This window comes from Streptomyces lancefieldiae, assembly GCF_031845825.1.
Taxonomy (GTDB): Bacteria; Actinomycetota; Actinomycetes; order Streptomycetales; family Streptomycetaceae; genus Streptomyces; species Streptomyces lancefieldiae.
Map to the genome: position 1 here is coordinate 1 of NZ_JAVRFH010000054.1, position 49,016 is coordinate 49,016.

At 70.7% G+C, this 49,016-nt stretch carries 37 protein-coding genes and 2 tRNA genes; 27 read left to right on the forward strand and 12 right to left on the reverse strand.

From position 1 onward, the window contains the following. Positions 1–122: 122 nt before the first annotated feature. On the reverse strand, positions 123–2,702 hold the full coding sequence (pepN, locus tag RM812_RS33865) for an aminopeptidase N (protein ID WP_311581827.1): 2,580 nt from the start codon (positions 2,700–2,702) through the stop codon (positions 123–125). Between the two features lie 113 nt (positions 2,703–2,815). Between pepN (RM812_RS33865) and RM812_RS33870 the strand changes: the two genes are divergently transcribed. Further along, on the forward strand, positions 2,816–3,292 hold the full coding sequence (locus tag RM812_RS33870; protein ID WP_311581830.1) for a DUF1203 domain-containing protein: 477 nt from the start codon (positions 2,816–2,818) through the stop codon (positions 3,290–3,292). 13 nt (positions 3,293–3,305) lie between these two features. Here the strand turns inward: RM812_RS33870 and RM812_RS33875 are convergent, their stop codons facing one another. Then, positions 3,306–4,322 carry an aspartate-semialdehyde dehydrogenase gene (locus RM812_RS33875; protein ID WP_311581833.1) on the reverse strand — a complete coding sequence of 339 codons (1,017 nt, stop codon included), beginning with the start codon at positions 4,320–4,322 and terminating at the stop codon, positions 3,306–3,308. 350 nt (positions 4,323–4,672) lie between these two features. Between RM812_RS33875 and RM812_RS33880 the strand changes: the two genes are divergently transcribed. Both RM812_RS33880 and RM812_RS33885 read left to right on the forward strand, forming a co-directional pair. Continuing rightward, positions 4,673–5,209, forward strand: coding sequence for an RNA polymerase sigma factor (locus RM812_RS33880; protein WP_394816556.1), 537 nt, complete (start codon positions 4,673–4,675; stop codon positions 5,207–5,209). A 1-nt stretch (position 5,210) separates the two neighbouring features. Then, the gene (locus RM812_RS33885; protein ID WP_311581839.1) at positions 5,211–5,954 is read left to right on the forward strand and encodes a hypothetical protein; all 744 of its coding nucleotides are present in this window, start codon (positions 5,211–5,213) and stop codon (positions 5,952–5,954) included. Between the two features lie 86 nt (positions 5,955–6,040). On the opposite strand, the gene RM812_RS33890 is transcribed toward RM812_RS33885, so the two are convergent. Next, positions 6,041–9,334 carry a S8 family serine peptidase gene (locus tag RM812_RS33890; protein ID WP_311581842.1) on the reverse strand — a complete coding sequence of 1,098 codons (3,294 nt, stop codon included), beginning with the start codon at positions 9,332–9,334 and terminating at the stop codon, positions 6,041–6,043. Between the two features lie 250 nt (positions 9,335–9,584). Between RM812_RS33890 and RM812_RS33895 the strand changes: the two genes are divergently transcribed. Further along, on the forward strand, positions 9,585–10,103 hold the full coding sequence (locus RM812_RS33895; RefSeq protein WP_311581845.1) for an NUDIX hydrolase: 519 nt from the start codon (positions 9,585–9,587) through the stop codon (positions 10,101–10,103). Positions 10,104–10,172: 69 nt separating this feature from the next. Here the strand turns inward: RM812_RS33895 and RM812_RS33900 are convergent, their stop codons facing one another. Continuing rightward, complete coding sequence (locus RM812_RS33900) at positions 10,173–11,234, reverse strand: hypothetical protein (RefSeq protein ID WP_311581848.1); 1,062 nt, start codon at positions 11,232–11,234, stop codon at positions 10,173–10,175. Between the two features lie 206 nt (positions 11,235–11,440). Further along, entirely contained in the window at positions 11,441–14,020 is a 2,580-nt protein-coding gene (gene pepN, locus RM812_RS33905; protein ID WP_311581851.1) for an aminopeptidase N, read from the reverse strand. Positions 14,021–14,165: 145 nt separating this feature from the next. On the opposite strand from pepN (RM812_RS33905), the gene RM812_RS33910 reads away from it, so the two are divergent. Then, positions 14,166–14,804, forward strand: coding sequence for a mycothiol-dependent nitroreductase Rv2466c family protein (locus RM812_RS33910; protein ID WP_311581854.1), 639 nt, complete (start codon positions 14,166–14,168; stop codon positions 14,802–14,804). A gap of 173 nt (positions 14,805–14,977) precedes the next feature. On the opposite strand, the gene RM812_RS33915 is transcribed toward RM812_RS33910, so the two are convergent. Further along, on the reverse strand, positions 14,978–15,619 hold the full coding sequence (locus RM812_RS33915) for a superoxide dismutase (RefSeq protein ID WP_311581857.1): 642 nt from the start codon (positions 15,617–15,619) through the stop codon (positions 14,978–14,980). 140 nt (positions 15,620–15,759) lie between these two features. After that, positions 15,760–17,142: an amino acid permease gene (locus RM812_RS33920; RefSeq protein WP_311581861.1), complete on the reverse strand. Its 1,383-nt coding sequence runs from the start codon at positions 17,140–17,142 to the stop codon at positions 15,760–15,762. Positions 17,143–17,523: 381 nt separating this feature from the next. Between RM812_RS33920 and RM812_RS33925 the strand changes: the two genes are divergently transcribed. Then, complete coding sequence (locus RM812_RS33925) at positions 17,524–18,105, forward strand: biotin transporter BioY (protein WP_311581864.1); 582 nt, start codon at positions 17,524–17,526, stop codon at positions 18,103–18,105. 116 nt (positions 18,106–18,221) lie between these two features. Here RM812_RS33925 and RM812_RS33930 read toward each other — a convergent pair whose 3' ends face one another. Next, a complete protein-coding gene (locus tag RM812_RS33930; RefSeq protein WP_311581867.1) occupies positions 18,222–19,691 on the reverse strand; it encodes an amino acid permease in 1,470 nt (489 codons plus the stop codon). Positions 19,692–19,896: 205 nt separating this feature from the next. Here RM812_RS33930 and RM812_RS33935 point away from each other — a divergent pair, with 205 nt between their 5' ends. Beyond that, the gene (locus RM812_RS33935) at positions 19,897–20,382 is read left to right on the forward strand and encodes a ribose-5-phosphate isomerase (protein WP_311581870.1); all 486 of its coding nucleotides are present in this window, start codon (positions 19,897–19,899) and stop codon (positions 20,380–20,382) included. A gap of 264 nt (positions 20,383–20,646) precedes the next feature. After that, positions 20,647–21,462, forward strand: a complete 816-nt coding sequence (locus RM812_RS33940) for an Fpg/Nei family DNA glycosylase (RefSeq protein WP_311581873.1) — start codon at positions 20,647–20,649, stop codon at positions 21,460–21,462. 10 nt (positions 21,463–21,472) lie between these two features. Here the strand turns inward: RM812_RS33940 and RM812_RS33945 are convergent, their stop codons facing one another. Further along, positions 21,473–22,723 carry a GNAT family N-acetyltransferase gene (locus RM812_RS33945; RefSeq protein WP_311581875.1) on the reverse strand — a complete coding sequence of 417 codons (1,251 nt, stop codon included), beginning with the start codon at positions 22,721–22,723 and terminating at the stop codon, positions 21,473–21,475. A gap of 162 nt (positions 22,724–22,885) precedes the next feature. Between RM812_RS33945 and RM812_RS33950 the strand changes: the two genes are divergently transcribed. Then, complete coding sequence (locus tag RM812_RS33950; RefSeq protein ID WP_311581878.1) at positions 22,886–24,133, forward strand: PP2C family protein-serine/threonine phosphatase; 1,248 nt, start codon at positions 22,886–22,888, stop codon at positions 24,131–24,133. A gap of 13 nt (positions 24,134–24,146) precedes the next feature. Then, the gene (locus tag RM812_RS33955) at positions 24,147–24,665 is read left to right on the forward strand and encodes an HD domain-containing protein (protein ID WP_311581881.1); all 519 of its coding nucleotides are present in this window, start codon (positions 24,147–24,149) and stop codon (positions 24,663–24,665) included. On the opposite strand, the gene RM812_RS33960 is transcribed toward RM812_RS33955, so the two are convergent. Next, positions 24,662–25,840: an acyltransferase family protein gene (locus RM812_RS33960; protein WP_311581884.1), complete on the reverse strand. Its 1,179-nt coding sequence runs from the start codon at positions 25,838–25,840 to the stop codon at positions 24,662–24,664. The two genes, RM812_RS33955 and RM812_RS33960, sit on opposite strands and share 4 nt — an antisense overlap. Positions 25,841–26,555: 715 nt before the next feature. On the opposite strand from RM812_RS33960, the gene RM812_RS33965 reads away from it, so the two are divergent. Beyond that, positions 26,556–26,750, forward strand: coding sequence for a hypothetical protein (locus RM812_RS33965; protein WP_150949237.1), 195 nt, complete (start codon positions 26,556–26,558; stop codon positions 26,748–26,750). A 132-nt stretch (positions 26,751–26,882) separates the two neighbouring features. Here the strand turns inward: RM812_RS33965 and RM812_RS33970 are convergent. Next, positions 26,883–26,953 (reverse strand) — tRNA-Gly (locus RM812_RS33970). Between the two features lie 161 nt (positions 26,954–27,114). On the opposite strand from RM812_RS33970, the gene RM812_RS33975 reads away from it, so the two are divergent. From RM812_RS33975 to clpX, 5 genes are all read left to right on the forward strand, one after another. Continuing rightward, positions 27,115–27,191, forward strand: a tRNA-Pro gene (locus tag RM812_RS33975). 207 nt (positions 27,192–27,398) lie between these two features. Further along, on the forward strand, positions 27,399–28,793 hold the full coding sequence (gene tig, locus RM812_RS33980) for a trigger factor (protein WP_311581888.1): 1,395 nt from the start codon (positions 27,399–27,401) through the stop codon (positions 28,791–28,793). Positions 28,794–29,177: 384 nt separating this feature from the next. Further along, positions 29,178–29,783: an ATP-dependent Clp protease proteolytic subunit gene (locus tag RM812_RS33985; protein WP_311581934.1), complete on the forward strand. Its 606-nt coding sequence runs from the start codon at positions 29,178–29,180 to the stop codon at positions 29,781–29,783. An 86-nt stretch (positions 29,784–29,869) separates the two neighbouring features. Next, positions 29,870–30,571, forward strand: a complete 702-nt coding sequence (locus RM812_RS33990; RefSeq protein ID WP_311581890.1) for an ATP-dependent Clp protease proteolytic subunit — start codon at positions 29,870–29,872, stop codon at positions 30,569–30,571. Positions 30,572–30,761: 190 nt separating this feature from the next. Then, the gene (clpX, locus tag RM812_RS33995) at positions 30,762–32,048 is read left to right on the forward strand and encodes an ATP-dependent Clp protease ATP-binding subunit ClpX (protein WP_121710244.1); all 1,287 of its coding nucleotides are present in this window, start codon (positions 30,762–30,764) and stop codon (positions 32,046–32,048) included. A gap of 73 nt (positions 32,049–32,121) precedes the next feature. On the opposite strand, the gene RM812_RS34000 is transcribed toward clpX, so the two are convergent. Further along, positions 32,122–33,114 carry a hypothetical protein gene (locus RM812_RS34000; RefSeq protein WP_311581894.1) on the reverse strand — a complete coding sequence of 331 codons (993 nt, stop codon included), beginning with the start codon at positions 33,112–33,114 and terminating at the stop codon, positions 32,122–32,124. 138 nt (positions 33,115–33,252) lie between these two features. On the opposite strand from RM812_RS34000, the gene RM812_RS34005 reads away from it, so the two are divergent. From RM812_RS34005 to RM812_RS34055, 11 genes are all read left to right on the forward strand, one after another. Beyond that, positions 33,253–35,877 (forward strand): valine--tRNA ligase, encoded by a 2,625-nt coding sequence (locus RM812_RS34005; protein WP_311581897.1) that lies wholly within the window; start codon positions 33,253–33,255, stop codon positions 35,875–35,877. 176 nt (positions 35,878–36,053) lie between these two features. After that, positions 36,054–37,568 (forward strand): bifunctional tetrahydrofolate synthase/dihydrofolate synthase, encoded by a 1,515-nt coding sequence (folC, locus tag RM812_RS34010; RefSeq protein ID WP_311581900.1) that lies wholly within the window; start codon positions 36,054–36,056, stop codon positions 37,566–37,568. Between the two features lie 7 nt (positions 37,569–37,575). Then, positions 37,576–37,932, forward strand: a complete 357-nt coding sequence (locus RM812_RS34015; RefSeq protein ID WP_311581903.1) for a DUF4233 domain-containing protein — start codon at positions 37,576–37,578, stop codon at positions 37,930–37,932. 104 nt (positions 37,933–38,036) lie between these two features. Then, positions 38,037–38,450, forward strand: a complete 414-nt coding sequence (gene ndk, locus RM812_RS34020) for a nucleoside-diphosphate kinase (RefSeq protein ID WP_007449819.1) — start codon at positions 38,037–38,039, stop codon at positions 38,448–38,450. A 319-nt stretch (positions 38,451–38,769) separates the two neighbouring features. Further along, the gene (locus tag RM812_RS34025) at positions 38,770–39,789 is read left to right on the forward strand and encodes a rod shape-determining protein (RefSeq protein ID WP_019325389.1); all 1,020 of its coding nucleotides are present in this window, start codon (positions 38,770–38,772) and stop codon (positions 39,787–39,789) included. Between the two features lie 243 nt (positions 39,790–40,032). Then, positions 40,033–41,025 carry a rod shape-determining protein MreC gene (gene mreC / locus RM812_RS34030; RefSeq protein ID WP_311581915.1) on the forward strand — a complete coding sequence of 331 codons (993 nt, stop codon included), beginning with the start codon at positions 40,033–40,035 and terminating at the stop codon, positions 41,023–41,025. A gap of 13 nt (positions 41,026–41,038) precedes the next feature. Further along, entirely contained in the window at positions 41,039–41,710 is a 672-nt protein-coding gene (gene mreD, locus RM812_RS34035) for a rod shape-determining protein MreD (RefSeq protein WP_311581918.1), read from the forward strand. 129 nt (positions 41,711–41,839) lie between these two features. Next, entirely contained in the window at positions 41,840–44,191 is a 2,352-nt protein-coding gene (mrdA, locus tag RM812_RS34040; RefSeq protein WP_311581921.1) for a penicillin-binding protein 2, read from the forward strand. After that, the gene (gene rodA, locus RM812_RS34045) at positions 44,188–45,387 is read left to right on the forward strand and encodes a rod shape-determining protein RodA (RefSeq protein WP_311581924.1); all 1,200 of its coding nucleotides are present in this window, start codon (positions 44,188–44,190) and stop codon (positions 45,385–45,387) included. Before mrdA ends, rodA begins: the two co-directional genes overlap by 4 nt. 91 nt (positions 45,388–45,478) lie before the next feature. Then, on the forward strand, positions 45,479–47,410 hold the full coding sequence (locus RM812_RS34050; RefSeq protein ID WP_311581928.1) for a TIGR03960 family B12-binding radical SAM protein: 1,932 nt from the start codon (positions 45,479–45,481) through the stop codon (positions 47,408–47,410). A gap of 300 nt (positions 47,411–47,710) precedes the next feature. Further along, a partial coding sequence (locus tag RM812_RS34055) for a trypsin-like serine protease (RefSeq protein ID WP_311581931.1) occupies positions 47,711–49,016 on the forward strand: 1,306 nt, incomplete at its 3' end.

A 49,016-nucleotide genomic window follows, 5' to 3' on the forward strand; every position in this document is an offset into this window, starting at 1 on the left:
CCCCGCGCCCGCCCCCGCGCCCGCCCCGCGCCCCGCCTTCAACGCCTTCGTCGGCGCCCTCGAGGAACGCCAGGGGCGCCCGGCGTAACACCGGGCGCCCCTGGCGCGCTGACGCGTACCGCCTACTCGGCCGCAGCAGCCGCCGCGTCCGCCGCCTGCGCCCGCAGCGCGCGTTCGACGCCCGCGCGGGACTCCGAGACCAGGCGGCGCAGGGCCGCGTTCGGGTTGGCGGAGGCCAGCCAGGCGTCCGTGCGGTCCAGGGTGTCCTGGGAGACCTGCACCGCCGGGTACAGGCCGACCGCGATCTGCTGGGCCATCTCGTGCGAGCGGGACTCCCAGACACCCTTGAGCGCATCGAAGTACCGGTCCGTGTACGGCTCCAGCAGCTCGCGCTGGTCGGTCTGGACGAAGCCGGCGATGACGGCCTCCTGGACCGCGTTCGGCAGCTTGTCGGACTCCACGACCGACGCCCAGGCCTCGGCCTTGGCCTGCTCGGTCGGGCGGGCGGCACGCGCGGTGGCGGCGTGGCGCTCGCCGGCGGCGGTCTTGTCGCGCTCGTACTCGCCGGCGATCTCCGACCCGCCGAACCGGCCCACGGCCGCCAGCCGCTCCACGAACGCCCAGCGCAGCTCCGTGTCGACGGCCAGGCCCTCGATCGTCGTCGTGCCGTCCAGCAGCGCGTCCAGCAGGTCCAGCTGCTCCGGCGTCCTCGCCGTCGCCGCGAACGCCCGCGCCCACGCCAGCTGGTGGTCGCTGCCCGCCTCGGCGGCCCGCAGGTGGGCCAGCGTGGCCTCGGTCCAGCGGGTGAGCAGCGCCTCGCGGGCGGTGGGGGCGGCGTACTGGTCGATGGCCAGCTTCACCTGGCGGTGCAGCGACTGCACGACGCCGATGTCGGACTCCTTGCCGATGCCCGACAGGACGAGGGACAGGTAGTCGCGCGTGGCCAGCTCCGCGTCGCGGGTCATGTCCCAGGCCGACGCCCAGCACAGGGCGCGCGGCAGCGACTCGGTGAAGTCGCCGAGGTGCTCGGTGACCACCGCGAGGGACTGCTCGTCCAGGCGGACCTTGGCGTACGACAGGTCGTCGTCGTTCAGGAGCACCACCGCCGGGCGGGCCTTGCCGACCAGCTGCGGTACGGCCGTCAGCTCGCCGTCCACGTCCAGCTCGACGCGCTCGCCGCGCACCAGCTTGCCGTCGGCGTCGAGGTCGTAGGCGCCGATCGCGATGCGGTGCGGGCGGAGCGTCGGCTCGCCCTTCGCACCGGCCGGGAGCGCCGGGGCCTCCTGGCGGATCGCGAAGGACGTGATGACGCCCTCGGCGTCCGTCTCGATCTCCGGGCGCAGGACGTTGATGCCGGCCGTCTCCAGCCACGCCTTCGACCAGGTCTTCAGATCGCGGCCGGAGGTCTCCTCCAGCGCGCCCAGCAGGTCGGACAGGCGGGTGTTGCCGAACGCGTGCCGCTTGAAGTACGCCTGCACGCCCTTGAAGAACGCCTCCTCACCGACGTACGCGACGAGCTGCTTGAGCACGCTCGCGCCCTTGGCGTACGTGATGCCGTCGAAGTTGACGAGCACGTCGTCCAGGTCGCGGATGTCCGCCATGATCGGGTGCGTGGACGGCAGCTGGTCCTGCCGGTACGCCCAGGTCTTCATCTGGTTGGCGAACGTCGTCCACGAGTGCGGCCACTTCGAGCCGGGCGCGTCGGCCTGGCAGGCGGCCTCGGCGTAGGTGGCGAACGACTCGTTCAGCCACAGGTCGTTCCACCACTCCATGGTGACCAGGTCGCCGAACCACATGTGCGCCAGCTCGTGCAGGATCGTCGCCGCGCGCACCTCGTACGCGGCGTCCGTCACCTTGGAGCGGAACACGTACTGGTCGCGGATGGTCACCGCGCCCGCGTTCTCCATCGCCCCCGCGTTGAACTCGGGCACGAAGAGCTGGTCGTACTTCTTGAACGGGTACTGGTAGTCGAACTTCTCCTGGAACCACTCGAAGCCCTGCCGGGTGACCTCGAAGATGGCGTCCGCGTCGAGGTGCTCGGCGAGCGAGGGGCGGCAGTAGATGCCGAGCGGGACGGACTGGCCGTCCTTCTCGTACACGCTGTGCACCGAGTGGTACGGGCCGACGATCAGCGCCGTGATGTACGACGAGATGCGCGGGGTCGGCTCGAAGGACCAGACGTTGTCCTTCGGCTCGGGGGTGGGCGAGTTGGAGATGACCGTCCAGCCCTCGGGTGCCTTCACGGTGAACTGGAAGGTCGCCTTCAGGTCGGGCTGCTCGAAGCTCGCGAAGACCCGGCGCGCGTCCGGCACCTCGAACTGGGTGTACAGATAGGCCTGGTCGTCGACCGGGTCGACGAACCGGTGCAGGCCCTCACCGGTGTTGGTGTACGCGCAGTCGGCGACCACGCGGAGGATGTTGCGGCCCTCCAGCAGGCCCGGCAGGGCGATGCGGGAGTCCTGGAACACCTCGTCCGGGACGAGCGCGTCGCCGTTGAGGGTCACCTCGTGGACGGCCGGCGCGACCAGGTCGATGAAGGACTCGGCGCCGGTCTCCGCGACGTCGAAGCGCACCGTGGTCACGGACCGGTAGGTGCCGCCCTCCTGCGCGCCGGTGAGGTCGAGATCGATCTCGTACGAGTCAACGGTCAGCAGCTTCGCCCGCTGCTGCGCCTCTTCGCGAGTCAGGTTTGTGCCAGGCACGCGGTCATCTCCTCGTTATGTGTGGGTTGCGCCATCCTTCCACGTGATCCGCACGGAACGCGATGTCCGTTTCCCGCCGGTGGTCGTGCCGTGCGCGCGCGAGCCTGGGACCCATGAGCAGCCACACCGTACGGCCCATCCCCCCGGCCACCCTCGAGGAACTCCGTGCCGCCGACGACGCGGGCCGCGTCCCCACCCCCGTGACCGACGACGAGGGCGGCGCGCCCCTGCGCTGCTGCCTGCGCCACAGCCGCCCCGGCGAGCGGATCGCCCTGGTCTCCTACGCCCCGCTGCGCCGCTGGGCGGCCGCGACGGGCGCCGACCCGGGCCCGTACGACGAGCAGGGGCCGGTCTTCGTCCACGCGGAGCGGTGCGCGGGGCCGGACGGGGACGGCCTCCCCTTCACCAACTCGCACCGCACCCTGCGCCGCTACTCCGCCGACGGGCACATCCTGGGCGGACGGCTGGCCGAGGACCCCGGCGCCTTCGAACCCGGACTCAAGGAAGCGCTCGACGACCCGGCCGTGGCGTTCGTCCACGTCCGGGCCGTCGAGTACGGCTGCTTCCTCTACGAGGTCACCAGGGGTTAGCCGGGGCCGGGGCTCAGCCCTTCAGCTCCGCCGCCACCAGCTCCGCGATCTGCACCGCGTTCAGGGCCGCGCCCTTGCGCAGGTTGTCGTTGGAGACGAACAGGGCGAGGCCGTTGTCGACGGTCTCGTCCTGGCGGATGCGGCCGACGTACGACGGGTCCTGGCCGGCGGCCTGGAGCGGGGTCGGCACCTCGGTGAGCGCCACGCCGGGGGCGCCGGCCAGCAGCTCCTTGGCGCGCTCCACGCTGATGGGGCGGGCGAAGCGGGCGTTGATCTGGAGGGAGTGGCCGCTGAAGACGGGCACGCGCACGCAGGTGCCGGAGACCTTCAGCTCCGGGATCTCCAGGATCTTGCGGGACTCGTTGCGGAGCTTCTGCTCCTCGTCCGTCTCGTGCAGGCCGTCGTCGACGATGGAGCCGGCCAGCGGCAGCACGTTGTACGCGATCGGCGCCACGTACTTCTCCGGCTTCGGGAACTCGGCCGCCGAACCGTCGTGGGTGAGCTTCGGGGCGTCGTCGCCGACCTTCTTCACCTGCTCGAACAGCTCGTCCACACCGGCCAGGCCGGAACCGGACACCGCCTGGTAGGTGGCGACGACCAGGGCTTCGAGGCCCGCCTCCGCGTGCAGCGGACGCAGCACGGGCATCGCGGCCATCGTGGTGCAGTTCGGGTTGGCGATGATGCCCTTGGGGCGGTCGGTGATCGCGTGCGGGTTCACCTCGGAGACCACGAGGGGGACCTCGGGGTCGCGGCGCCAGGCGGAGGAGTTGTCGATCACGACCGGGCCCTGGGAGGCGACCTTTTCGGCCAGCGCCTTGGAGGTGGCACCGCCCGCGGAGAACAGGACGATGTCCAGGCCGGAGTAGTCGGCGGTGGCCGCGTCCTCCACCGTGACACCGTCCAGCTCCTTGCCGGCGCTGCGGGCCGAGGCGAACAGGCGCAGCTCGGTGACCGGGAAGTTCCGCTCCGTGAGGATCCTGCGCATGACCGTGCCGACCTGACCGGTGGCTCCGACGATTCCGACCCTCACGGTGACTCCTTCTCCGTTTGTGCGCGTGTCTTCACGCGCGCGTTGCTCGGCCGAGACTTTTCCATCATGGGGCTCAGCCCGGCCCACCTGTCCAATTCTTTGCGCGGGATGCCCGCACCCTGGGACGCGGCGGCTCGCCCGGCGGGCCCGGTCCTCCCGTCGTAACAGCGTCCGAGCTGCAGATATTCGCCTCGACCGGGCCCCGCGCCGCAAGCTGTGCTGTTCCGCCCCTGCCCATCCCGCCCCGGCCCACACGACGATGTGACGTACGCCTCTCGTCACGGCACGGGCGCCCGGGCGAACGTTTCGGGCCCCGTCGGCGTCATAGGGGAAACGCGGCGAGGGGAGGGGTGACCGTGCTGCGCGGAAGGGCCGGCCGCGGCCAGGGGGACGCCGTGCGCGACGACCCGCTGGACGCGGCCCAGGAACGCCGGGTGCGGGCGGTGCTGGCGCTCGGCGGGGTGCCGCAGGCGGACCTGCCGGACGGGGTGCAGCAGGTCCGACTGCGGCTGCTGGAGCGGACGGCGAGCGGGCGCGGGGCGCCGCGCGACGTGTCCGCGTGGGCGGCGGTCGTCGCCTCCCACCTGGCCATGGACTGGCACCGGGCCAGGCGCCGCCAGGACCGGCTCGGCGAGCGCCTGGCCGCCCTGCGCCAGTCCGAGCACCCCTCCGGCGAGGACACCAGCCTGCTCTCCCTCGCCGTCGCCCGGGGCCTGGACGAGCTGCCCGACGCCCAGCGCCAGGTCCTCGTCCTGCGCTTCTACGCCGACCTGCCGGTGCGCGGCATCGCCGAGGAGCTCGGCATCCCCGAGGGCACGGTCAAGAGCAGGCTGCACACGGCGGTGCGGGCGCTGCGGGCCCGCCTGCACGAGGACGAGGTGGTGTGAGATGGCCGCCGAACAGCATCCCGGCGGGTACGACGCGCTGATGGCCGCGATCACGGGCGAGCCGCTGCCGCCCGACGCCGGCGCGGACGCCGAGGCCGAGTACCGGTCGGCGGCGGCCGACGTGACGCTGCTGCGGGAGCAGCTGGACGTCCTCGGACGAGCCCTGGGCGAACCGCCCCCCGCCCCGGACGCCGGCGGGGCAGCGCGGCGCACGCCCGCGCACCGTCCCCGACGCCGTCCGCCGCGCCTCGCGCTGGGCGTCCTCGCGGCGGCGTGCGCGGGTGTCGTGGTCACGGGCCTCGGGTGGCTGGTGGTGCAGGGCGAGAGCGCGCGCGAGGACGCGGCGAGCGACAGTGCCGCGGCGGGCGGCAAGGGGGCGGACTCCGCCGAGTCCGGCGCCGTCGCCTTCGGCAGCCCCCGCTACCTCGCCTGCGCCCGTCTGGTGACCGAGGGCACCGTGACCGGCGCCGAACCGGTGCCGGGTGAGACCGGGCAGCACCGGATCACCCTCGACGTGACCCGTTCCTACAAGCCCGAGGAACGGCCGGCGAAGGGCGGCGAGCGGATCACGTTCGTCCTGGACGACGGCACCGCCCGGCTCGCCGAGGGCGACCACGCGCTGATCGGCGTCCCCCTGTACGGGGACACCCCGGACGCCGTGATCACCGGCGAGGAGGCCGTCGCCGCCGAACGCGCCCGGGTGACCGCCGCCCTGCCCGAGTCCCGCACCCTCACCTGCGACTGACCCGCCGGCGCACGGCAAGGGGCGGGCGCCCCGAAGAACGCCCGCCCCCCTGGTGCCGCACCGGACTACGGCACGACCGCACCGGACTACGGCACGACCTTCCCGATCCGCACGCTGCCGAGGCCGGCGACCGTGCCGTGGGCGTTGACCAGCTGGACCTGCCCGAAGAACTCACGGCCCTCCGGGGCGGCGGCCAGCGCCGTGACGCTGCCGGAGACCGTCGCCGAGGCCCCCGTGCCGAGCTTCACCGGCGGGGCGTCGTCCACGGTGACCGAGCCGAGGGAGGCGGCGAAGTACACGTCCCGGTAGTCGTACTCCGTGCTGCCCGACGGCACCGAGTAGCCCGCGACCTCGACGGTGTACGTACCGGCGGCCGGCTTCGGAAGGGAGACCGACTCCTCCGAGTCGCCGTCGGCGGACTGGCCGACGACGTTGCCGTCCTTGTCGTAGACCGTCAGGTCCAGGTCGGCGGCGGCGTCGGAGACGCCCCCGATGGCCACGTCCAGCGACGTGGCGCCCTCGGGCACCTCGACCGTGGACGTGGCCGTCCCACCCTGCTCGATCGTCGGGCGGGACGTCTCGGCCGAGCCGAGCGAGCCGCCGACCAGCCTGCCCTCGAGCGGGGCGTACCGGTTCGTCACCGTCCAGGAGGCGGACGCCGGGGTGCCGGCCTTGGCCTCGGGCACGGTCACGACCTCCGGGTCGAAGGCCGCGCCGAGGACGGTGACGTCCAGCTCGTACGGGTTGTCCAGCAGCGGCGAGGTGCGCCGTGCCTCGACCTCGATCTCCCAGACGCCCGGCTGCGGGTCGGCGTACGCGCGCACGTCGGGCCGGCAGCCGTTGCCGTCGAGGTAGTTGTTGTAGCAGTACGGAGTGGAGGTGTTGTCGACCGGGACGCCGTACGGGTGGATGGCGACGAACCGGGTCTGGCTCTCGCCCTTCAGGCCGCCGATCGCCACCTCCAGCGTCTTCGCGCCCTCGGGGACGGTCACGAAGTACGACCGGGTGCCGTTGCGCTGCACGGAGTCCTTCGCGGAGAAGCCGTACTTCAGCGGGGCGGAGGCCACGACCGTGGTCAGGACCTGCTTGTCGACGCCCTCGGTGCGCGGGTCGTCGACCTCGAGGATCGCGCTCTTGATGCCCGCGGAGCGCGGCTCGGCCTGCACCTGGACCGTCACCGGCTTGTTCAGCGGCAGCTCCACCTCGTCGGAGCCGACGATCCGGAAGGTGCGGCCGGCGTTGTTCTCGAGGTGCAGCTCGTGCCGGATCGCCCGGTCGGCGCCGGACGTACGCGTGATCGTGATCTCGTACGTCTTCTTCTGGCCGGTCTTCAGGCCGCCCTCGCGGTCGTAGAGGCCGGTGCCGCGGCCGGGGGTCGCGAGGAGCTCGTCGACCGCGGTGTCGACGGGTGCCGCGACCGTGTACTCGTGGGCCGTGGCGCCCTTGCGGATCACGCGCCAGGCGTCGGGGACGTTGATCAGGCCCGCGCCCTCCTCGTAGGCCTGCACACCCTCGATGTGGTCGGCGGTGGAGGTGAGCGCCGTGCGCAGCTTCGCCGGGGTGAGGTCGATGCGCGTCTGCTTCGCCGCCGACAGCAGCAGCGCCGAGGCGCCGGCGGCCTGCGGGGACGCCATCGAGGTGCCCTGGAGCATGCCGTAGCCGGCGGGGAGGTCGTAGCCCGCCTCGGGGACCGGGGCGCCGGGCATCCAGGTCTGGATGGTGTTGACCGCGGCGCCGGGCGCGGTCAGCGTCGGCGTGAAGCCGCCGTCCTCACGCGGTCCGCGCGAGGAGAACGGCATCATCGCGTACTTCGTCTTCACCGCGGAGCCGTAGTTGGCGGCCCAGGTCTCGCGGGAGATGGACGCGCCGACGGAGATCACCTTGTCGGCCAGCGACGGGTCGCCGATGGTGTTGGCGCCGGGGCCGGAGTTGCCGGCGGAGATCACCAGCTGGACGCCGTAGGTGTCGATGAGGCGCGTGTACAGCAGGGCGCGCGCGTTGTTGCCGTCGTTGAGCGCCGGGAGGCCGCCGATCGACATGTTGACGATGTCGACGCCGCGGTTGACGACGAGGTCGATCATGCCCTCGGTGAGCGCGACGTTGGTGCAGCCGCCGCTCCAGGTGCAGGCGCGGGAGGAGACGAGCTTGGCGCCCGGTGCCGCGCCGTTCATCCTGCCGCCGAACAGGCCGTTGGCGGCGGTGAGGCCCGCCACGTGCGTGCCGTGCTCGGACTCGATGACACCGATGTTGACGAAGTCGGCCTTGGTGCCGGCAGAGTCGACGACGACGTCCTTGCGGACCTCGACGACGAACGGCTGGCGCTCGGCCACGTCCGTCGCCGGGTCGTCGGTGCCGAAGTACCCGACCTGGAAGCCGTCCTTGTACGGCTTCATCGGGGTGTCGTCGGCGAAGTCGTGGTTGTTGTTCAGGTCGACGCGGACCGTGCCCGCCTTCGCGTCGTACAGGATGCCCCAGGAGTCGGTGGTGTCGCCGTCCCGGTTGGCGTCGCCCTTGGCGTCACCGCCGGTGGTGTACGACTCCAGGAACGTGCTGACCTGGTAGGAACCCGCGGGCGCCGTCCAGCTCCGCCCGCCGTAGGTGAAGGTCGGCCCGGAGACGGAGGTGACCATCGGGCGCCAGGTCCGGTCACCGTCGACGACCGGGTCGGTCGCGGTCACCCAGTCGACGATCTTGCGTTCGCCGGTGGTGGTCCGCTGCAGCGCCGGGTGTCCGAGGTCGACGCCCGAGTCGAGGATGCCGATGGTGACGCCGCGGCCGTCCGCCTTCGGGTTCTTCTCCACGAAGTCGACGGCGCCCGTCTCGAAGGACGGGTTGTACGGGTTCTCGGCGGGGGTCCGGCGGTCCGGCGCGGGGTGGGAACGGCCTTGCTGCGAGGCGCCCTTCGCGCTGTCCGCGCTTGGGGTCGGGTCGTCCAGCGGGATCTCGTCGCGCAGGTCGATGCCGTGCACGGAGGAGAGCTTCGCGGCGGCGGCGATGGCCGAGTCCGCCTTGGCGGTGGGGACGGTGGCGCGGACGTAGCCGAGCTCGTCGTAGGTCCGGCCGACGGTGCCGCCGCCGACCGCGTCGAGCTGCTCCGCCACCTGCTCGGTGCGGCCGGGCGCGGTGGCCACCATCATGGTGACGTTCTTCGCGCCGTCCGCCTTGGCCTCGGCGAGCAGGCCGGCGTCGTCGGAACCGAGCTTGTCGTGCGCGGACTTCACGGAGGTGTCGACGGGCGGAGCGGTTCCCGGGCCGTCGGCGGCGAAGGCCACGGGCAGGGGCCCGGCCGCGGCGAGCGCGGCGACGAGACCCGCGGCCACGGCGATGCGGGCCGCGCGTCTCGCGCCGGGTATCGGTTCGCGCTGGGGGGTGTGGGTCATCGGCATCCCTTGTAGGTGAGGGAACGTGCGTGCACGACCGGGGCCGATCGGTCCTGGCCGAGGCAGTCCGGAATCCGATCCCGGACGACCGCTCAGCTTTGCGCAAGGGCTCACTGTTTGGGGAGAGTTGTCCGGGACGGGATGAAGCCATGGCGTACTTCCGCCATACGCCATCGGGGACACAAGGGACGTGTCGCGACAATCCCGTGTGCCGCTCCGCGGCCCGCGTCCGGCGGGTTAACGTCCCCGAATGCGCCGAAAGCTGAGGGTGGCGGCCTACGCCATATGCGTCCGCGACGGACAGGTCCTGCTCGCCCGTTCACCGGGCCCCGGCGGCATCCCGGAGTGGGTGCTGCCCGGCGGCGGCATGGAACACGGCGAGGACCCCCACGACACCGTCGTCCGCGAGGTCGAGGAGGAGACCGGCTACCGGGTCGAGCCCACCGCCCTGCTCGGCGTCGACTCCCTCCGCCTGACCCGGCCCGGCCGCGGCGGCCCCGGAGGGCTCCTGCGGCGCACGGTGGACCACCACGGTGTACGGCTCGTCTACGAGGCCCGGGTCACCGGCGGCGAACTGCGGTTCGAGACCGGCGGTTCCACGGACCTGGCGGCCTGGCAGGACCTGACCGCCGTCCCGGGCCTGACCCGGGTGCCCCTGGTCGACATCGGGCTGCGGCTGTGGCGGGAACGGCCGGCGACGGGGCGGACCGCGCCGGGAGCGGAGTGGTCCGGCCCCGGTGACGGCCCGGAGAGCCGGGCGGACACGTGAGGAGGGACCGCCGGGCGGCTCACGCCCCGCGGTCCCTCCACTCCCCTCCTGGTGGTGCCCCGGCCCTCCCTACCGGGGCAGCACCACGACGTACGCGGCGGGTTCCCGGTCTCCGGCCGCCGTCAACGCCGTACGGACGACGGCCGCCTGGTGTTCCAGGGAGTCCCGCAGCTTGCGTGGTGTGACGTGCACGACCGTGATGCCCAGTCGCTCCAGATGCTCCCGTTTGCGGGCGTGTTCCGCCCACACCGCGTCGTCGTCGTGCCGGTGGCCGCGGGTGTCCAGCTCCAGTGCCACCGCCTGCTCGGGCCAGTAGGCGTCGAGGCCGCCGAGCTGCGGGCCGCCGGGCAGGCGCAGGTCGACGTTCCAGACCGGGTCCGGCAGGCCGTGCTCGCGCACCATCCGGTACAGCCGCTGCTCCGCGAGGGCCCGCCCCTCGGCGACCAGCGAGTCCACGGCGTCCACCACGTGCGGGCGGCTCAGCAGCCGGGCCCGGTTCAGCTCCCGTACCACCGCGGTCGGTTCGCAGTGACCGCCGCGCACCGCCTCCGTCAACAGCAGGCGGATGGCGCCCGCGTCCGTCAGTTCGGCCACCGCGTCGGCCAGCGCCCGCGCCACCGGTGCCACCGGAACCCCGGTGACCTGCTCGGCGGTGGGCAGCGCCGTCGTGCGCACGATCCGCGCGCAGCCCGTCGAACGCAGCCGGCGCAGCCGCGGGACCAGGACGTCGATGACGTCCAGCGACGGCAGCGGGGGAGCGGAGGGGAACCCGTGCAGCGTGAGCGCGGCCCGGCCCGTGATCATCGCCTCCGCGTAGGCGGGCGGCGCGGGCGTCTCCCCCGGGCCCGGCTGGACCGGCACACCGGCGGTGACCCCGGTGCCCCCGGCGGTCCGTTCCCGCGCCGCGTACAGCAGCACCGCGTGCAGGCGCTCCTCGCTCGTCGGCGGGCCCGGGTGGAGCAGGACGACGTTCGGGAGGATCTGCTGCCAGGGGCCGCCGGGCCGGCACTGCTCGTTGGTCTCGGCGGCGGAGACACCGTGCCTGCGCAACTGCGCGGCCGTCATCAGACGGAGCCGGCCGTCGGCGAGGTGGTGGAGGGGGCGGGGGGAGAGCGGGGTGTTGTGCGTCATGACCGGCAATTTCCCGCGCCGTGTCCGCCCCGTAACCGCTGTTACACGCTCATCGCCAAACCGGGACAACCTCGGCCTAAAGGACGGGTGTTCGGATGCCGAAAACCCCTGGTCCGCCGAGGTGCGGGCCAGGGGTTACGGCTGCTATTGACTGAATTCCGTAACGATGACGGAACGCACAATCCTTGGCCAGAGATCGGGGTGCTTCAGCGGCCCGCCGCCGCGTCGCACGCCTGTCCGCGCAGCGCCCGCGCCAGGTCGTCCCGCGCCTCCAGCACCAGTCGGCGCAGCGCCGGCGCCGCGTCCTCGTGCGCGGACAGCCAGGCGTCCGTCGCGTCCAGCGTGTCCTGGGAGTCCCGCAGCGCAGGGAACAGGCCCCGGACCACGTCCATCCCGATCTGGATGGACCGCTCGGCCCACACCCGCTCGATCGCCGCGAAGTACTTCTCGGCGTACGGCGCGAGCAGCTCCCGCTGCGAGGCCTGCGCGAAGCCCGCGATGGTCGCCTCCACCAGGGCGTTGGACAGCGCGTCCGACTCCACGACCTGCGCCCAGGCCTGTGCCTTCACCGCCGCCGACGGGCGGGCGGCCAGGCAGCGCACCTGGTGGCGCTTGCCGGAGGCCGTGTCGTCGCGGGCCAGTTCGGCGGCCAGCACGCCCTCGTCGGCCTCGCCGTGCGCCGCGAGCGGCTCCAGGAAGGTCCAGCGCAGCTCCTGGTCCACGTCCAGGCCGTCGATCTTCTCCGTGCCCTCCAGCAGCCCGCGCAGCAGCCGCAGTTCGGCCTCGTCCGAGGCCACCGAGGCGAAGAACCGCGCCCAGGCGAGCTGCTGCTCGCTGCCCGGCGCCGCGTCCCGCAGCTCCCGCAGCGCGCCCTCGCCGAGCAGCCGGCCGCAGGCCTGACGCCAGTCGGGCGTCGTGTAGTGCACCAGCGCGGAGTTCGCCCAGGCGTGCAGCATCTGGAGCACCCCGATGTCGGACTCGCGCCCCGCGAACCGCAGCACGAGGCCGACGAAGTCACGCGCGGGGAGCAGCGCGTCCCGCGTCATGTTCCACAGTGCCGACCAGCACAGGGCGCGGGCCAGCGGGTCGGTCAGCGAACCCAGGTGCTCGCGCAGCGTGGCCAGCGACGTCTCGTCGAAGCGGGTCTTGCAGTACGTCAGGTCGTCGTCGTTGACGAGGACCAGCTCGGGCGCGTCGGCGCCGGCCAGCTCCGCCACCACCGTGCGCGGACCGTCGACGTCCACCTCGGCGCGCGCGTACCGCTCCAGGGACCCCTCGCCGGTACGCCGGTACAGGCCCACCGCGACCCGGTGCGGACGCAGCTCGGGGTGCGACTCGGCGGCCTCCTGCACCACCGCCAGCTCGTCCACCCGGCCCTCGGCGCCGAGCAGCACCTGCGGGGTCAGCGAGTTGACGCCCGCCGTCTGCAGCCAGGAGCGCGACCAGGCCGCCATGTCCCGCCCGCTGGTCTCCTCCAGCACCGACAGCAGGTCACCGAGGCGCGTGTTGCCGTACGCGTGCCGCTTGAAGTAGCGCCGCGCGCCCTCCAGGAACGCGTCCTGCCCGACGTACGCCACCAGCTGCTTGAGCACGGAGGCGCCCTTGGCGTACGTGATGCCGTCGAAGTTGAGCTTGGCGTCCTGGAGGTCGCGGATGTCGGCGGTGATCGGGTGCGTGGAGGGGAGCTGGTCGGCGCGGTAGGCCCACGCCTTGCGGCGGTTGGCGAAGGTGATCCAGCCGTCGGTGAAGCGGGTCGCGCCGACCAGCGAGAAGGCGCCCATGAAGTCGGCGAACGACTCCTTGAGCCACAGGTCGTCCCACCACTCCATGGTGACCAGGTCGCCGAACCACATGTGCGCCATCTCGTGCAGGATCACGTTGGCGCGGCCCTCGTACGACGCCTGCGTCACCTTGCCCCGGAAGATGTACTCCTCCCGGAAGGTCACCATGCCCGGGTTCTCCATGGCGCCGAGGTTGTACTCCGGCACGAACGCCTGGTCGTACTTGCCGAAGGGGTACGGGTAGTCGAAGTGGTCGTGGAAGAAGTCCAGGCCCTGCTTGGTCACCAGGAAGACGTCGTCGGCGTCGAAGTGGGGCGCCAGACCCTTGCGGCACATCGCGCCGAGCGGGATCTCCAGCCGGGTACCGTCCGCGAACACGCGCTCGTAGGAGTCCGTCACGTAGTGGTACGGGCCCGCGACCACGCACGTGATGTACGTCGAGATGGGCTTGGTCTCCGCGAAGCGCCACACCCCGTCGGCGCGCTCACCCGCGCCGTTGCTCCACACCGTCCACTCCTCGGGCGCCCGCACCTCGAAGCGGAACGGCGCCTTCAGGTCGGGCTGCTCGAAGTTGGCGAAGACCCGGCGCGAGTCGGCCGGCTCGTACTGGGTGTACAGGTACACCTCGCCGTCCTCGGGGTCGACGAAGCGGTGCAGGCCCTCACCGGTGCGGGAGTAGGCGCACCGGGCGTCGACGACCAGCTCGTTGTCGGCGGCCAGGTCCTCCAGGGCGATCCGGGAGCCGTCGAAGACCTCGCTCGGGTCGAGGTCGCGGCCGTTGAGGGACACGGCGGTGACGCTCGGCGCGACCAGGTCGGCGAAGCTGCTCGCGCCGGGCTCGTTGCAGCGGAAGCGGATCGTGGTGACGGACCGGAAGGTGCGCGGACCGTCGCCCTCCGCCTCACCGATGGCCGAGCGCACGTCGAGGGACACCTCGTACCCGTCGACGGACAGCAGGGCGGCCCGCTCCCGGGCCTCGTCGCGGGACAGATTCTCACCGGGCACGGGCGGCACTCCCTCGGGTGGTGTTCAGTATGCGGACAGCACCGATCCTGCCATGCGCCCCTGACGGGCGGCAGCCGGGAATGGCCGGGACGGCCGGTGGGTTGCCAGGAGAAACGCTCGGTTGTGCCGCCTTCTGAGGAGAGACATGTCCGCCAAGACTCCCGTCGACTTCTGGTTCGACCCGCTGTGCCCCTGGGCCTGGATGACCTCCCGCTGGGTCCTGGAGGTGGAGAAGGTCCGGGACATCGAGGTCCGCTGGCACGTGATGAGCCTCGCCGTCCTCAACGAGGACCGGATCGACGAGCTGCCCGAGGAGTACCGGGAGCTGCTCCAGACCAAGGCCTGGGGACCGGTCCGCGTCGTCATCGCCGCCCAGGAGGAGCACGGCGCCGAAGTCCTCGGCGACCTCTACACCGCGCTCGGCACCCGCTTCCACAACCAGGGCGAGGGCCCGGAGAAGGAGACGGTTGCCGCCGCCCTGAAGGACGTCGGCCTGCCCGAGTCCCTCATGGACCACTGGGACGCCACCCCGTACGAGCCCCAGCTGCGCGCCTCCCACAAGGAGGGCATCGACAAGGTCGGCCAGGAGGTCGGCACCCCGGTCATCGCGGTTCCCGGCGCCGACGGTGAGCAGCTCGCCTTCTTCGGCCCGGTCGTCACCCCGGCCCCCAAGGGCGAGGAGGCCGCCAAGCTGTGGGACGGCACCCTCGCGGTCGCCTCCGTCCCCGGCTTCTACGAGATCAAGCGCACCCGGACCAAGGGCCCGGACTTCAGCAACCTCTGACGTGCTCACCCGGCTGAGACCGGGACAGGAAGCCCCCGCGAGTCACGTCCTCGCGGGGGCTTCCCCCATTCCGCCCGCCGCCGTGAAGGGTGAGAAGACGATCACGAGGGCGGGACGACCCGGGGAGTCGGGGAAAGTCAGGGAGAGACAGGGAGACAGGGCGGCTCAGGGCGTCACGGCGCCGGCAGCAGCGTGTTCGCACGGGACCTGGCGGCCTCGTAGCGCTTCGCCACGTCCTGCCAGTTGACGACGGCCCACATGGCGTCGATGAAGTCGACCTTCTGGTTCTTGTACTGGAGGTAGAAGGCGTGCTCCCAGGCGTCGAAGACCAGGATCGGGGTGGAGCCCTGGCCGACGTTGCCCTGGTGGTCGTAGACCTGCTCGACGATCAGCCGCCCGCTCAGCGGCTCGTACGCGAGGACGCCCCAGCCGGAGCCCTGCGTGGTCGCGGCGGCCTTGGTGAGCTGCGCCTTGAAGCCGGCGAAGGAGCCGAACGACTCGGCGATCGCGTCGGCCAGTTCGCCCACGCCGTCCTTCTCCAGCGGCTCGCCGCCGCCGTCGCCGGTCATGTTGTGCCAGTAGATCGAGTGCAGGATGTGCCCGGAGAGATGGAAGGCCAGGTTCTTCTCCAGGCCGTTGACCGCGCCCCACGTCTCCTTGTCCCGCGCCTCGGCGAGCTGCTCCAGCGTGTCGTTGGCGCCCTTCACGTAGGCCGCGTGGTGCTTGTCGTGGTGCAGCTCGATGATCTCGGGGCTGATCACCGGGGCCAGCGCGGCGTAGTCGTACGGCAGTTCAGGAAGTGTGTAGACGGGCATGGCGGATCCCCTCCGACCTCTTATTGCAAAAGGCTTGCAAGTGCACGCTAGCAGCAAGAGGAGGGGTGGCATGCCCGGCGCACGCGAAAGGGCCCCCGCACGGATCCGTCTCCGTGCGGGGGCCCTCGGGGGCGAACAGGTCAGCCGCGCGTCCGCCTGCGCTGCCAGGCGTAGCCGACGGCCGCCAGGACCAGGGTCATCCCACCCGTCGAGTACAGCTGCACCCGTGTGTCCGGCTCGCGGGCCATCAGCACGAACACCGCGGCCATGGCCGCCAGCGCCACCCACGTCAGCCACGGGAAGCCCCACATGCGCACGACCAGCTTCTCGGGCGCCTCCCGCTCCAGACGGCGGCGCAGCCGCAGCTGGGAGACCGCGATGAAGATCCAGACGACCAGGATGACCGCGCCGATCATGTTCAGCAGCCAGGAGAAGACGTCGTCCGGCCGCCAGTAGCTGAGCAGTACGCAGCCGAAGCCGAAGAGGGAGGAGACGAGCACCGCGACCCGCGGCACCCCGCCCGACACCCGGCCCAGCACCTTCGGGCCCTGGCCGCGCTCCACCAGCGAGTAGCCGATCCGTGAGGCGCCGTAGATGTTGGCGTTCATCGCGCTCAGCAGGGCGACCAGCACGACGACGTTCATGAGCTGACCGGCGCCCGGGATGCCGAGCTCGTCGAGGGCGGCGACGTACGGGCCGTTCTCGACGACCTCCGCCGAGTCCCAGGGCACCAGGGTGACGATGACCGCCATCGAGCCGATGTAGAACAGCGCGATCCGCCACATCGCCGTCCGCACGGCGCTCGCCACGCCCTTGACCGGGTTCTCCGACTCGGCCGCCGCGATGGTCACCGTCTCCAGGCCGCCGTAGGCGAACACCGAGGCGAGCAGGCCGATGATCAGACCGTTGCCGCCGTTCGGCAGGAAGTCGTCCAGGTGCGAGGTGCCGGGGGAGTCGGTGCCCGGCAGGACCCCGGCGATCGCCAGCACGCCCAGCACCAGGAACAGGGAGATCGCGCCGACCTTGAGGGCGGCGAACCAGAACTCGAACTCGCCGAAGTTCTTCACCGCGGCCAGGTTCGTCCCGCAGAACACCACCATGAACAGCGCCACCCACGCCCACTCGGGCGTGCCCGGCAGCCAGCCGTGGACGATCTGCGCGGCGCCGATGCCCTCCAGGCCGACGGCGGTGCACAGCAGCACCCAGAACGCCCAGCCCGCGGTGAAGCCGGCCCAGGGGCCGATCGCCCGCTCGGCGTGCGCGGAGAAGGAACCCGACGACGGATACGCGGCCGACATCTCGCCGAGCATCCGCATCACCAGCATCACGAGGAGACCGGAGAGGGTGTAGGCGACGACGATCGACGGTCCCGCGGCGGCGATGCCGGCCCCGGAACCGACGAACAGCCCGGCGCCGATCACGCCGCCGAGGGCGATCATCGACAGATGGCGCTGCTTGAGGCCGTGGGAGAGGGTGGCGTCGTCCGACTGCGGCGGCGCCTCGGTGGTGGGGCTGTTGGACATGGGGCGGCTCGTCCATCGCGTGGGGGGCAGGGCAAAAACGCCGACAGTCTCCGGGGTCGCACCCGTCGGCGACACCGGTTGCCCACGATGCGGACCGTCGCGATACGGAACGTGAGCATCCGATTGCGGCTCTCCATGGTAGCCGCGGGTCCGGACGGCCTGGGCGGAAACCCAACGGTCACCGCCCCCGGTCACGCGGGTGACCTGCGCCGCTTCGCCTCAGTGACGGGTGTCACCCGGAAACAGGTGTGGCCCGCGCCCTTTGTCGGGAGCCCACCAAGCCTCCGTTCCAGCCTTTGTCGAGCGCTACTGGTGATCGGCTCCGGCCCGCTGGGATAGCGTCGCGGTGTCCCGACATGTCCACACCACCGCGGAGTCCCCATGAGCACCGCTGCCGTCCCCGCCCGCACCGGGCAGGTCCTCGCCGACCTCATTCCCTCCTCCCGAGTCCGGGACGTCGCGCTGGTGGCCGGCGGTGCCGTGTTCACCGGCGTCGCGGCCCAGATCGCGGTACCCGTGCCGGGCTCCCCGGTGCCGGTGACCGGCCAGACCTTCGCGGCGCTGCTCGTCGGCACCGCCCTCGGCGCGCGTCGCGGCGTCCTCTCGCTCGCGCTGTACGCGCTGGTCGGCATGGCGGGCGTGCCGTGGTTCGCGGAGGGCGGCTCCGGCACCGGTGCCCCGTCCCTCGGCTACGTCTTCGGCATGCTGCTCGCCGCCGCCGCCGTGGGCGCCCTCGCGCGTCGCGGCGCCGACCGCTCGACGCTGCGCGTCGCCGGCACGATGCTGCTGGGCGAGGCGATCATCTACGCCGTCGGCGTGCCGTACCTGGCCCTGGCCGCCGACATGTCCCTCACCGCCGCGATCGCGGCCGGCCTCACCCCGTTCCTGATCGGCGACGCGCTGAAGGCCGCCCTGGCGATGGGCGTCCTGCCCACCGCCTGGAAGCTGGTCAACAAGCGGTAGGACCGTTCAGGTCCCCGCCGAAAGAGGCTTGCCGTGGTCCGGTCGTACTCCGACCGGACCACGGCAAGCCTCTTTCGCGTCTCAGCGTCTCAGCGTCTCCGGGCGAGGCACCGTTCCTACTGCGCCGCTCCCTTCCGCGCGAGGGCCTTGCGCGCGACGATCCTCTGCTTGGCGAAGGCGACGACGAGCACGAGCGCCGCGACGAGCAGCGACAGCAGCACGGTCGTGCGTCCGTCGTGCTCGGTGTCGGTCAGCATGTAGCCGAGCACGAAGACGATGACGGCCGCCGCCGCCCAGGTCAGATACGGGAACAGCCACATCCGTACCACCAGCTTCTCCGGTGCCTCGGCCTGGATGATCTTCCGCATCCGCAGCTGCGAGAAGCAGATCACCAGCCAGACGAAGAGGGCCACGGCGCCGGAGGAGTTGACGAGGAAGAGGAACACGGAGTCGGGGAACTCGTAGTTGAAGAAGACGGCGACGAAGCCGAACACCACGGACACGAGGATCGCCGTCCGCGGCACACCGTGCCGGGTGGTCCGGGCGAAGGCCTTCGGGGCGTCGCCGCGCTCACCGAGCGAGAAGGCCATGCGGGAGGCCGTGTAGAGCCCGGAGTTGAGACAGGACAGCACGGACGTCAGCACGATGAAGTTCATGATCTGACCGGCGTTCGCGATCCCGAGCGAGTCCAGGGCGGCCACGTAGGAGCCCTTGTCGATGATCGACTGCGAGTCCCACGGCAGCAGGGCGACCACGACGAAGATGGAGCCGAGGTAGAAGACGGCGATACGCCAGATGATGCTGTTGGTCGCCTTGGTGACGGCCCGCTGCGGGTCCTCGGACTCGCCGGCGGCCAGGGTGGGGATCTCGCTGCCCATGAAGGAGAAGACGACGAGCAGTACGCCGGTGAGGATGGCCCCGGCCCCGTTCGGCAGGAAACCGCCGTGCTCCGTCAGATTCCCCAGCCCCGCCTGCTCGCTGTCGACTCCCGGCAGCACTCCGAAGACGGCCAGCCCGCCGACGACGATGAACGCGGCGATCGCGACGACCTTGATCCCGGCGAACCAGAACTCGAACTCGCCGTAGGAGCCGACCGAGACGAGGTTGGTCGCGGTCAGCACCACCATCACGATCAGCGCCCAGCCCCACTGGGGCACGGTCGGCATCCACCCTTCGAGGATCTTGGCGCCGGCGGTCGCCTCCACCGCCAGCACGACGACCCAGAAGAACCAGTACAGCCAGCCGATGGAGAACCCGGCCCAGGGGCCGAGCGCCCGGTCGGCGTGCGCGGAGAAGGAGCCCGAGGTCGGGTTGGCGGCCGACATCTCACCCAGCATCCGCATCACCAGCACCACGAGCGTGCCGACGAGGGCGTACGACAGGAGGATGCCGGGTCCTGCGGTGGCGATACCGGAACTGGACCCCACGAACAGCCCGGCCCCGATCACGCCACCGATGGCGATCATCGACAGATGGCGGTTCTTGAGTCCGGCCTGGAGCCCGGACCCGGGTTCTCCGGGTCCTCCGGGTCCTCCGGGCCTTTCGGGGCCGTTTTCGGCCTGTGTCAGAGTCGGCTGCGAGGTCATGGGGGTTTTCCTTTGCGCCGGTCGAGCAGATTCCCGTACGAGCGGTGTACGAGCCGGACCAGTGAAACGGAGGTGAACGAATTCGGGAACCTTTGATTCCGGATCGTTACTTGACCTTTCCCTCAAGATCCATAGTTCTCCTCATTCCTCTTCCGCCCCGGCACCCGACGCTGCCTGCCCGCGACGCGCGTGTCACACTCGACCCATGCGCGTGTATCTCGGCTCCGACCATGCGGGCTACGAACTCAAGAACCACCTCGTCGAGTGGCTCGAGGCGGCGGGCCACGAGCCCGTCGACTGCGGCCCTCACCTCTACGACGCCCAGGACGACTACCCGCCCTTCTGCCTCCGCGCCGCCGAGCGGACGGCCGCGGACCCCGACGCCCTCGGCATCGTGATCGGCGGCTCCGGCAACGGCGAGCAGATCGCGGCGAACAAGGTGAAGGGCGTGCGCGCGGCGCTGGCCTGGAGCGAGGAGACGGCGTCCCTCGGCCGCCAGCACAACAACGCCAACGTCGTGGCCGTCGGCGCCCGCATGCACACGCAGGAGGAGGCGACGAAGTTCGTCGAGACCTTCCTCGCCACCCCGTTCTCCGGTGACGAACGCCACGTCCGCCGCATCGACATGCTCACGGCCTACGAAACGACGGGCGACCTCCCGCCCATCCCGCCGCACCACCCGCAGCAGTAGCACGCCGGCGAGCCTCCTCCGGCGCTGAGCGCCGGGGGAGGACGGGCCGACGCCCCGCAGGAGCGCAGGGGACGGAGACCCGCCGGGGTCCGGGAGAGCCCGGGACGAGTCCGGCTTCCCGTCCGACCGGGTCGGACGGGCGGGTGGGCGACCCCTCGTAGGGAACGCAGCCCCCGCCGGATCCGGGGCGGAGCCCGGGGCGAGTCCCGCTTCCTGCCCGACCGGGTCGGGCGGTGGGTGGGCGAAGGCAGGAAAGGACACCCCGTGCCGGAAGGGCACACGATCCACAGGCTGGCCAAGGACTACGCCACGGCCTTCGCCGGCACGCCGGTGCGCGTCACCAGCCCCCAGGGCAAGTTCTCCGACGCCGCCGACCTGCTCACCGGCAGCCGGCTCACCCGCACCGAAGCCCACGGCAAGCACCTCTTCCTGGGCTTCCGGCCCGCCGAGTGGATCCACATCCACCTCGGCCTCTTCGGCAAGGTCTCCTTCGGAGAAACCCCCGCGCCCCCACCCACGGACACCGTCCGCCTCCGCCTCGCCAACAGCACCGCGTACGTCGACCTCCGCGGCCCCACCACCTGCGCCCTGATCACGGACCCCGAGAAGCAGGCGATCCACGACCGCCTCGGCCCCGACCCCCTGCGCCCGGACGCCGACCCCCGCGCCGCGTACCGCCGCGTCTCCCGCAGCCGCACCACCGTCGCCGCCCTGCTGATGGACCAGAAGGTCATCGCCGGCGTCGGCAACGTCTACCGCGCCGAGGTCCTCTTCCGCCACGGCATCGACCCGTACCGCCCCGGCAGGGACATCACCCCCGCCGAGTGGGACGCGATCTGGCAGGACCTCGCCGAGCTCATGCGCGAGGGCGTCCGGAACAACCGCATCGACACCGTCCGCCCGGAACACACCCCCGAGGCCATGGGCCGCCCGCCCCGCGTCGACGACCACGGCGGCGAGGTCTACGTCTACCGCCGGGCCGAGCAGCCCTGCCACCTCTGCGGCGACGCCGTCCGCACCGCCGACCTCGCCGCCCGCAACCTCTTCTGGTGCCCTACCTGCCAGCCGAAGCGGACGTAGGCGACCGCCGTCAGAACCCGTGCGGCAGCCACGGCGCGACGTCGGACCCGAACCCCACCGACGCCTCCGCGAGCGCCCCCGGCCGCACCTGACGCACCCGCCCGGCCGCGCCCAGCGAAGCCAGGCTCACGCCCCCGAGATACGCCGCCCCCAGCTCCCGTACGGACAGGGCGAGGTCCGCCGGGTCGGACGTACGCTCGCAGGACGCGCCCTTCGCGTCCCCGCTCAGCCGCCAACGCCCCGCGTTCCAGGGGCAGAAGGCGTCGTCCACCTCGAACACGACGTCCACCGGCGCCTGGTACGTCCGCGCCGCGAGCGCGGCCCCCACGTCCACCAGCCGCACGTACAACGCGTCCCGCAGCAGCGGCCGGCACCGCCGGATGTCCGACACCTGGTACTGCCACGCCTCGTCGACCGGCCGCCCCCGCACGGCCAGCGTCGACGTCAGGTCGATGTCGAACAGGAAGCGCCACAGCGCGGCCTCGGTCGCCGGGTCCAGTCCGGCCAGGTCCTCCAGGACCACCGTGCCCCGGGGCCCCTCGTCCCCCCAGCCCGGCCCCACCCGGAACCGCGCGTACCCCGTGACCGCGCCGTCCCGCCGGGCGACCACGCACTGCAACGGCGACGCACCCTCCCGCCGGCTCTCCGGGTCCAGCAGCCCCAGCCGCTCCCAGCCGGGCCGCCGGGCCAGCATCCCGGGCCGCCCCGGCACCAGCCGCCCGTACACCCCCTCGCACGCGTCGAGGACGTCCGCGGGCGCCGCGTACCGCAGCCGTACGTCATCCGTACCGTCCGGCACGGACAGACGGACCCGGGTCGTGTCGATCTCGGCGTTCAGCTGGAAGGACGCGGCACCGTACCCGAAACGGCCGTAGATCGCCGGTTCGGAGGCCGTCAGCACGGCCAGCGGCTCACCCCAGGAACGCACGTCGTCCAACTGCCGCCGCATCATCGACGTCAGCACACCCCGCCGCCGGTGCGTGGCCGCGACGCTCACCATGGTGACGCCGGCGGCGGGCACCCCGGCACGGCCGGGCACGGTCATGCGGAAGCCGAACGCCCCCGCCGTCCCGACGCACTCGCCGGCCTCCCAGACGCCGAGCGAGCGGTCGGCCTCGGTCAGGGCCTCGTACAGCTTCAACTCCTCGGCGGACTTCGGGACCCCGCTGAAGGCACGGACCAGTGTCCCGTACCACTCGCTCCACTCGTCCCGCCGCAGCACGCGCGGCTCGGTCACCAGGTCACCGCCGTCATCACTCATGGACCATGCGTATCAGGGCCCGCGACGGACGGGCGAGGGAATTTCCGCCAGGTTGCGGCGCGACGTCCGTTCGTGAAGTTCACTGGGAATCCGGCCCCGGACGGGGGACAAGTGGGACCTCCCGTGCCAAGCGGCCGGTCCGATGGATAGGGTCCCGAACTAATGGCAGCAGGACGACAGCGGCGCGCGGAAGCCGAGACGTTCACGGCCCGGTGGAAGAAGCAGTGGCACCGGGCCCGCGTCGGCATGCGCAGATCCGCCGTCGACTACTTCCGCGGCGACGGCTCGGACTGGATCGCCCTGGCCGGACTGCTGTTGATGATCCCCGTGATCGCCGCCACCACGATGGCGAACTCCGTGTGGTGCTCACCGGCCGCGCTGGTCCTGCCCATCGTGGCGGGCGGCCTGCTGCTGCGCCCGGCGAGCCTGCTCGGCCTGTACGCGGCGGCTGCCACCGCGCTGATCGTGGAGTCGGTGCAACTGGGCCCGTACACCGAGGGCCCCTCCAGGGTCACCCCCGGCGTGGTGCTCGTCGTCGCGGCCTGCGGCTTCTTCGGCCTGCTGGTCGCGCAGTTCCGCAGCCGGGTCGGCGTGCCGTGGCGGCGCGGCGGCACCATGCTCTTCGACCTGCGCGAACGCATCCGGGTCCAGAGCAAGCTGCCCAAGCTGCCGACGGGCTGGCACCGGGAGATGGCGCTGCGCCCGGCCGGCGGCCAGTCCTTCTCGGGCGACTTCGTGGTCGCGGCCCGCACGAACGGCGGCCGGACGCTGGAGGTGGTCCTCACCGACGTCTCCGGCAAGGGCATGGACGCGGGCTCGCGCGCGCTGCTGCTGTCGGGTGCGTTCGGCGGACTGCTGGGCAGCCTGCCCCCGCACGCGTTCCTGCCGGCCGCCAACGGCTACCTGCTCCGCCAGGACTGGGACGAGGGCTTCGCCACCTCCATCCACCTCGTCCTGGAGCTCGACTCCGGCGACTACGAGCTGTACTCCGCCGGACATCCGCCCGGCCTCCAGCTCAGCGCGGGCACCGGCCGCTGGGAGGAGAAGTCAGCCGAGGGACCGCTGCTGGGTGTGTACGACGGGGCGCAGTTCGACCCGGTGAAGGGCACCCTCCGTCCCGGAGACGTGTTGATGCTGTTCACGGACGGCCTGGTGGAAACCTCCGACCGCGACATCACCGAGGGTATCGACCGCCTCACCGGCGAGGCCGACCGCTATGTCGCCGGCGGCTTCCACGGCGCCGCCTGGCACCTGATCGAGGCGGTGGCCAAGGACGTCAACGACGACCGGGCGCTCCTGCTGATCTGCCGGGAGGGCCCGACGGCCCAGATCCCGACGGCCCAGATCCCGGCGGACGCGAGCCAGGCGGACGCGAGCCGGACGGCCCGGCTCTCCACGATGGCGGACTGACACACTGGACCGCGTGTCCCACAGCCCAGCACCCACCTCCCCACCCACCCCGCCGCTCTCCCTGGCCGACGTCGAGGCCACCGCCCGCGCCGCCCATGCTGGACAGACCGACAAGGCGGGACGCCCGTACGCCGAACACCTGCGGGCCGTCGCCGAGGGCGTGCGGGCGCGCGGCGGTGACGACGAGCAGATCGCGGCGGCCTGGCTGCACGACGCCGTCGAGGACGACGCGCTCTCCGAGCGGTGGCTGCGCGAGGCCGCGCTGAGCCCCCGTACCAAGGACGTCGTCCTCGCCCTCACCAAGCGGGCCGGGGAGCCGCCCGAGGCGTACGCCGCGCGCATCCTCGCCACGCCCGGCGCGCGACTGGTCAAGGAGGCGGACCTGGCGCACAACGCCGACCCGGCGCGACTCGCGGTCCTCGACGCGGCCACCCGCACACGACTGACCGAGAAGTACGCACGGATGCGCGCACTCCTCGGCCTGGCCGATCAGAACCCGGCCGGTACGGAGGGCCCGGCCTCGTCCGGCTAGACGGAGACCTTCTCGCCGGCCTCGCTCGGTGCGCGTGTCCCGCGCACCCCGGTCGGCCGCACCCCGGCCTTCTCCTGCCTCTCGCGGTCCCGGGCCGCCTCGCCCGGGTCCCGCTTGAAGGCCCATTCCATCCTCGGCTCCACCACGCACCGCAGGACCCGCTGGACGGGCTTGGTGCACAGCAGCGTGATGACGACGGCGGCGAGGACGGACAACCCGATCTCACCGAGCGGCTGTTGCAGGACCGGCTCGTCGAACCAGCCCGCGTACGTGCCCTCCTTCACCAGGAAGCCGTGCAGCAGGTAGCCGTAGATCGTGCCCGCGCCGAGCGTCGTGAACCACATGCGCCGGCCCGGCACCCAGGCGAAGAAGCACGCCGTCAGCACGACCGAGCAGCCGAAGAGCGCGAGCGTCAGGACCGGCCCGGACCACCAGGGGGCGCCTCCGTCCTGCGCGGCGATGTTCCGGTAGAACCAGCTGGTCTCCATGCGCGGCAGCGACCACCGGGCGACGGCCACCGCCGCCACGACCACCGGCACGGACAGGATCCGCACCGAGCGGCGCCGCACCAGCCGGAAGTGCTCGGGCCGCAGCACCAGGCCCAGCACGAAGCACGGCAGGAACTGCAGCACCCGCTGCATGTTCAGGTCGTTCCCGATCGTGGGCGTCATGGAGGCCAGCGCCGCGATGACCAGGGCGATCGGCAGCGGCCGGCGGACCGTCTTCCAGATCGGGGTGGTCAGCCGCCAGACGAACAGCGCGCACAGGAACCAGAGAAGGTAGGTGGGGTCCAGCAGGCTGATGTCGTTGCCCGGGTCCTCGCTGAAGCGGCGGTGCAGCGCGTAGGCGACCTCGAAGACGAGGTAGGGGACGACGACACCGGTGACGAGCCGTTTGACGCGCTTGGGGCTGAGGTCGAAGCCGCGTGAGAAGTAGCCGGAGATGACGATGAACGCCGGCATGTGGAAGGTGTACAGGACGCGGTACAGGGTCTCCACGGCCGGGTTGCCGTCCAGGATCTGGCCCCAGGCATGCCCCAGGCCGACCAGCACGATCGCCAGGTACTTGGCGTTGTCGAAGAACGCGTCGCGCTGGTGGCCTTGGCCCGGCGGTGTCCGCTGATCCGGTGGCGGCGGCGTCTTCCGGCCGCCGTGCGGTCGCAGCGAGCTCGTCATGCAACCCCCCGCCAACAACTCGGCGGGTCGTCACAGGACCTCGCTGCTCTGGTGGGGGACGAGGCAGCGTAGAACATCTGAGGCACCCTAGCGTTCTCCGAGTGAATCCGTAAAACCCCTCGAAGTCATTTCTGTATTTCGACCCCGAACGCCCGCCGAGTGCCCCGCATTTCGGGGAACTCGCCCTCTCTTCCCCGTGTCGGCCCCCATCCCACCGAATGCCGTGCCGCACACCGGAGTGTCCGCCGGACCGCGCCGTCGACCGCCCCACTTGTCCTGACTCATCATGACTAAACCGTGCATAAGGCCGGAGGGCGACTCCGCTGCTATGTCCTCTTCAATGCCCTTAGGGGCCCCGTTGTCGAACCTGTGATCTCCCTGTGATGTCCCCGTCGATGTCCCCGTCGATGTGTCTGGCGATGTGTCTGGCGATGTGCCTGTCGCGACAATTCGAAATACCTGCGAACGAGTTGTGTGGGCATGGAAACGGAGTGGCTGGAATTCCCCACGGGTGTGCACTTTCGAATCTCTGTGCCGGGCGCGATGGTGGGGTACGTCCGCGTGCGCGGGGGAGTGCGCCACCCCTGGAGCCGGCCGGACGATGTGTCACCTGCCGCATGGAGGGCCCCGGTTGGTGGCACGATGGTTCTGGCGGGGGTGTGCGGGGCCGTACCCCCGGGCCGGGAGAGCGGACCGATCTGGGGTGTGATCAGTTGTGGCCATTTCACTGTCAGTGGTGCTGCTGTTGGCGATCATCCTGGTGGTGCTGATACGAGGGGGATCCCTCAAGGCGGGCCCGGCGGTCGTCGCGGTCCTCTTCGGCTTCTTCCTGGCCTCGACGGGCATGGCCGACGACATCCAGCGCTTCCTGGACTCGATAGCGGAAACGATCAACTCGATCCAGTTCTAGATCGGGTCCAGAGTCGGGTCGGATCGGTTCCGGGGCCGTTCCGGGGCCGTTCTGGATCGACTCGATCCGGTTCCGGGGCGCGCAAAGGCCTCAGGCCCGACCCCTGACGGGACCGGGCCTGAGGCCTCTCGGAGCGGGCGACGGGAATCGAACCCGCGTAGCTAGTTTGGAAGACTAGGGCTCTACCATTGAGCTACGCCCGCACAGTGCGCGCCGAAGGTCGGTGACCGCGGCACTGGAGGCATCGTAGCGGGTCACCCGCCCTTGCCGCACACCCCTTCCCGTCCGCACCGCGCGTGCGCGGCGCTCGGGAAACCGGGCGGCCCCCATGCCTGGCTGCATGTACCCTACGTGTCGCACCAGACGGGGTGTGGCGCAGCTTGGTAGCGCGTCCGCTTTGGGAGCGGAAGGCCGTGGGTTCAAATCCCGCCACCCCGACCATCCACCGGCCGCTGCCGTCCCACCGGCCACCGGCCACCGGTCACGGCGATTCCCAAGATCGCCTTTTGGGCCGTGTAGTCGCTGGCGTTACTATGCAAGCTGCACGCCCGTGTGTCTCAGCGTCTGAAGTCTCCGGGCGGCGAAACTTGCCGGACGCCCTCCGTTTCCGGCAGAACCCAAGAAGTCAGCCACCAAGGAGACCGAACCGTGAAGAGCGCCGTGGAGACCCTGAACCCGACCCGGGTTCGGCTCACTGTCGAGGTGCCCTTCGAGGAGCTCAAGGACAGCCTCGACGCGGCGTACAAGAAGATCAACCAGCAGGTCACGGTGAAGGGCTTCCGCAAGGGCAAGATCCCGGCCCGCGTCATCGACCAGCGGTTCGGCCGCGGTGCGGTCCTGGAGGAGGCGGTCAACGACGCGCTTCCGAAGTTCTACACCGACGCGGTCAACGAGGCCGAGCTGAACCCGCTCGGCCAGCCCGAGGTCGACATCACGGAGCTGAAGGACGGCGAGACGCTGAACTTCACCGCCGAGGTCGACATCCGCCCCTCCATCGAGATCCCGGACTACTCCGGCATCGAGGTCGAGGTCGACGCCGTCGAGGTCAGTGACGAGGACGTCGAGAAGTCGGTGGAGCAGCTGCGCGAGCGCTTCGCCTCCACCTCCCCGGTGGAGCGTGCCGCCGAGGACGGTGACGTCGTCACCCTCGACCTGCAGGCCAAGGTCGACGGCGAGGTCCTCGAGGACGGCGTCGCCGACGGTGTCTCGTACACCATCGGCTCCGGCGAGCTGCTGGACGGCATCGACGACGCCGTGAAGGGCCTGGAGGCCGGTGGCGAGGCCACCTTCACCTCCGAGCTCAAGGGCGGCTCGGCGGCCGGCAAGGAGGCCGAGGTCACCGTCAAGGTCACCCAGGTCGCCAAGCGCGAGCTGCCCGAGCTGGACGACGACTTCGCGCAGCTCGCGTCGGAGTTCGACACCCTGGAGGAGCTGCAGGCCGACAGCCGCAAGCGCCTCGCCGACATGAAGCAGTACGACCAGGCCACGCAGGCCCAGGAGCGCGTCCTGGACAAGCTGCTCGAGCTGGTCGAGGTCCCGGTCCCCGAGAAGCTCCTCGAGGACGAGATCAACACCCGTAAGCACAACCTCGAGCACCACCAGCTCGGCCAGATGGGTCTCGACCTCGCCAAGTACCTGGAGATCCAGGGCAAGACGGCCGAGGAGTTCGAGACCGAGACCCGCGAGGCCGCGGTCAAGGGCATCAAGACCCAGTTCGTCCTCGACGAGCTGGTCAAGCAGGAGAAGCTCAACGTCAGCCAGGAGGAGCTCACCGAGCACCTCATGCGCCGCGCCGCCTCCTCCGGCATGTCCCCCGACCAGTTCGCCCAGGCCGTCGTCGAGCAGGGCCAGGTCCCGCTCCTCGTCGGCGAGGTCGCCCGCGGCAAGGCCCTGGCCGTCGTGGTCGAGAAGGCCACGGTCAAGGACACCAACGGCGAGATCGTCGACCTGGACGACGAGGAGGAGGAGACGGAGGCCGCGGAGGCCGCCGCCGAGTCCACCGACACCGCCGAGGACAAGGCCGACGAGAAGACCGAGGGCTGAGCCCCACGGCACCTGTGACGCCGTGACGACGGCCCCGAGAGGCGTTCGCCTCTCGGGGCCGTCGCGTTACGCCCTCAGGGGATGCGCGGGGCGCCGCCGGCGGGCGGATCCGCCGTGCGGGCGCGAGGACCGCGGACCACCCGCGGCCGCTCGCACACCGGCCTCCGGCGGCGCCCGCCGTGCCCCGTCACCCAGCGGAGCGACATGCGCTCACAGCGAACACCGCGGGAACCGGGATTGCACCGCAGGGCCACCGCGTTAGGGTCCATGAATACGAGGGCAGGGGAGTCCCCGAAACCGGCCGGACGGCCCCACGCCCCGGCAGAACACGTGAGACGGCCCGGCGCCGTCGTAAGACGAGCAGGTGGATACGTGACGAATCTGATGCCCTCCGCCGCCGGCGAGCCCTCCATCGGTGGTGGCCTCGGCGACCAGGTCTACAACCGGCTGCTCGGCGAGCGGATCATCTTCCTCGGCCAGCCGGTCGACGACGACATCGCGAACAAGATCACCGCACAGCTGCTGCTCCTTGCCTCCGACCCGGAGAAGGACATCTACCTGTACATCAACAGCCCGGGCGGTTCGATCACGGCGGGCATGGCGATCTACGACACCATGCAGTACATCAAGAACGACGTGGTGACGATCGCGATGGGTCTGGCGGCCTCGATGGGGCAGTTCCTGCTCAGCGCGGGTACCCCGGGCAAGCGCTTCGCGCTCCCGAACGCCGAGATCCTGATCCACCAGCCCTCCGCCGGACTGGCCGGTTCGGCCTCGGACATCAAGATCCACGCCGAGCGGCTGCTGCACACCAAGAAGCGCATGGCCGAGCTCACCGCCCAGCACACCGGCCAGACGATCGAGCAGATCACCCGCGACTCGGACCGCGACCGCTGGTTCGACGCCTTCGAGGCCAAGGAGTACGGCCTCATCGACGACGTGATGACGACGGCCGCCGGCATGCCGGGCGGCGGCGGCACCGGGGCCTGAGAGCCCTCTGCGGGCCCCCAGCCGGGGCCCCGGCGTGCCCCAGCCAGCCCTCAGCCGACCGCCTCAGCCCCTTCCCAGGAGACACTGTGAACGACTTCCCCGGCAGCGGCCTGTACGACCGCTCGCGTGCCGAGTACACCGGCCTCAGCGCCGAGTACACCGGCCCGACCGCCGAGTCCCGCTACGTCATCCCGCGCTTCGTCGAGCGCACCTCGCAGGGCGTGCGGGAGTACGACCCGTACGCGAAGCTCTTCGAGGAGCGCGTGATCTTCCTCGGCGTGCAGATCGACGACGCCTCCGCCAACGACGTCATGGCGCAGCTCCTGTGCCTGGAGTCGATGGACCCCGACCGGGACATCTCGGTCTACATCAACAGCCCCGGCGGCTCCTTCACGGCGCTCACGGCCATCTACGACACGATGCAGTACGTGAAGCCGGACATCCAGACGGTCTGCATGGGCCAGGCCGCCTCCGCCGCGGCCGTCCTGCTGGCCGCCGGCACGCCGGGCAAGCGCATGGCGCTGCCGAACGCCCGCGTCCTGATCCACCAGCCGTACAGCGAGACCGGCCGCGGTCAGGTCTCCGACCTGGAGATCGCCGCGAACGAGATCCTGCGGATGCGCTCGCAGCTCGAGGAGATGCTGGCCAAGCACTCCACCACGCCGGTCGAGAAGATCCGCGAGGACATCGAGCGCGACAAGATCCTCACGGCCGAGGACGCGCTGAGCTACGGCCTGATCGACCAGATCATCACCACCCGGAAGATGGACAACTCCTCTCTCCGCTAGGCGGGAGGCTGTATCGTCTGCCGCTCCTTGGCACGGTTTGACGCGGTTCACGTCAAAGCGAACCGTGCCAAGGGGGGCCCGGACGGGGGGCCCGGCAAGGTACCGTCGACATAAGGCAGCACCAGGAGTCCGCTGGACGTTGACGTGACGTCGACGTCCAGGCGTCTCCCAGGCGAAGGGGAAGCACACCGTGGCACGCATCGGTGACGGCGGCGATCTGCTCAAGTGCTCGTTCTGCGGAAAGAGCCAGAAGCAGGTCAAGAAGCTCATCGCAGGGCCCGGTGTGTACATCTGCGACGAGTGCATCGATCTCTGCAACGAGATCATCGAGGAAGAACTCGCCGAGACCAGCGAGGTGCGCTGGGAGGAGCTCCCGAAGCCCCGCGAGATCTACGAGTTCCTCGAGAGCTACGTGGTCGGCCAGGAGGCGGCCAAGAAGGCCCTCTCCGTCGCGGTGTACAACCACTACAAGCGGGTCCAGGCCGGTGAGAACGGCGGCGCCCAAGGCCGCGAGGACGCCATCGAGTTGGCGAAGTCCAACATCCTGCTGCTGGGCCCCACGGGCTCCGGCAAGACCCTCCTCGCGCAGACCCTGGCGCGCATGCTGAACGTCCCCTTCGCGATCGCCGACGCCACGGCGCTCACGGAGGCGGGGTACGTCGGCGAGGACGTCGAGAACATCCTGCTGAAGCTGATCCAGGCGGCCGACTACGACGTCAAGAAGGCCGAGACCGGGATCATCTACATCGACGAGATCGACAAGGTCGCGCGCAAGAGCGAGAACCCGTCGATCACCCGGGACGTCAGCGGCGAGGGCGTCCAGCAGGCCCTGCTGAAGATCCTGGAGGGCACCACGGCCTCGGTGCCGCCGCAGGGCGGCCGCAAGCACCCGCACCAGGAGTTCATCCAGATCGACACGACGAACGTCCTGTTCATCGTGGGCGGTGCCTTCGCGGGCCTGGAGAAGATCATCGAGGGCCGGGCCGGCGCCAAGGGCATCGGCTTCGGCGCGACGATCCGCTCCAAGCGGGAGATCGAGTCCAAGGACCAGTTCGAGCAGGTCATGCCGGAGGACCTGGTGAAGTTCGGGATGATCCCCGAGTTCATCGGCCGGCTGCCCGTCATCACCTCGGTCCACAACCTCGACCGCGAGGCCCTGCTCCAGATCCTCGTCGAGCCCCGCAACGCACTCGTCAAGCAGTACGAGCGCCTCTTCGAACTCGACGGCGTCGAGCTGGACTTCGAGCGCGAGGCCCTGGAGGCCATCGCCGACCAGGCCATCCTCCGCCAGACCGGCGCCCGCGGCCTGCGCGCCATCATGGAGGAGGTCCTCCAGGGCGTCATGTACGAGGTGCCCTCCCGCAAGGACGTCGCCCGCGTCGTCATCACGGCCGACGTGGTCCTCTCCAACGTCAACCCGACGCTGATCCCCCGGGATTCGCGGGGGCGGGGCTCGGGGGAGCAGAAGACGGCGTAGCCGTCGCCGTACGCACGAAGGCCGAAGGGGCCCGGTCGACCGACCGGGCCCCTTCCGCGTCGCCGTTCCGGCGTCAGATCTTGACGCGGACTTCCTTGCGGAGCTTGGCGGTGACGTCGGCCGCCTCGGCCGGGTCGGTCTTCTTGCCGGCCGCGATGTCCAGGAGGCTCATCGGCATGGCGAAGCCGAGCGTGCTGTGGTCGGCCCAGCCGCAGTACGTGATGTTCATCGTCTTCGGCGCGTTCGGTCCGCCGTCGGAGTTGTCGAACGTGGCTTCCTGGCACTTGACGACGGCGCCGTCGAGGGAATCGGGCTTGTACTCCTTCGGCTCGCCGACGAAGGTCACGTCCTGGTCGCTGCCGCCCTTCTGGCTCTCCTTCTTCATGTGCGCGAACATCGCGTCGAGGGCCTTCTCCGGGTCGTCGATCGAGCCGTAGACGCCACCGAACGTGAGCTGCTTACTGGCCAGCGGGTTTTCCTTGTTCTCCGTCGCGTACGAGGCGCTCACGTCCTTGGCGTCCTTCACCCCCCACTCCGCGGCGTCCTTCATGTCGCCGGCGTCCATGCCGCCGCTCTCGCTCTCGTCCTGCTTGTACTCGCCGAGCACCGTCTTCGGAGTCGTCAGCTTGTGCGGGCCGTCGTCGGCGATGTCCGAGCCGCCGCCCCCGCCGCCGCCCAGCACGAAGTACGCCCCGACGCCGATCGCCGCCACGACCGCGACCGCGCCGATGATCAGGCCCGCCTTCTTCTTGCCGCCGCCGCTCGGGGCCGGGGGCTGGGGCACGCTGTAGGGCTGCTGGCCGTAGGGAGGCTGCTGACCGTACGGGGCCTGCTGACCGTAGGGGGCCTGCTGGCCGTACGGCGGCTGCTGCGGCGGGACGCCGCCGCCCTGCTGGGGCTGCTGCGGGTAGCCGTAACCCGGCTGCGGCGGCGGAGGCGTCTGCTGGGGGTAGCCATAGCCGGGCTGGGGCGCCTGCGGCGGCTGCTGGCCGTACGGGCCCGGCTGGCCGTACGGCCCGGGCTGCTGGGGCTGCCCGCCGTACGGGCCCGGCTGGTTGTGACTCATCGCTGGGTTCCCCCTCCAGATGTTTACGTGATGCCGACATCCTGACGCAGTCCTGGCGTGCGCAGGTCACCGGGGGCCGCACCGTTACGAACGAAACGCGTTTCGGTACACGGTCGTGACGCCCGTAAACTGACCCCCGTGACCGAGAACACTCAGCAGCCGCAATCAGCGCCCACGACCGAACTGCCGACCCAGTACACGCCGGCCGAGGTAGAGGGGAAGCTGTACGAGCGCTGGGTAGAACGGGGCTACTTCGAGGCGGACGCCAAGAGCGACAAGCCGCCGTACACCGTCGTCATCCCGCCGCCGAACGTCACGGGCAGCCTGCACCTCGGGCACGCCTTCGAGCACACGCTCATCGACGCCCTGACCCGCCGCAAGCGGATGCAGGGGTACGAGACGCTGTGGCAGCCCGGCATGGACCACGCCGGCATCGCCACGCAGAACGTCGTCGAGCGGGAGCTGGCCAAGGAGGGCAAGTCCCGGCACGACCTCGGCCGTGAGGCGTTCGTCGAGCGCGTCTGGCAGTGGAAGGGCGAGTCCGGCGGGCAGATCAGCGGGCAGATGCGCCGCCTCGGCGACGGCGTCGCCTGGTCGCGTGAGCGGTTCACCATGGACGAGGGCCTGTCCCAGGCCGTCCAGACCATCTTCAAGCGGCTCTACGACGACGAGCTGATCTACCGCGCCGAGCGCATCATCAACTGGTGCCCCCGCTGCCTGACCGCGATCTCCGACATCGAGGTCGAGTACCAGGACGACGACGGCGAGCTGGTCTCCATGAAGTACGGGGACGGGGACGACACCATCGTCGTCGCCACCACCCGCGCGGAGACGATGCTCGGTGACACGGCGGTCGCCGTCCACCCGGACGACGAGCGCTACAAGCACCTGGTCGGCAAGCTCATCAAGCTGCCGCTGACCGACCGTTCCATCCCGGTCGTCGCCGACGAGCACGTCGACCCCGAGTTCGGCACCGGCGCCGTCAAGGTGACGCCCGCCCACGACCCGAACGACTTCGAGATCGGCCAGCGCCACGACCTGCCCGCCATCGCGGTCATGGACGAGCACGCGGTCATCACCGCCCACGGCCCCTTCCTGGGCCTGGACCGCCTGGAGGCCCGCTCCGCCATCGTCGCCGCGCTGCGCGCCGAGGGCCGGATCGTCGCCGAGAAGCGGCCCTACGTCCACAGCGTCGGCCACTGCTCGCGCTGCAAGACCACCATCGAGCCGCGCCTGTCCATGCAGTGGTGGGTCAAGGTCGGCCCGCTCGCGAAGGCCGCCGGCGACGCGGTCCGCGACGGCAAGGTCAGGATCCACCCGCAGGAGATGGAGAAGCGGTACTTCGACTGGGTCGACAACCTCCACGACTGGTGCATCTCGCGCCAGCTGTGGTGGGGCCACCGCATCCCGGTCTGGTACGGCCCGAACGGCGAGATCGTGTGCGTCGGTGCGGGCGAGGAGCCGCCGAGCGGCGAGGGCTGGCACCAGGACTCCGACGTCCTGGACACCTGGTTCTCGTCGGGCCTGTGGCCGTTCTCCACCCTGGGCTGGCCCGGGCAGACCGAGTCGCTCGCGAAGTTCTACCCGAACTCCGTCCTGGTCACCGGCTACGACATCCTCTTCTTCTGGGTCGCCCGGATGATGATGTTCGGCCTCTACGCGATGGACGGCACCCCGCCGTTCCACACCATCGCCCTGCACGGCATGGTCCGTGACCAGAACGGCAAGAAGATGTCCAAGTCCTTCGGGAACGTGGTCAACCCGCTGGACTGGATGGACAAGTACGGCTCCGACGCCCTGCGGTTCACGCTCGCCCGCGGCGCCAACCCGGGTGTCGACGTCCCGATCGGCGAGGACTGGGTCCAGGGCTCCCGCAACTTCGCCAACAAGATCTGGAACGCCACCCGCTTCGCGCTGATGAACGGCGCGACGGTCCAGGGCCCGCTGCCGGACGCGTCGAGGATGTCCTCGACCGACCGGTGGATCCTCTCCCGGCTGAACTCGGTCGTCGCCGAGGTCGACGCGTACTACGAGGACTACCAGTTCGCGAAGCTGTCAGACGCGCTGTTCCACTTCGCCTGGGACGAGGTCTTCGACTGGTACGTCGAGCTGTCCAAGACGACGTTCCAGGCGGGTGGCGAGGCCGCCGAAGTCAGCAAGCGCGTCCTGGGCGAGGTCCTCGACGTCACGCTGCGGCTGCTGCACCCGGTCGTCCCGTTCGTCACCGAGACGCTGTGGACCACGCTCACCGGTGGCGAGTCGGTCGTCATCGCCGAGTGGCCGACCGACTCGGGCTTCCGGGACGCCGACGCCGAGCGGGAGATCGAGACGCTCCAGTCCGTCATCACCGAGGTCCGCCGCTTCCGCGCCGACCAGGGCCTCCAGCCCGGCCAGCGGGTTCCGGCCCGGCTCACCCTGGAGGGCACCGCGCTCGCGGCGCACGAGGCGGCCGTCCGGCAGCTGCTGCGGCTCCAGCCGGAGGGTGAGGGCTTCTCGGCGACGGCGACGCTGCCCGTCGCGGGGGTCGAGGTCGCCCTCGACCTCTCCGGGGTCATCGACTTCGCCGCCGAGCGCAAGCGGCTGGCCAAGGACCTCGCGGCTGCGGAGAAGGAGAAGGCGCAGGCCAACGCCAAGCTGGGCAATGAGGCGTTCCTCGGGAAGGCGCCGGATCACGTCGTGGACAAGATCCGGGGGCGGTTGGCCAAGGCGGACGAGGACATCGCCCGGATCACTGCGCAGCTGGAGAAGCTGCCGGAGGCGTAGGCGCCGGTTCTACGTCGGTGAAGGCCCCGGAGCTGGATCGGCTCCGGGGCCTTCGGTTGCCGTCGGGTGGGTGCGCAGCCCGGCGCGACGGGGTGCCGCTGCGCCCACCCGTGCCGCCCCAAGCGGCACGACTGCCCGCAGCTACGCACGCCGGCGACCCTCCGTAGACTGGTCCCGTGAGCGACATCCCCGGCGAGAACGACCAGCCCGAACCCCTCGACTCCTTCGACGAGATCATCGACGCGGAGACCACCCGCGACCCCGACCTCGCCGTCATCGAGGCCGGCAGCCGCACCCTGCGCACCCAGGGCGGTCCCCCGCAGGCCGACATCCCCGGGCGCCCCGAGGATCCGGAGGTGGACGCGGCGCTGCGCGCGGTGGAGACGGAGCTCGCGACCCGCTGGGGCGAGACCAAGCTGGAGCCGTCCGTCACCCGGATCGCCGCGCTGATGGACGTGCTGGGCGACCCGCAGCGGACGTACCCGTCCATCCACATCACGGGGACGAACGGCAAGACCTCCACCGCCCGCATGATCGAGGCCCTGCTCGGCGCCTTCGACCTGCGCACCGGGCGGTACACCTCGCCGCACGTGCAGTCCATCACCGAGCGCATCAGCCTGGACGGGGCGCCGATCGCCGCCGAGCGGTTCGTCGAGACGTACGCGGACATCAAGCCGTACGTCGAGATGGTGGACGCCCAGCAGGAGTACCGGCTGTCCTTCTTCGAGGTGCTGACCGGCATGGCGTACGCCGCCTTCGCCGACGCGCCCGTCGACGTGGCCGTCGTCGAGGTCGGGATGGGCGGCTCCTGGGACGCCACCAACGTCATCGACGGGGACGTCGCCGTCGTCACCCCCATCGACCTGGACCACACCGACCGGCTCGGTGAGACGCCCGGCGCGATCGCGGGGGAGAAGGCCGGCATCGTCAAGCAGGGCGCCACCGTGGTCCTGGCCCAGCAGCCCGTGGACGCGGCGCAGGTACTGCTGAAGAAGGCCGTGGACGTGAACGCCACGGTGGCGCGGGAAGGGCTGGAGTTCGGGGTCGTCGCCCGGCAGGTCGCCGTCGGCGGGCAGCTGATGACCCTGCGTGGGCTCGGCGGCGAGTACCCCGAGGTCTATCTGCCGCTGCACGGCGCCCACCAGGCGCACAATGCGGCCGTCGCGCTGGCCGCCGTCGAGGCGTTCTTCGGCGTCGGGGCGCAGCGTCCCGAGCCGCTGGACATCGACACCGTGCGCAAGGCGTTCGCCGCCGTCGCCTCGCCGGGGCGGATGGAGGTGGTGCGGCGCTCGCCGACCGTGGTGCTGGACGCCGCGCACAATCCGGCCGGCGCGCGGGTCACCGCCGAGGCGGTCGGGGAGGCGTTCCAGTTCAGCCGGCTCATCGGCGTGGTCGGCGCGAGCGGCGACAAGAACGTGCGGGGGCTGCTGGAGGCCTTCGAGCCGGTCTTCGCCGAGGTCGTCGTCACCCAGAACTCCAGCCACCGCGCGATGGACGCCGACGAGCTGGCGGCCATCGCCGTCGAGGTGTTCGGCGAGGACCGGGTCCAGGTCGAGCCGCGGCTGCCGGACGCCCTGGAGGCCGCGATCACGCTGGCCGAGGAGGAAGGCGAGTTCGCGGGCGGCGGTGTGCTCGTCACCGGTTCCGTCATCACTGTCGGCGAGGCCCGACTGCTTCTCGGAAGGGGCTGAGAAACGCGTGCGTACGCTCTGTGCTTCGACTCTGATCGGCGAGGTCTTCGTGATCGGCTTCGCCGCACTGGTCGCCATGAAGGACCCCGACCTGTCCATGGGGACGGTGTGGACGGTCAGCGGCATCGCGATGTTCCTGTGCGTGCTGCTGTCCGGTGCGGTCACCCGGCCCGGCGGCGTCGCCCTCGGCTGGGCGCTGCAGATCGCCCTGGTGGCCTCCGGGTTCGTCGTGCCGACGATGTTCTTCCTGGGCGCGGTCTTCGGGGCCCTGTGGTGGGCCTCGGTGCACTACGGGCGGAAGATCGACGAGGCGAAGGCGAGGTTCGCGGCGCAGGCCGACGCCTCCGCACCCGACGCTGCCTGACGCTGCGTGACCGGCGCCGCGACACGCCCGGTAACCTCAGTCATCACCTCGTGCCAACGCGGCCTCCGCACAAGCGCACACCCGCATATTCCAAGGAGCCCCTCGTGACTCAGCGCAGCCTCGTCCTCCTCAAGCCCGATGCCGTCCGTCGTGGCCTGACCGGCGAGATCATCAGCCGTATCGAGCGCAAGGCCGGCTGGCAGATCACCGCGCTGGAACTGCGCACCCTGGACGCCGAGACGCTGGAGCAGCACTACGGCGAGCACAAGGGCAAGCCCTTCTACGAGCCGCTGGTCGAGTTCATGGCGTCGGGCCCGGTCGTGGCCATGGTCGTCGAGGGCGAGCGGGTCATCGAGGGCGTGCGCGCGCTGGCCGGCCCGACCGACCCGATCGCCGCCGCTCCCGGCTCCATCCGCGGGGACTTCGGCGTGATCGTCCGGGAGAACCTGATTCACGCCTCCGACTCCGAGGAGTCCGCCGAGCGCGAGCTGAAGATCTTCTTCCCGGGCCGCGTCTGATCCGTCTCCGGGACACGCCGGACACACCTTTTTTCTGACGCGACGTCAGGCCAATGGGCCGCGGCAGACCGGGGCGGTCGTGTAAAAGCGACCGCCCTGTGGCATATGCGCGCCTGATCGGGGGAACGGATGCCTCCGTTGGCCCGTCTCCACAAGCGGGGCGATGCGCCATCTGCTGACAATGGCGAAGACCCTCGCGCAGTGTTCGCGAAAGCGCGTCTACGATGGAAGCCTCCACGCGTCACTGCACCCACCTCGCCTACCTGAAAAGCCCTCAAAAGCTCCCGGGAAGGCCAGTCGAATCCTGATGGGGAACTCAATGTCGTTCATCGGCCGTGACATGGCTGTCGACCTCGGGACCGCCAACACGCTGGTGTACGTCAGGGGTCGCGGGATCGTACTCAACGAGCCGTCCGTCGTCGCGATCAACACCAACACCGGTGGCATCCTCGCGGTCGGCGCCGAAGCGAAGAAGATGATCGGGCGCACCCCGGGCAACATCGTTGCCGTGCGCCCGCTGAAGGACGGCGTGATCGCCGACTTCGAGATCACCGAGCGGATGCTCCGCTACTTCATCCTGAAGATCCACAAGCGGCGGTATCTGGCTCGCCCGCGGGTCGTCGTCTGTGTGCCCTCGGGCATCACCGGCGTCGAGCGCCGCGCCGTCATCGAGGCGTCGTCCCAGGCCGGCGCCCGCCAGGTGCACATCATCGAGGAGCCCATGGCCGCGGCCATCGGATCCGGCCTGCCGGTCCACGAGGCCACGGGCAACATGGTGGTCGACATCGGCGGCGGCACCACGGAGGTCGCGGTCATCTCGCTCGGCGGCATCGTCACCGCCCAGTCCATCCGTGTCGCGGGTGACGAGCTGGACAACGCGATCATCCAGCACGTGAAGAAGGAGTACAGCCTTCTGCTGGGTGAGCGCACGGCCGAACAGATCAAGATCACGATCGGTTCGGCGTACGACCTCGACGCCGACGAGCACACCGAAATCCGCGGCCGGGACCTCGTCTCCGGGCTGCCCAAGACCGTCGTCATCTCCGCCGCCGAAGTCCGCAAGGCGATCGAGGAGCCGGTCAACGCGATCGTCGACGCCGTCAAGACGACCCTCGACAAGTGCCCGCCGGAGCTGTCCGGCGACATCATGGACCGGGGCATCGTGCTGACCGGCGGCGGCGCGCTGCTGCGCGGGCTCGACGAGCGGCTGCGCCGGGAGACCGGGATGCCGATCCACATCGCCGAGGACCCGCTGGACAGCGTCGCGCTCGGTTCCGGCAAGTGCGTCGAGGAGTTCGAGGCACTCCAGCAGGTGCTGGACGCCCAGCCCCGCAGATGACGTGACACCTGGGTTCCGCCGTACGAGACGATCTCCTCTCGTGCGGCGGATCGTTGATATAGAGGGTTCCGGTACCTGACGTACCCGGAGTTCCGGGCGTACGTGAAGTGCCGGACGTACGGGAAGTGCCTGACGCACGTGAAGTGGCTCAAGGCCTCGCGTACCCGAAGTGCCGAATCACCTGCATTCCTGAACACCGCCACGTAATTCCCGAATTCGACGAGGAAGGCACGGCCGCCGCACGTGAGGGACACGAAAGAGAGCCGGCTGCTCCTGGTGCTGCTGATCGCCATCGCGTTCGCACTGATCACGGTGGACATCCGCGGCGGGGAGGACTCACCGGTCGACGGCGCCCGGCGGGCCGCGGCCACCGTCTTCGGTCCGATCGAGAACGGGGTGTCGTCCGCGGTCGACCCGGTCGGCAACGCGGTCTCCGCGATCCGTGACTCCGGCGACCGGCACGACCGGCTCGCCGAACTGGAGACGCAGAATGCGGCCTTGAAGGCGAAGCTCGGCAGCGACGAGCGCGGACGCAGCCGCCTGAAGCAGTTCGACAAGATGCTCGGGCTCGCCGGCGCCGGCCAGTACGGCATCAAGGGTGCCCAGGTCATCGCCATAGGAGCCGCGCAGGGCTTCTCCTGGACCATCACCATCGACGTCGGCGCCGACGACGGCATCAAGCGCGACATGACCGTCCTCAACGGCGACGGCCTGGTGGGACGCGTGACCACCGTCGGCCCGAGCACCGCCACCGTGCTCCTCGCCAACGACCCCGACTTCACCGTCGGCACCCGGATGGAGGCCGGTGACGAACTCGGCTTCGCCTCCGGCCAGGGCGGCCGCCCCATGCGGGTCGAACTCCTCAACGGCAAGGCGGACGTCGACAAGGGCGACCGCCTGGTCACGTTCGGCTCCCAGGCCGACAAGCCGTTCGTGCCCGGCGTGCCCGTCGGCGTCGTCTCCCGCGTCGACCCCTCCGGCGGCGACCTGACCCGCACCCTCGACGTCACGCCGTTCGTCAGCTTCACCAAGCTCGACATCGTCGGCGTCGTCGTCCAGGCCCCGCAGAAGGACCCGCGCGACACGGTGCTCCCGGACAAGCCGAAGCCGGAACCCACGCCGACCGTGACGGTGACCGTGACCCCCTCCGCCGGGGCCCCCGCCGACGGCCAGTCGCAGACCGGGCCGGACGAGCAGACCGAACAGAACGAGCAGACCGAACAGAACGAGCAGTAGGAGCTTTCACCCCATGCGCGTCAACCGGATCCTGCTGTCCGTCGCCCTGGTCGTCGTCGCCCTGGTGCTCCAGGTGAGCGTCCTCGCCCGCCTCCACCTGCCCGGCGCCGTCCCCGACCTGCTGCTGCTCACCGTCCTCGGCCTGGCCCTCGTCTACGGCCATGTCGGCGGCGCCCTCGTCGGCTTCGGCGCCGGACTCCTCGCCGACCTCGCCCCGCCCGCCGACCACGCCGCCGGCCGCTACGCCCTGGTGCTCTGCGTCATCGGCTACCTCGCCGGCCTCGCCAAACCGGAGAACGGCCGGCTCAGGTCGGCCACCGGCCCCATGGCCGTCGTGGTCGTCGCCGCCCTCGGCACCACCCTGCTGTACGCCGGCGTCGGCGCCCTCGTCGGCGACACCACCGCCCGCCATGTCGGCCTGCCCGGCCTGCTGTTCACGGCCGCCCTCTACGACCTGCTGCTCGCGCCCTTCGTCGTCCCCGGCGTCATGGCCCTGGCCAGACGCGCCGACAACGACCCGCTGGCCGACAGCGGTTCCGCGGGCCAGAGCGCCGACATCTCCTCCGGCTGGCTCGCCGGCGGCACGGGGCTGCGCATCGGCAGCCAGCGCAACGGACTGCGGGTGAAGGCGGCGCGGGCGCGGATGGCCCGGGCCGGACGCATCAAGGGGGTCAAGCGGCTGTGACGACGCTGACGACGCCGTACCACCCGTACGCCCGCACCGGCACGTACACACGCCGAGAGGGGGAGGCAGCCGCAGTGTCCCACCCCCACCCGTCGCCCACCACCACCCTCAACGGAATGGGCTGCGCCCATGACTAACATTCCGGAGACCGGCCGCAGCACCCGCGTCCAGACCCGGCTCGTCGTCATCCAGATCCTCGTCCTCTCCCTCCTCGGCACCCTCGGCGGCCGGCTCTGGTACCTCCAGATCCGCCAGGGCGACGAGTACGCCAAGGAGGCCTCCGGCAACCACGTCCAGCAGGTCGTCCAGCCCGCACCCCGCGGCTCGATCCTGGACGCGCGCGGCGTGGCGCTCGCCGACAACGAGACCCGGCTCGTCGTCTCCGCGTCCCGTACCGAACTGCTGAAGATGAAGGACGACGGCGAGGCCGTCCTCACCAAGCTCGCCGGTGTCCTCGGCATGAAGCCCCAGGACGTCATGGACAAGGTCCGGCTGTGCGACGCCGAGACCCCGCAGCCCTGCTGGAACGGCTCGCCCTACCAGCCGATCCCCGTCACCGACGAGGCCACCCCCAAGCAGGCCCTCCAGATCCGCGAGCGCGCCGAGGACTTCCCCGGCATCACCGCCGAACCCGAGGCCGTGCGCCGCTACACCTCCCCCGGCCGGTCCAACACCGCCCAGGTCCTCGGCTACCTCTCGCCGGTCACCGACGAGGAGATCCAGAAGGCCCAGGACACCGACTCGCCCTTCCTGCGCTCGGACCAGGTCGGCCGCTCCGGCCTGGAACGCCAGTACGACAAGGCGCTGCGCGGCAAGGCCGGCGTCACCCGATACGAGGTCGACAACCTCGGCCGCGTCATCGGCGAGGCCGAGTCCGACCCCGGCGTCCCCGGCTCCAACCTCGTCACCAGCATCGACGCCCGCGTCCAGCGGGTCGCCGAGTACGAACTGAACGAGGCGATGAAGGCCGCCCGCAAGGAGATGGACCGCAACACCGGCCGCACCTACGAGGCCGACTCCGGCGCGGTCGTGGTGATGGAGGCCAAGACCGGACGCGTCGTCGCCATGGCCTCCAACCCGACGTACGACCCGAACGCCTGGGTCGGCGGCATCTCCGGCGCCGACTACAAGAAGCTCACCGGCAAGGACTCCAACTACCCGCTGCTCAACCGGGCCATCCAGGGCCAGGCGGCCCCCGGCTCGATCTTCAAGGTGGTCTCCTCCTCCGCCGCGGTGGAGGCGGGCTACGAGTTCGACGGCAACTACGACTGCTCCAGCTCCTACTCCATCGGCGGCCAGGTCTTCAAGAACTTCGAGTCCGCCAGCTACGGTCCGATCAGCATCGGCCGCGCCCTGGAGCTCTCCTGCGACACCGTCTACTACCGCCTGGCCCACCAGGAGTGGCTGAAGGACGGCGGCATGAACCCCAAGAACCCCAACGACTACTTCTACAAGGCCGCCCACCAGTTCGGCCTCGGCAAGGAGACCGGCATCGACCTCCCCAACGAGGTCTCCGGCCGCGTCCCCGACCGCAAGTGGAAGCAGGAGTACTGGGAGGCCAACAAGGACGCGTGGTGCAAGACGGGCAAGAAGGACGGCTCGTACGTCGAGAAGATCGCGTACGAGAACTGCCTCGAGGGCAACAAGATGCGCGCCGGTGACTCCGTCAACTACTCCATCGGCCAGGGCGACACCCTCGTCACCCCCATCCAGATGGCCACCATCTACTCGGCCATCTCCAACGGCGGCACCCTCTACGACCCGACCATCGGCAAGGCGATCGTCAGCCCCGACGGCAAGCAGGTCGAGGAGCTGAAGCCCGAGTCCCACGGCAAGCTGCCGATAAGCAGGACCACGCTGGCCAAGATGGACGACGCCCTCGCCGGCGTCGCCACCCGCGGCACCGCCGCCTGGCGGTTCGGCGGCTGGCCGCAGGACGAGATCCCGATGCACGCCAAGACCGGTACCGCCGAGGTCTACGGCAAGCAGACCACCTCGTGGTTCGCCACCTACACCGACGACTACGCGATCGTGATGACGATCTCCCAGGGCGGTACGGGCTCCGGCGCCTCCGGTCCCGCCGTCCGCAACATCTACGACGCGCTGTACGGCGTCTCGGACGACGGGGCGATCGACCGGAAGAAGGCGCTCCTGCCCCAGCCCCAGGCGAAGCTGCCGCAGATCAAGGCCGACGGGACCATCCCGGCACCGGCGCTCCCCAAGGACGTCGTCAAGGACCTGCAGCCGGACGAGAAGGCCTCCCCCGAGGACGAGTACGCCCCCGTCGACGACCAGCAGCAGGGGGCGACGACGCCTACGCAGAACGGCGACAACCGCGAGACGCGCCGGCACCGACGGCGCGGCGGCGGGACCCGACGCGGCGGCGCAAGCGGAAGCAGGGGCGCAAGCGGAAGCAGGGGCGCAAGCGCCGGCAGAGGCGCAAGCGGAAGCAGAAGCGGAAGCCGGAGGGCACGCACATGACCGGGGCCAACAGCTTCCAGGTCTCCGGGTACGGACCCGAGAAGGCCGGGTGGACCCGGCTGTTCGCCCGCGACTCGATGACACGCCGGCTCGACTGGCCGATACTGCTGGCCGCCGTCGCCCTGTCACTGATGGGCTCGCTGCTCGTCTACTCCGCGACCCGCAACCGCACCGAGCTCAACCAGGGCGACCAGTACTACTTCCTCACCCGGCACCTGCTGAACACCGGCATCGGGGTCGCCTTCATGGTCGCCACGGTCTGGCTCGGCCACCGCGCCCTGCGCACCGCCGTACCGCTCCTCTACGGCGCGTCCGTGTTCCTGATCCTGCTGGTGCTCACGCCGCTCGGCTCGACCATCAACGGCGCCCACTCCTGGATCAAGCTCCCCGGCGGCTTCTCCCTGCAGCCCTCGGAGTTCGTGAAGATCACGATCATCCTGGGCATGGCGATGCTGCTGGCCGCCCGCGTGGACGCCGGCGACCGGCCCTACCCGGACCACCGCACCGTGCTGCAGGCCCTGGGCCTGGCCACCGTGCCGATGATGATCGTGATGCTCATGCCCGACCTCGGGTCGGTCATGGTCATGGTCATCATCGTGCTGGGCGTGCTGCTCGCCTCCGGCGCCACCAACCGGTGGGTCTTCGGCCTCCTCGGCGCCGGAACGCTCGGCGCGCTCGCCGTCTGGCAGCTCGGCATCCTGGACGACTACCAGATCAACCGCTTCGCCGCCTTCGCCAACCCGGAACTGGACCCCGCGGGCGTCGGCTACAACACCAACCAGGCGCGCATCGCGATCGGCTCCGGCGGCCTGACCGGCTCCGGCCTCTTCCACGGCTCGCAGACCACGGGCCGCTTCGTCCCGGAACAGCAGACCGACTTCGTCTTCACGGTCGCCGGCGAGGAACTGGGCTTCCTCGGCGCGGGCCTCATCGTCCTCCTGCTCGGCGTGATCCTCTGGCGCGGCTGCAGGATCGCCCGCGAGACGACCGACCTCTACGGCACGATCGTCGCCGCCGGCATCGTCGCCTGGTTCGCCTTCCAGGCCTTCGAGAACATCGGCATGACGCTCGGCATCATGCCGGTGACCGGTCTGCCCCTGCCCTTCGTGTCGTACGGCGGCTCCTCGATGTTCGCGGTGTGGATAGCGGTCGGACTGCTCCAGTCGATCACCGTGCAGAGACCGATGTCGGCGTAGCCGGGGGGCGACAGGGCGGGCGGTACGGGGGACCTCCTCCGCCGGGTTAGGCTGGATGGTCCCCCCTGTCAGCACACGAAGGTTCCGTGAGATGCCTGCCGAAGCCGCCGAGTCTGTGTTTCCGCAGCTCGAAGCTCTGCTCCCGCATGTGCAGAAGCCGATCCAGTACGTCGGCGGAGAGCTCAACTCCACGGTCAAGGACTGGAACTCCTGCGACGTCCGCTGGGCACTGATGTACCCGGACGCGTACGAGGTCGGCCTGCCGAACCAGGGCGTCATGATCCTCTACGAGGTCCTCAACGAGCAGGACGGCGTCCTCGCCGAGCGCACCTACAGCGTGTGGCCGGACCTGGAGGCGCTGATGCGGGAGCACGCCGTCCCGCAGTTCACGGTCGACAGCCACCGTCCGGTGGGCGCCTTCGACGTGTTCGGCCTCTCCTTCTCCACGGAGCTCGGCTACACGAACATGCTGACCGCCCTGGACCTGGCCGGCATCCCGCTGGAGTCCAAGGACCGGGGCATCGACGACCCGGTCGTCCTGGCCGGCGGACACGCGGCCTTCAACCCCGAGCCGATCGCCGACTTCATCGACTGCGCGGTCATCGGCGACGGCGAGCAGGCCGTCCTGGAGATCACCGCGATCATCCGCGCCTGGAAGGCCGAGGGCCGCCCCGGCGGCCGCGAGGAACTCCTGCTGCGCCTGGCGAAGACGGGCGGGGTCTACGTCCCCGGCTTCTACGACGTCGAGTACCTCCCCGACGGCCGGATCGCCCGCGTCGTACCGAACCGCTCGGGCGTGCCGTGGCGCGTCTCCAAGCACACGGTGATGGACCTCGACGAGTGGCCCTACCCCAAGCAGCCCCTGGTCCCGCTGGCCGAGACGGTCCACGAGCGGATGTCCGTGGAGATCTTCCGCGGCTGCACCCGCGGCTGCCGCTTCTGCCAGGCCGGCATGATCACCCGCCCGGTGCGCGAGCGCTCCATCACCGGCATCGGCGACATGGTCGACAAGGGCCTGAAGGCGACGGGCTTCGAGGAGGTCGGTCTCCTCTCCCTCTCCTCCGCGGACCACTCGGAGATCGGCGACGTCGCCAAGGGCCTCGCGGACCGGTACGAGGAGGACAAGATCGGCCTGTCCCTCCCCTCCACCCGCGTCGACGCCTTCAACATCGACCTCGCCAACGAGCTGACCCGCAACGGCCGCCGCTCCGGTCTCACCTTCGCCCCCGAGGGCGGCTCCGAGCGCATCCGCAAGGTCATCAACAAGATGGTCTCGGAAGAGGACCTGATCCGCACCGTCGCGACGGCGTACGGCAACGGCTGGCGCCAGGTGAAGCTGTACTTCATGTGCGGCCTGCCCACCGAGACGGACGACGACGTCCTCCAGATCGCCGACATGGCCACGCACGTCATCCAGAAGGGCCGCGAGGTCTCCGGCTCGGGCGACATCCGCTGCACGGTGTCCATCGGCGGCTTCGTCCCCAAGCCCCACACCCCCTTCCAGTGGGCGCCGCAGCTCTCGGCCGACGAGACCGACGCCCGGCTGCAGAAGCTGCGCGACAAGATCCGCGGCGACAAGAAGTACGGCCGCTCCATCGGCTTCCGCTACCACGACGGCAAGCCCGGCATCGTCGAGGGCCTGCTCTCCCGCGGTGACCGCCGCATCGGCGCCGTCATCCGCGCCGTCTACGACGACGGCGGCCGCTTCGACGGCTGGCGCGAGCACTTCTCCTACGACCGCTGGATGGCCTGCGCCGACAAGGCCCTGGAGCCCCTCGGCGTCGACGTCGACTGGTACACGACCCGCGAGCGCTCCTACGAGGAGGTCCTCCCCTGGGACCACCTCGACTCCGGCCTGGACAAGGACTGGCTCTGGGAGGACTGGCAGGACGCCCTCGACGAGACCGAGGTCGAGGACTGCCGCTGGACGCCGTGCTTCGACTGCGGGGTGTGCCCGGCGATGGACACGGAGATCCAGATCGGCCCGACGGGCAAGAAGCTGCTGCCGTTGACGGTGAAGTAGGCCGCGTCGCCGCCGTTGGAGTGACGTACGTCACGGCGCGTCCGTGACGTACAGTCAGTTTGCGCCGTTTCTGCCTGTGGACGAGATCACGAAGCGCGGTCTTAGATGACCAGAGGGGTGCGGGCAAGCGGTTCTTTTCGTGAACCTTGGGCGAAGAACGCTCTCCGCCGGCGGTCGGGTTTCGGGGGTGGGCGCGGCCCGTGTGCGTGTGTGGGCGTGCGCGCCCTGCGACAACCGAAGAGCAGTCGGCGGGTCCGCAGCCCTCAGTCAGTACGGCACGGACCGAACCCTAGGACTGCAATGAAGCCACGCGGCAAGAACGCTTCACTTCCGGATCGACTCAGACGGGGCGGCGCTCTGGGCGCCGCCGCGGTCAGGACCACGGCGCTGCTCGGTGCGGCGCCGCTGCTGCTCCTGACCGTCGCGCCGGCCCACGCGGTGGTCGGCGAACCCTCGACGGGCGCCGATCACGGCTTCACCGCCCGGCTGCTGGTCGGTGACTACCAGCGGGGCTGCTCGGGCTCCTTGGTCTCCTCCGAGTGGGTGCTCACGGCCGCCAGTTGCTTCGCCGACGACCCGGCCACCGACCTCTCGGTCCCGGCCGGCGCGCCCCGGCTGAAGACGGTGGCGACCGTGGGCGGCGGCCAGACGCGGGACGTCGTGGAACTGCGTCCGCACGGCGAGCGCGACCTGGTGCTGGCCCGTCTCGCCCAGCCCGTCACGGGCGTGGCCCCCGTCCCCGTCGCCGCAACCGCTCCCGCCGCCGGGCAGGATCTGACGGTGGCCGGTCACGGCCGCACGGCGCAGGAGTGGGCGCCGCTCGACCAGCACACCGGGACGTTCACCGTCACCGCCGTCAGCGGCGGCGACCTTGCCCTGAGCGGCAAGGACGGCGCCTCGGTCTGCCAGGGCGACGCGGGCGGCCCGGTCGTGCGTACGGTGGACGGCCGGCCGGCGCTCGTCGCGGTCAGCAGCCGTTCGAACCAGGTGGGCTGTTTCGGCATCGACGCGGCGGAGGGAACGTCCGCCAGCGCGGTCGGCACCCGGGTCGACGACGTACGCGACTGGATCACCGGCAACGCCGTGCGGACCCCCGCCTCCGACTACGACGGCGACGGTCGTAGTGATGTGGGCGTGCTGTACGACAACGGTCTGCAGAGTGACGGCTCCGGCCGTACGGCGTTGTGGACGTTCGCCAGCACGGGTGCCGGTTTCGGCGCGCCGCTGCGCACGTGGGACAGCGCCGAGTTCGGCAGCTGGAACTGGAGCCGTTCCAAGGTGGTCTCCGGTGACTTCAACGGCGACGGCCGCAGCGACGTGGGCGTGTTGTACGACAACGGCCGGCAGAGCGACGGTGTCAACCGCACGGCGTTGTGGACGTTCACGAGTACGGGCTCCGGCCTCGGCAAGCCGGTCAAGGTGTGGGACAACGTCACTGACGGTGGACCCAGCTGGGACTGGAGTCGTTCGAAGGTGGTGTCCGGCGACTTCGACGGTGATGGTCGTGGCGATGTGGGTGTGTTGTACGACAACGGTCAGGCGAGTGACGGTGCGAACCGTACGGCGTTGTGGACGTTGAGCAGTACGGGTGCCGGGTTCGGTGCGC

Bases quoted from the DNA above. Each gene is read 5' to 3' on its own strand.
- RM812_RS33870 (WP_311581830.1), top strand. From the start codon at position 2,816: ATGAGCAGCCACACCGTACGGCCCATCCCCCCGGCCACCCTCGAGGAA.
- RM812_RS33885 (WP_311581839.1), top strand. From the start codon at position 5,211: ATGGCCGCCGAACAGCATCCCGGCGGGTACGACGCGCTGATGGCCGCG.
- RM812_RS33890 (WP_311581842.1), bottom strand. From the start codon at position 9,334: ATGACCCACACCCCCCAGCGCGAACCGATACCCGGCGCGAGACGCGCG.
- RM812_RS33895 (WP_311581845.1), top strand. From the start codon at position 9,585: ATGCGCCGAAAGCTGAGGGTGGCGGCCTACGCCATATGCGTCCGCGAC.
- RM812_RS33900 (WP_311581848.1), bottom strand. From the start codon at position 11,234: ATGACGCACAACACCCCGCTCTCCCCCCGCCCCCTCCACCACCTCGCC.
- RM812_RS33910 (WP_311581854.1), top strand. From the start codon at position 14,166: ATGTCCGCCAAGACTCCCGTCGACTTCTGGTTCGACCCGCTGTGCCCC.
- RM812_RS33915 (WP_311581857.1), bottom strand. From the start codon at position 15,619: ATGCCCGTCTACACACTTCCTGAACTGCCGTACGACTACGCCGCGCTG.
- RM812_RS33920 (WP_311581861.1), bottom strand. From the start codon at position 17,142: ATGTCCAACAGCCCCACCACCGAGGCGCCGCCGCAGTCGGACGACGCC.
- RM812_RS33925 (WP_311581864.1), top strand. From the start codon at position 17,524: ATGAGCACCGCTGCCGTCCCCGCCCGCACCGGGCAGGTCCTCGCCGAC.
- RM812_RS33930 (WP_311581867.1), bottom strand. From the start codon at position 19,691: ATGACCTCGCAGCCGACTCTGACACAGGCCGAAAACGGCCCCGAAAGG.
- RM812_RS33935 (WP_311581870.1), top strand. From the start codon at position 19,897: ATGCGCGTGTATCTCGGCTCCGACCATGCGGGCTACGAACTCAAGAAC.
- RM812_RS33945 (WP_311581875.1), bottom strand. From the start codon at position 22,723: ATGAGTGATGACGGCGGTGACCTGGTGACCGAGCCGCGCGTGCTGCGG.
- RM812_RS33950 (WP_311581878.1), top strand. From the start codon at position 22,886: ATGGCAGCAGGACGACAGCGGCGCGCGGAAGCCGAGACGTTCACGGCC.
- RM812_RS33960 (WP_311581884.1), bottom strand. From the start codon at position 25,840: ATGACGAGCTCGCTGCGACCGCACGGCGGCCGGAAGACGCCGCCGCCA.
- RM812_RS33985 (WP_311581934.1), top strand. From the start codon at position 29,178: ATGCCCTCCGCCGCCGGCGAGCCCTCCATCGGTGGTGGCCTCGGCGAC.
- RM812_RS34000 (WP_311581894.1), bottom strand. From the start codon at position 33,114: ATGAGTCACAACCAGCCGGGCCCGTACGGCGGGCAGCCCCAGCAGCCC.
- RM812_RS34025 (WP_019325389.1), top strand. From the start codon at position 38,770: ATGTCGTTCATCGGCCGTGACATGGCTGTCGACCTCGGGACCGCCAAC.
- mreD (WP_311581918.1), top strand. From the start codon at position 41,039: ATGCGCGTCAACCGGATCCTGCTGTCCGTCGCCCTGGTCGTCGTCGCC.
- mrdA (WP_311581921.1), top strand. From the start codon at position 41,840: ATGACTAACATTCCGGAGACCGGCCGCAGCACCCGCGTCCAGACCCGG.
- rodA (WP_311581924.1), top strand. From the start codon at position 44,188: ATGACCGGGGCCAACAGCTTCCAGGTCTCCGGGTACGGACCCGAGAAG.
- RM812_RS34050 (WP_311581928.1), top strand. From the start codon at position 45,479: ATGCCTGCCGAAGCCGCCGAGTCTGTGTTTCCGCAGCTCGAAGCTCTG.